This is a genomic window from Enterobacter sp. WCHEn090032, from assembly GCF_003986875.1.
GTDB lineage: Bacteria > Pseudomonadota > Gammaproteobacteria > Enterobacterales > Enterobacteriaceae > Enterobacter > Enterobacter sichuanensis.
Genome location: NZ_RXRN01000026.1, coordinates 1 through 57,671, shown reverse-complemented (window position 1 = coordinate 57,671; position 57,671 = coordinate 1). Strand labels below are relative to the sequence as shown.

48 protein-coding genes and 1 riboswitch (1 of these 49 running past the window's edge) are annotated in these 57,671 nt (G+C 56.9%); of the genes, 21 read left to right on the top strand and 27 right to left on the bottom strand.

Annotated elements, in window-relative coordinates; translation table 11 throughout:
- Positions 1-667, bottom strand: partial view of a D-lactate dehydrogenase gene (gene dld, locus EKN83_RS18770; protein ID WP_059386705.1) — the beginning only. The gene continues 1,082 nt to the left of window position 1, outside the view; only the first 667 of its 1,749 coding nucleotides appear in the window; the start codon lies at positions 665-667; the stop codon falls past the left edge of the window.
- A gap of 189 nt (positions 668-856) precedes the next feature.
- Between dld and bglX the strand changes: the two genes are divergently transcribed.
- The 5 genes from bglX to EKN83_RS18745 all read left to right on the top strand — a co-directional run bounded on the left by bglX (position 857) and on the right by EKN83_RS18745 (position 7,052).
- Positions 857-3,154, top strand: coding sequence for a beta-glucosidase BglX (gene bglX, locus EKN83_RS18765; RefSeq protein WP_045285173.1), 2,298 nt, complete (start codon positions 857-859; stop codon positions 3,152-3,154).
- A 146-nt stretch (positions 3,155-3,300) separates the two neighbouring features.
- Positions 3,301-4,218 (top strand): ABC transporter substrate-binding protein, encoded by a 918-nt coding sequence (locus tag EKN83_RS18760; protein WP_126801457.1) that lies wholly within the window; start codon positions 3,301-3,303, stop codon positions 4,216-4,218.
- Between the two features lie 12 nt (positions 4,219-4,230).
- Positions 4,231-5,388: an ABC transporter permease gene (locus EKN83_RS18755; RefSeq protein ID WP_045285174.1), complete on the top strand. Its 1,158-nt coding sequence runs from the start codon at positions 4,231-4,233 to the stop codon at positions 5,386-5,388.
- Complete coding sequence (locus EKN83_RS18750) at positions 5,381-6,331, top strand: ABC transporter ATP-binding protein (RefSeq protein ID WP_045285175.1); 951 nt, start codon at positions 5,381-5,383, stop codon at positions 6,329-6,331. Before EKN83_RS18755 ends, EKN83_RS18750 begins: the two co-directional genes overlap by 8 nt.
- The gene (locus EKN83_RS18745; RefSeq protein ID WP_025760010.1) at positions 6,315-7,052 is read left to right on the top strand and encodes an ABC transporter permease; all 738 of its coding nucleotides are present in this window, start codon (positions 6,315-6,317) and stop codon (positions 7,050-7,052) included. The genes EKN83_RS18750 and EKN83_RS18745 overlap by 17 nt, the downstream gene beginning before the upstream one ends.
- Here EKN83_RS18745 and EKN83_RS18740 read toward each other — a convergent pair.
- Positions 7,027-7,140, bottom strand: coding sequence for a protein YohO (locus EKN83_RS18740; protein WP_010433613.1), 114 nt, complete (start codon positions 7,138-7,140; stop codon positions 7,027-7,029). The genes EKN83_RS18745 and EKN83_RS18740 overlap by 26 nt on opposite strands.
- A 69-nt stretch (positions 7,141-7,209) precedes the next feature.
- On the bottom strand, positions 7,210-7,950 hold the full coding sequence (gene mlrA / locus EKN83_RS18735; protein ID WP_025760012.1) for an HTH-type transcriptional regulator MlrA: 741 nt from the start codon (positions 7,948-7,950) through the stop codon (positions 7,210-7,212).
- Positions 7,951-8,167: 217 nt separating this feature from the next.
- Here mlrA and EKN83_RS18730 point away from each other — a divergent pair, with 217 nt between their 5' ends.
- The 3 genes from EKN83_RS18730 to EKN83_RS18720 are packed head-to-tail and all read left to right on the top strand — an operon-like array spanning position 8,168 to position 11,083.
- Positions 8,168-9,853 carry a sensor histidine kinase gene (locus EKN83_RS18730; RefSeq protein WP_126801456.1) on the top strand — a complete coding sequence of 562 codons (1,686 nt, stop codon included), beginning with the start codon at positions 8,168-8,170 and terminating at the stop codon, positions 9,851-9,853.
- Positions 9,847-10,566, top strand: a complete 720-nt coding sequence (btsR, locus tag EKN83_RS18725) for a two-component system response regulator BtsR (protein WP_025760014.1) — start codon at positions 9,847-9,849, stop codon at positions 10,564-10,566. The genes EKN83_RS18730 and btsR overlap by 7 nt, the downstream gene beginning before the upstream one ends.
- Positions 10,567-10,612: 46 nt before the next feature.
- On the top strand, positions 10,613-11,083 hold the full coding sequence (locus EKN83_RS18720; RefSeq protein WP_045285177.1) for a DUF1456 family protein: 471 nt from the start codon (positions 10,613-10,615) through the stop codon (positions 11,081-11,083).
- A gap of 110 nt (positions 11,084-11,193) precedes the next feature.
- On the opposite strand, the gene metG is transcribed toward EKN83_RS18720, so the two are convergent.
- Positions 11,194-13,227, bottom strand: coding sequence for a methionine--tRNA ligase (gene metG / locus EKN83_RS18715; protein WP_045285178.1), 2,034 nt, complete (start codon positions 13,225-13,227; stop codon positions 11,194-11,196).
- Positions 13,228-13,364: 137 nt separating this feature from the next.
- On the opposite strand from metG, the gene apbC reads away from it, so the two are divergent.
- Positions 13,365-14,474: an iron-sulfur cluster carrier protein ApbC gene (apbC, locus tag EKN83_RS18710; RefSeq protein ID WP_025760017.1), complete on the top strand. Its 1,110-nt coding sequence runs from the start codon at positions 13,365-13,367 to the stop codon at positions 14,472-14,474.
- 94 nt (positions 14,475-14,568) lie between these two features.
- On the opposite strand, the gene EKN83_RS18705 is transcribed toward apbC, so the two are convergent.
- Positions 14,569-15,054 (bottom strand): GNAT family N-acetyltransferase, encoded by a 486-nt coding sequence (locus tag EKN83_RS18705; protein WP_126801455.1) that lies wholly within the window; start codon positions 15,052-15,054, stop codon positions 14,569-14,571.
- Complete coding sequence (locus tag EKN83_RS18700) at positions 14,999-15,331, bottom strand: RcnB family protein (protein WP_025760019.1); 333 nt, start codon at positions 15,329-15,331, stop codon at positions 14,999-15,001. Before EKN83_RS18700 ends, EKN83_RS18705 begins: the two co-directional genes overlap by 56 nt.
- A 444-nt stretch (positions 15,332-15,775) precedes the next feature.
- Between EKN83_RS18700 and EKN83_RS18695 the strand changes: the two genes are divergently transcribed.
- From EKN83_RS18695 to EKN83_RS18685, 3 genes are read left to right on the top strand one after another with little or no spacing between them, the layout of a single operon-like run.
- Positions 15,776-16,915 carry a polysaccharide export protein gene (locus EKN83_RS18695; RefSeq protein ID WP_088244303.1) on the top strand — a complete coding sequence of 380 codons (1,140 nt, stop codon included), beginning with the start codon at positions 15,776-15,778 and terminating at the stop codon, positions 16,913-16,915.
- Positions 16,915-17,364, top strand: coding sequence for a protein tyrosine phosphatase (locus tag EKN83_RS18690; protein ID WP_126801454.1), 450 nt, complete (start codon positions 16,915-16,917; stop codon positions 17,362-17,364). The genes EKN83_RS18695 and EKN83_RS18690 overlap by 1 nt, the downstream gene beginning before the upstream one ends.
- Positions 17,364-19,547 carry a polysaccharide biosynthesis tyrosine autokinase gene (locus EKN83_RS18685; protein ID WP_126801453.1) on the top strand — a complete coding sequence of 728 codons (2,184 nt, stop codon included), beginning with the start codon at positions 17,364-17,366 and terminating at the stop codon, positions 19,545-19,547. The genes EKN83_RS18690 and EKN83_RS18685 overlap by 1 nt, the downstream gene beginning before the upstream one ends.
- On the opposite strand, the gene EKN83_RS18680 is transcribed toward EKN83_RS18685, so the two are convergent.
- On the bottom strand, positions 19,544-20,887 hold the full coding sequence (locus EKN83_RS18680; RefSeq protein ID WP_126801452.1) for an NCS2 family permease: 1,344 nt from the start codon (positions 20,885-20,887) through the stop codon (positions 19,544-19,546). The genes EKN83_RS18685 and EKN83_RS18680 overlap by 4 nt on opposite strands.
- Positions 20,888-20,907: 20 nt before the next feature.
- Positions 20,908-22,686 (bottom strand): adenine deaminase, encoded by a 1,779-nt coding sequence (locus tag EKN83_RS18675; RefSeq protein WP_126801451.1) that lies wholly within the window; start codon positions 22,684-22,686, stop codon positions 20,908-20,910.
- Positions 22,687-22,808: 122 nt separating this feature from the next.
- Here EKN83_RS18675 and EKN83_RS18670 point away from each other — a divergent pair, with 122 nt between their 5' ends.
- Both EKN83_RS18670 and EKN83_RS18665 read left to right on the top strand, forming a co-directional pair.
- Positions 22,809-23,729, top strand: a complete 921-nt coding sequence (locus EKN83_RS18670) for a LysR family transcriptional regulator (RefSeq protein ID WP_167514968.1) — start codon at positions 22,809-22,811, stop codon at positions 23,727-23,729.
- 70 nt (positions 23,730-23,799) lie between these two features.
- Entirely contained in the window at positions 23,800-24,315 is a 516-nt protein-coding gene (locus EKN83_RS18665) for a protein disulfide oxidoreductase (RefSeq protein WP_126801450.1), read from the top strand.
- Between the two features lie 36 nt (positions 24,316-24,351).
- Here EKN83_RS18665 and EKN83_RS18660 read toward each other — a convergent pair whose 3' ends face one another.
- The 3 genes from EKN83_RS18660 to EKN83_RS18650 all read right to left on the bottom strand — a co-directional run bounded on the left by EKN83_RS18660 (position 24,352) and on the right by EKN83_RS18650 (position 28,543).
- Positions 24,352-25,818: a pyridoxal phosphate-dependent decarboxylase family protein gene (locus EKN83_RS18660; RefSeq protein ID WP_025759992.1), complete on the bottom strand. Its 1,467-nt coding sequence runs from the start codon at positions 25,816-25,818 to the stop codon at positions 24,352-24,354.
- A gap of 18 nt (positions 25,819-25,836) precedes the next feature.
- Complete coding sequence (locus tag EKN83_RS18655; RefSeq protein WP_095450976.1) at positions 25,837-27,213, bottom strand: diaminobutyrate--2-oxoglutarate transaminase; 1,377 nt, start codon at positions 27,211-27,213, stop codon at positions 25,837-25,839.
- Between the two features lie 322 nt (positions 27,214-27,535).
- The gene (locus tag EKN83_RS18650) at positions 27,536-28,543 is read right to left on the bottom strand and encodes a LacI family DNA-binding transcriptional regulator (RefSeq protein ID WP_126801449.1); all 1,008 of its coding nucleotides are present in this window, start codon (positions 28,541-28,543) and stop codon (positions 27,536-27,538) included.
- A gap of 238 nt (positions 28,544-28,781) precedes the next feature.
- On the opposite strand from EKN83_RS18650, the gene EKN83_RS18645 reads away from it, so the two are divergent.
- Both EKN83_RS18645 and EKN83_RS18640 read left to right on the top strand, forming a co-directional pair.
- Positions 28,782-30,023 carry an MFS transporter gene (locus EKN83_RS18645; RefSeq protein WP_104557466.1) on the top strand — a complete coding sequence of 414 codons (1,242 nt, stop codon included), beginning with the start codon at positions 28,782-28,784 and terminating at the stop codon, positions 30,021-30,023.
- A 16-nt stretch (positions 30,024-30,039) separates the two neighbouring features.
- A complete protein-coding gene (locus tag EKN83_RS18640) occupies positions 30,040-31,473 on the top strand; it encodes a glycoside hydrolase family 32 protein (RefSeq protein ID WP_126801448.1) in 1,434 nt (477 codons plus the stop codon).
- A gap of 101 nt (positions 31,474-31,574) precedes the next feature.
- Here the strand turns inward: EKN83_RS18640 and EKN83_RS23580 are convergent, their stop codons facing one another.
- The gene (locus tag EKN83_RS23580; RefSeq protein ID WP_260591299.1) at positions 31,575-32,036 is read right to left on the bottom strand and encodes a hypothetical protein; all 462 of its coding nucleotides are present in this window, start codon (positions 32,034-32,036) and stop codon (positions 31,575-31,577) included.
- A gap of 68 nt (positions 32,037-32,104) precedes the next feature.
- Positions 32,105-33,205 carry a YadA C-terminal domain-containing protein gene (locus EKN83_RS18630; protein ID WP_126801447.1) on the bottom strand — a complete coding sequence of 367 codons (1,101 nt, stop codon included), beginning with the start codon at positions 33,203-33,205 and terminating at the stop codon, positions 32,105-32,107.
- A gap of 1,001 nt (positions 33,206-34,206) precedes the next feature.
- Between EKN83_RS18630 and EKN83_RS18625 the strand changes: the two genes are divergently transcribed.
- Entirely contained in the window at positions 34,207-34,521 is a 315-nt protein-coding gene (locus EKN83_RS18625) for a hypothetical protein (RefSeq protein WP_059387090.1), read from the top strand.
- On the opposite strand, the gene EKN83_RS18620 is transcribed toward EKN83_RS18625, so the two are convergent.
- Positions 34,518-35,324, bottom strand: a complete 807-nt coding sequence (locus EKN83_RS18620) for a DUF4225 domain-containing protein (RefSeq protein ID WP_126801446.1) — start codon at positions 35,322-35,324, stop codon at positions 34,518-34,520. The two genes, EKN83_RS18625 and EKN83_RS18620, sit on opposite strands and share 4 nt — an antisense overlap.
- A 229-nt stretch (positions 35,325-35,553) precedes the next feature.
- Positions 35,554-35,650: riboswitch (TPP riboswitch) on the top strand.
- A gap of 35 nt (positions 35,651-35,685) precedes the next feature.
- Between EKN83_RS18620 and thiM the strand changes: the two genes are divergently transcribed.
- Genes thiM through EKN83_RS18605 form a run of 3 tightly spaced genes read left to right on the top strand, consistent with a single transcriptional unit; the run spans position 35,686 to position 38,042 of the window.
- A complete protein-coding gene (gene thiM, locus EKN83_RS18615) occupies positions 35,686-36,456 on the top strand; it encodes a hydroxyethylthiazole kinase (protein WP_126801445.1) in 771 nt (256 codons plus the stop codon).
- On the top strand, positions 36,453-37,253 hold the full coding sequence (thiD, locus tag EKN83_RS18610) for a bifunctional hydroxymethylpyrimidine kinase/phosphomethylpyrimidine kinase (RefSeq protein ID WP_095450418.1): 801 nt from the start codon (positions 36,453-36,455) through the stop codon (positions 37,251-37,253). The genes thiM and thiD overlap by 4 nt, the downstream gene beginning before the upstream one ends.
- Positions 37,254-37,295: 42 nt before the next feature.
- Complete coding sequence (locus EKN83_RS18605) at positions 37,296-38,042, top strand: GntR family transcriptional regulator (RefSeq protein ID WP_025760289.1); 747 nt, start codon at positions 37,296-37,298, stop codon at positions 38,040-38,042.
- Here the strand turns inward: EKN83_RS18605 and EKN83_RS18600 are convergent.
- The 3 genes from EKN83_RS18600 to EKN83_RS18590 are packed head-to-tail and all read right to left on the bottom strand — an operon-like array spanning position 38,016 to position 41,244.
- A complete protein-coding gene (locus tag EKN83_RS18600; RefSeq protein WP_126801444.1) occupies positions 38,016-38,969 on the bottom strand; it encodes a PfkB family carbohydrate kinase in 954 nt (317 codons plus the stop codon). The genes EKN83_RS18605 and EKN83_RS18600 overlap by 27 nt on opposite strands.
- Positions 38,966-39,970 carry an ADP-ribosylglycohydrolase family protein gene (locus EKN83_RS18595; protein ID WP_045285607.1) on the bottom strand — a complete coding sequence of 335 codons (1,005 nt, stop codon included), beginning with the start codon at positions 39,968-39,970 and terminating at the stop codon, positions 38,966-38,968. The genes EKN83_RS18600 and EKN83_RS18595 overlap by 4 nt, the downstream gene beginning before the upstream one ends.
- Positions 39,967-41,244, bottom strand: a complete 1,278-nt coding sequence (locus EKN83_RS18590; protein WP_126801443.1) for a nucleoside permease — start codon at positions 41,242-41,244, stop codon at positions 39,967-39,969. The genes EKN83_RS18595 and EKN83_RS18590 overlap by 4 nt, the downstream gene beginning before the upstream one ends.
- A gap of 247 nt (positions 41,245-41,491) precedes the next feature.
- Here EKN83_RS18590 and fbaB point away from each other — a divergent pair, with 247 nt between their 5' ends.
- Positions 41,492-42,544, top strand: a complete 1,053-nt coding sequence (fbaB, locus tag EKN83_RS18585; protein WP_025760285.1) for a class I fructose-bisphosphate aldolase — start codon at positions 41,492-41,494, stop codon at positions 42,542-42,544.
- Positions 42,545-42,612: 68 nt separating this feature from the next.
- Here the strand turns inward: fbaB and yegS are convergent, their stop codons facing one another.
- The 10 genes from yegS to EKN83_RS18530 all read right to left on the bottom strand — a co-directional run bounded on the left by yegS (position 42,613) and on the right by EKN83_RS18530 (position 57,547).
- Positions 42,613-43,512: a lipid kinase YegS gene (yegS, locus tag EKN83_RS18580; protein WP_126801442.1), complete on the bottom strand. Its 900-nt coding sequence runs from the start codon at positions 43,510-43,512 to the stop codon at positions 42,613-42,615.
- 161 nt (positions 43,513-43,673) lie between these two features.
- On the bottom strand, positions 43,674-44,279 hold the full coding sequence (locus EKN83_RS18575) for a hypothetical protein (protein ID WP_126801441.1): 606 nt from the start codon (positions 44,277-44,279) through the stop codon (positions 43,674-43,676).
- Between the two features lie 344 nt (positions 44,280-44,623).
- The gene (gene yegQ, locus EKN83_RS18565) at positions 44,624-45,985 is read right to left on the bottom strand and encodes a tRNA 5-hydroxyuridine modification protein YegQ (protein ID WP_025758705.1); all 1,362 of its coding nucleotides are present in this window, start codon (positions 45,983-45,985) and stop codon (positions 44,624-44,626) included.
- Between the two features lie 154 nt (positions 45,986-46,139).
- Positions 46,140-46,472, bottom strand: a complete 333-nt coding sequence (locus tag EKN83_RS18560; protein ID WP_025758706.1) for a YegP family protein — start codon at positions 46,470-46,472, stop codon at positions 46,140-46,142.
- Between the two features lie 137 nt (positions 46,473-46,609).
- On the bottom strand, positions 46,610-47,332 hold the full coding sequence (baeR, locus tag EKN83_RS18555; protein WP_025758707.1) for a two-component system response regulator BaeR: 723 nt from the start codon (positions 47,330-47,332) through the stop codon (positions 46,610-46,612).
- The gene (baeS, locus tag EKN83_RS18550) at positions 47,329-48,732 is read right to left on the bottom strand and encodes a two-component system sensor histidine kinase BaeS (RefSeq protein ID WP_025758708.1); all 1,404 of its coding nucleotides are present in this window, start codon (positions 48,730-48,732) and stop codon (positions 47,329-47,331) included. The genes baeR and baeS overlap by 4 nt, the downstream gene beginning before the upstream one ends.
- The gene (locus EKN83_RS18545) at positions 48,729-50,144 is read right to left on the bottom strand and encodes an MFS transporter (protein ID WP_126801440.1); all 1,416 of its coding nucleotides are present in this window, start codon (positions 50,142-50,144) and stop codon (positions 48,729-48,731) included. Before EKN83_RS18545 ends, baeS begins: the two co-directional genes overlap by 4 nt.
- The gene (mdtC, locus tag EKN83_RS18540; RefSeq protein WP_126801439.1) at positions 50,145-53,222 is read right to left on the bottom strand and encodes a multidrug efflux RND transporter permease subunit MdtC; all 3,078 of its coding nucleotides are present in this window, start codon (positions 53,220-53,222) and stop codon (positions 50,145-50,147) included.
- Positions 53,223-56,345 carry an MdtB/MuxB family multidrug efflux RND transporter permease subunit gene (locus EKN83_RS18535; protein ID WP_126801438.1) on the bottom strand — a complete coding sequence of 1,041 codons (3,123 nt, stop codon included), beginning with the start codon at positions 56,343-56,345 and terminating at the stop codon, positions 53,223-53,225.
- Positions 56,345-57,547 carry an MdtA/MuxA family multidrug efflux RND transporter periplasmic adaptor subunit gene (locus EKN83_RS18530; protein WP_126801437.1) on the bottom strand — a complete coding sequence of 401 codons (1,203 nt, stop codon included), beginning with the start codon at positions 57,545-57,547 and terminating at the stop codon, positions 56,345-56,347. Before EKN83_RS18530 ends, EKN83_RS18535 begins: the two co-directional genes overlap by 1 nt.
- Positions 57,548-57,671 lie beyond the last annotated feature (124 nt).

The following is a 57,671-nucleotide window of genomic DNA, read 5'->3' as shown; positions in this document are numbered from 1 at the left end:
CATGACGGCCGTCGTGCTGAACGTCTTCATCCTTCACGCGATCGTCGTCGAGCTTGCTGAGGATCTGCTCCGGCGTGACGCCAAGATCGATACCCAGATGGTTAACCAGCGTTAGCTTGCCGTTTTCATCGATACGGGCAAACAGGGACATCTCGGTATAGGCGGGGCCGCGCTGCACCAGCGAGCCGCCGGAGTTATTGCAGATCCCACCGACCACCGAAGCGCCAATACAGGAGGAGCCGATCACCGAGTGTGGTTCGCGGCCCAGCGGCTTAAGCGCTTTTTCGAGGGAGTAGAGCGTCGTGCCGGGGAAGGCGAGCACCTGCTCGCCTTTATCCAGCAGGTGCAGTTTGTCGAGGCGCAGGGTGCTGATGATCACAATGTCACGGTCGTAATCGTTGCCGTTCGGCGTTGAACCTTCAGTCAGCCCGGTGTTGGCCGCCTGCATTAAAATAATCTTGTCCGCGGCGACGCAGGCGCTCAGCACGCGCCACAACTCCAGCAGCGTGCCGGGGAAAACCACCGCCAGCGCCTCGCCCTGGCCGGAGCGGAAGCCCTTGCGGTAGCGGGCAGTTTTCGCCGGGTCGGTAAGCAGGTGAGAGGAGCCAACCAGGCGCGACAGTTCGTTAATAAAAGCCGTGTTATCGTTTGTTCGAACAGAAGACATTTTCCACTCCTTGTGGTGGGGCAAATTTCTCGCTGTAAAGCATAGCGCGATTAACTGTTAAGCGGTCGAGTATTCACGAGAAAAATCAGAGAATAACCCTGCAACGTTCAGAGGGTTTGTGGCACACTGCGCTTTTCGCACGGTATGGCCGAGATCGTCCGGCGGTTATTGATGAGAGAGTAAAACGACATGAAATGGCTATGTTCTGTAGGTGTCGCCGTCAGCCTGGCGCTGCAACCTGCGCTGGCAGAGGATTTGTTTGGTAACCATCCGCTCACGCCTGAAGCCCGGGACGCGTTTGTCACGGAATTGCTCAAGAAAATGACGGTCGATGAAAAGATCGGCCAGCTGCGTCTGATCAGCGTCGGTCCGGATAACCCAAAAGAGGCGATCCGCGAGATGATCAAAGACGGGCAGGTTGGCGCCATCTTTAATACCGTCACCCGTCAGGATATCCGCAAGATGCAGGATCAGGTGATGGATCTCAGTCGCCTGAAAATTCCACTGTTCTTCGCCTATGACGTGGTACACGGCCAGCGTACCGTCTTTCCCATCAGCCTTGGCTTAGCCTCCTCGTTTAACCTCGACGCGGTGAAAACCGTGGGGCGCGTATCGGCTTATGAAGCCGCGGACGACGGCCTGAACATGACCTGGGCACCGATGGTGGATGTCTCGCGCGATCCGCGCTGGGGCCGCGGCTCGGAAGGCTTCGGTGAAGATACGTATTTAACCTCCACGATGGGCAAAACCATGGTGGAAGCGATGCAGGGCAAGAGCCCGGCGGATCGCTACTCGGTAATGACCAGCGTCAAGCACTTCGCGGCCTATGGCGCAGTGGAAGGCGGTAAAGAGTACAACACCGTCGACATGAGCCCGCAGCGTCTGTTTAACGACTACATGCCGCCGTACAAGGCAGGGCTCGATGCGGGCAGCGGCGCGGTGATGGTGGCGCTTAACTCACTCAACGGCACGCCAGCGACGTCTGATTCCTGGCTACTGAAAGACGTGCTGCGCGACCAGTGGGGCTTTAAGGGCATCACGGTGTCTGACCACGGCGCGATTAAGGAGCTTATTAAACACGGCACCGCCTCCGACCCGGAAGATGCGGTGCGCGTGGCGCTCAAGTCCGGCATTAACATGAGCATGAGCGACGAGTACTACAGCAAATACCTGCCGGGTCTGGTGAAGAGCGGCAAGGTCACGATGGCGGAGCTGGACGATGCCACGCGTCACGTGCTGAACGTGAAATACGATATGGGGCTGTTTAACGATCCTTACAGTCACCTGGGTCCGAAAGGGTCTGACCCGGCAGATACCAACGCCGAAAGCCGTCTGCACCGCAAAGAAGCGCGTGACGTGGCGCGCGAAAGCCTGGTGCTGCTGAAAAACCGCCTTGAGACGCTGCCGCTGAAAAAATCCGGCACCATTGCCGTGGTAGGCCCGCTGGCCGACAGCAAGCGCGACGTCATGGGCAGCTGGTCTGCCGCAGGCGTGGCTGACCAGTCCGTGACCGTGCTGACCGGGATTAAGAGCGCCGTGGGTGATAACGCGAAAGTGCTGTATGCCAAAGGCGCCAACGTCACCAACGATAAAGACATCGTGACCTTCCTCAACCAGTATGAGGAAGCGGTGAAGGTCGATCCGCGCACGCCGAAGGAGATGATTGACGAGGCGGTGAATACCGCGAAGCAGTCTGACGTTGTTGTCGCGGTGGTGGGCGAAGCGCAGGGGATGGCGCACGAAGCCTCCAGCCGAACGGACATCACCATCCCGCAGAGCCAGCGCGATCTGATCGCTGCCCTGAAAGCCACCGGCAAGCCGCTGGTGCTGGTGCTGATGAATGGTCGTCCGCTGGCACTGGTGAAAGAGGACCAGCAGGCTGACGCCATTCTGGAAACCTGGTTCGCCGGTACCGAAGGCGGTAACGCCATCGCCGACGTGCTGTTTGGCGATTACAACCCGTCGGGCAAGCTGCCGATGTCCTTCCCGCGCTCTGTCGGGCAGATCCCGGTTTACTACAGCCACCTGAACACCGGCCGTCCTTACAATGCCGACAAACCGAACAAGTACACCTCCCGTTACTTCGACGAAGCTAACGGCCCGCTGTATCCGTTTGGTTACGGTCTGAGCTACACCACCTTCAAGGTCTCTGACGTGAAAATGTCGGCGCCAACCCTGAAGCGTGACGGCAAGGTCACCGCCAGCGTTGACGTGACCAACACCGGCAAGCGCGAAGGGGCGACGGTGATCCAGATGTACGTTCAGGATGTTACGGCCTCCATGAGCCGTCCGGTGAAACAGCTGCGCGGCTTCGAGAAAATCACTCTGAAACCTGGCGAAACCAAAACCATCAGCTTCCCGATTGACGTGGACGCGCTCAAGTTCTGGAACCAGCAGATGAAATACGATGCGGAACCGGGCAAGTTTAATGTCTTTATCGGCGTGGATTCCGCCCGCGTAAACCAGGGCGAATTCGAGCTGCTGTAACCTTTCCTGCCTTTGCATCCCCCGACTTCCGGGGGATGCGTCTTACCTTATGCTAAAAAGGCATTTTGCCGGGTAAATCCGCCGTTTTAAGCTACGCTTTTCTCTCAAGCCTCTGAAAAAGGCGATAAAAAAATGAGGACAGCGGAATGACGATTAAAACGGGGATGGTAGCTTCTGTGGCGCTACTCGCAGCGCTAAGCCTGCCGCTACAGGCGGCGGAGCCGGTAAAAGTGGGCTCAAAGATCGATACCGAAGGCGCGCTGCTTGGCAATATTATTCTGCAGGTGCTGGAAAGCCACGGCGTGAAAACTGTCAATAAAGTTCAGCTCGGCACCACGCCCGTCGTACGCGGCGCGATTACCTCCGGCGAACTGGATATCTACCCGGAATACACCGGCAACGGGGCATTCTTCTTCAAAGATGAAAACGATCCGGCATGGAAAAACGCCAACGCCGGGTATGAAAAAGTCAAAAAACTCGACGCGGAACAGAACAAACTGGTCTGGCTGACGCCGGCCCCGGCTAACAATACCTGGACTATCGCCGTACGTAAGGACGTGGCGGAGAAAGGTAAACTGACCACGCTTGCGGATCTCAGCCGCTACCTGAAAGAGAAGGGCGACTTTAAGCTGGCGGCGTCCGCGGAGTTTATCGAGCGGCCTGATGCGCTGCCGGCGTTTGAAAAAGCCTATAACTTCAAGCTTGACCAGGCGCAGCTGCTCTCGCTGGCGGGCGGCGATACCGCGGTGACCATCAAAGCTGCGGCGCAGCAAACCTCCGGCGTTAACGCCGCAATGGCTTACGGCACCGACGGCCCGGTCGCGGCGCTCGGCCTGCAAACCCTGACCGATCCAAAAGGCGTTCAGCCGATTTACGCCCCGACCCCCGTTGTGCGCGAGGCGGTGCTGAAAGCGTACCCGGACATTGCAGAATGGCTCAAACCGGTCTTCGAAAAGCTGGATGAAAAAACGCTGCAGCAGCTGAATGCCAGCATTGCCGTCGAGGGGCTGGATGCCAAAAAAGTGGCCGCCGACTTCCTGAAACAACAAGGGCTTGTGAAGTAACGGGAAAGGGCTGTGCCGATAAAATGTCATAACCGCGTACTGCTGCTGTTGGCCTGCGTGGCCATCGCGGCAGTCGCGCTACCGTTTGTGAATGTCGCCCCTAACCGCCTGATGTCGGGGGAAGGAAAAGCGCTCTGGCAGATCTGGTCATTTACGCCGTGGTGTCTGGCGTCGGCGCTCGGCGCGTGGGTGATCCTTTCTCTCTGGCAGGGGCGCACGGCGCAGTGGCTGACGCTGCTCCTCGCTGAAGGGCTGTTTATCATCCTGTTCTGGGGAGCCGGGCTGGCGGCAACGCATATGACGTCGGCGGAAAGTCCGCTGGCGAGAACCACGGTGGGCAGCGGCCTCTGGCTCTGGCTGGCGCTGTGTCTGCTGGCCTGCAGCGACGCCATTCGTCGACTCATCGCAAGTAGCGTCTGGCGCTGGGTACTTAATGCGCAGATATGGTGTATTCCCTTATTTCTGCTGTTCAGCGGTGAGCTGAACAACCTTTCGCTGTTAAAAGAGTACGCTAACCGACAGGAGGTGTTTGATGATGCCCTGGCGCAACATCTGACCCTTCTTTTCGGCACGCTCTTTCCGGCGCTCCTGCTCGGGATACCTCTGGGCATGTGGTGCTATCGCCATCCTTCACGTCAGGGCGGTATTTTTGCCGTGCTTAACGTTATCCAGACCATCCCTTCCGTCGCGCTGTTTGGTCTGCTGATTGCCCCGCTGGCCGGGCTGGTGAAGTCGTTTCCCGCGCTGGGAACGCTGGGCATCGCCGGAACGGGGTTAACGCCTGCCCTGATCGCGCTGGTGCTGTATGCGCTGTTGCCGCTGGTGCGCGGTGTGGTCGCGGGCTTAAGCCAGGTCGCCCCGGATGTGCTGGAAAGCGCCCATGCGATGGGAATGAGCGCGCGGCAGTGTTTCTGGAAGATCCAGCTGCCGCTGGCGCTGCCCCTGCTGCTGCGCAGCCTGCGGGTGGTGGCGGTACAAACCGTTGGTATGGCGGTCATCGCGGCGCTGATTGGCGCGGGGGGATTTGGTGCGCTGGTCTTCCAGGGGCTGCTGAGCAGTGCTCTGGATCTGGTGCTGTTGGGTGTGGTACCCACGATTGCGCTGGCGGTTGTTGTCGACGCCCTGTTTGCCTTATGGCTCGCGCTGCTCGGGAGAAGAGCCAATGATTGAATTTCTTGATGTCAGTAAAACCTTTGCCGGCCGCCCGGCCGCGAGCCATCTGAACCTGAACTTTGCCGAGGGGGCGTTTTCGGTGCTGATTGGCACCTCCGGGTCGGGAAAATCCACCACGCTGAAGATGATCAACCGGCTGGTTGAGCATGACAGCGGGATGATCCGCTTTGCCGGGGAAGAGATCCGCAGCCTGCCGGTGCTGGAGCTGCGTCGCCGGATGGGATACGCCATTCAGTCTATCGGCCTGTTTCCGCACTGGACGGTGGCGCAGAACATTGCCACCGTACTACAGCTGGAGAAATGGTCGCGGGCCAACATCGCCGACCGGGTTGATGAACTGATGGCGCTGCTGGGGCTGGAGCCCGCGCTGCGTGACCGCTATCCGCATCAGTTATCCGGGGGCCAGCAGCAGCGCGTGGGCGTGGCGCGCGCGCTGGCGGCCAATCCGCAGGTACTGCTGATGGATGAACCCTTTGGCGCGCTGGATCCGGTGACGCGCGGGGCGCTGCAGGCAGAGATGACCCGCATTCACCGTATTCTCGGACGCACGATCGTGCTCGTGACGCACGACATTGATGAAGCCCTGCGTCTGGCTGACCATCTGGTGCTGATGGATCATGGCGAGGTGGTGCAGCAGGGCTCGCCACTTGAGCTATTAACATGGCCGAAGAACGATTTTGTGCGCGAATTTTTTGGCCGCAGCGAGTTGGGTGTCAGGCTGCTCTCCCTGCGGACGGTCAGTGACTATATGCGTCGGGAAGAGATGCCGGTGAGCGGCGAGCCATTACAGGAGCAGATGAGCCTGCGGGATGCCCTCTCCGCGTTTGTCGCGCGCCAGTGCGAGGTATTACCCGTTTCGGATGCCCGGGGGGCGCCATGCGGTACCTTACATTTTCGCGATCTGCTGGCAGGGGAGGTGGCGCGTGAAGGCTCTGCGTGATCCGCTCCTCTGGCTGGTAGCGCTTTTTGTCGCCTTACTGTTTCTGATGCCCCACAGCGCGGCGCTGTTTAGTACGCTGTTCCCCGGGCTGCCGCGGCCGGTGTATCAGCAGGAGAGCTTTGTTAATCTCGCCCTGGCGCATCTCTGGCTGGTGGCGCTCTCAAGCGCCATTGCGGTGGTGCTGGGCACCGGTGCCGGTATCGCGGTGACACGGCCTGCGGGGCGGGAGTTTCGTCCGCTGGTGGAGACCATTGCGGCCATAGGACAGACGTTTCCCCCGGTGGCGGTGCTGGCGATAGCGGTCCCGGTGATGGGCTTTGGGCAGCAGCCTGCCATTATTGCGCTGATTCTATATGGCGTATTGCCGGTGCTGCAGGGCACGCTGGCGGGCCTTGCGGCAGTACCTGCGTCCGTACTGAGCGTGGCGGAAGGAATGGGGATGAGTCGCGGCCAGCGGCTGCGCAAGGTTGAACTGCCGCTTGCGGCACCGGTTATCATTGCCGGGATCCGCACGTCGGTGATCGTTAACATCGGGACGGCGACCATTGCCTCTACGGTCGGTGCCAGTACGTTGGGAACGCCGATTATTATCGGCTTAAGCGGGTTTAATACAGCCTATATTGTGCAGGGGGCGGTGCTGGTCGCGCTGGCGGCAATTGTCGTCGATCGCGTTTTTGAGCGACTGGCGCAGTACCTCAGCCGACACCGCCACGAACAATAAACGAGTACCCTGCCAGCATCACGCCGCCGATGCCGCTTACGGCCATCAGGACAAAAAGGGTAATAACGGCCAGTTTGGTTGCCTTCATCATCTGCTCCTGTTGTTAACGGAACAATTATACGGTGAAGCGCAGCTGTTAATGAACCATTAAATGCCGTTATGGCTCATCCGGGCCAAGGGAATAAACCGGGTAACCACTCTCACGCCATTGCGCCAGCAGCTGTTGCTGGGTGGCGGACGGCACTTCGCCACACCAGACCAGCAGGGTCTGACCGTCGAAAAACTCAGGTCTGAGCTGTGCCAGGGAGTGCGCCAGGACGTCCACGCGCCAGCCTTTCTGGGTGGCAATCCACGCTTCCAGCCACAGGCGGGTGGTGTCGTGTACGTTCCAGCCGACCACCAGCGCATCTTTTCCGGCTTTGTTCTTCGCCGAGGCAAGGCAGACGGCAATGTAGTTGATCAGCACGCCGTCGAGCATACTGAGCAGTGCCTGCAAAGTAGACTGCTGGCACTGCAGGCGTCGACGCAGGGGAATAAACAGATGGGTGATCAGCGTCTGCGCCGGATAATCGCGACCCTGCTCTTTTATCCATCCGCGCAGGCGCTGCAGGTTGCCTGCCTGCAGGAGCCGCAGCAGGGTTTCCTGTTGTTCTCGCCAGCGGTGTTGCGTGTCAGGGTCGTCGTGGCTGAGGAGGGACTTCACTTTCCCGACCTGCACCCCGTTGTCGATCCAGCTTTTGATCTCACGGATCCGGTCGATATCGGCATCATTGAAAAGGCGGTGCCCACCGTCCGTTCTCTGCGGTTTGAGTAATCCATACCGTCGCTGCCACGCCCGTAGGGTAACGGGATTGATATCACAAAGGAGTGCCACTTCACCTATCGTGTAAAGCGCCATATTCGCCCCCTGGCTTACGCGTCCCCAGCTTAACTGTAGACCCAGTTTGCCGAACCAGGAAGAGTTGATTGATTTTTGAACAAACAATGCGAAGCATGCGCGATATTCAGAAAAAGGTGTGATAACGGACACGATTTTGCGCTTTTTTGGGATGCTTCAAAGAAAGTTCAGCCGTACCCGTGTATGTTACGCGTTTTTAGCGTGTGCGGTTTTGAGTATGTACGAGTTTAATCTGGTGCTGCTGTTGCTTCAGCAGATGTGCGTGTTTCTTGTCATTGCGTGGCTGATGAGTAAAACGCGCCTGTTTATCCCGCTGATGCAAGTCACCGTACGTCTGCCGCACAAATTCCTCTGCTATGTCGTATTTTCCATATTCTGCATTATGGGGACCTGGTTTGGCCTCCATATCGAAGACTCTATTGCCAATACGCGCGCTATCGGCGCGGTGATGGGCGGGCTGCTGGGCGGTCCGGTCGTCGGGGGGCTCGTCGGTTTAACAGGCGGGCTGCATCGTTATTCCATGGGCGGGATGACGGCCCTGAGCTGTATGATCTCGACGATCGTGGAAGGGTTGCTCGGCGGCCTGGTCCACAGCTACATGATTAAACGCGGCCGGCCGGATAAAGTCTTTAGCCCCCTGACCGCCGGGGCGATCACCTTTGTGGCTGAAATGGCGCAGATGGCGATCATTCTGCTGATTGCCCGTCCCTTCGACGATGCGCTGCATCTGGTCGGCAGCATTGCTGCCCCGATGATGGTCACCAACACCGTGGGCGCGGCGCTGTTTATGCGTATTCTCCTCGACAAGCGCGCCATGTTTGAGAAGTACACCTCAGCCTTTTCCGCCACGGCGCTGAAGGTTGCCGCCTCGACAGAAGGGATCCTGCGCCAGGGATTTAACGAAGAGAACAGCATGAAGGTGGCGCAGGTGCTCTACAAGGAGCTGGACATCGGCGCGGTGGCCATAACCGACCGTGAGCGGCTGCTGGCCTTTACCGGCACCGGGGACGATCACCATCTGCCGGGTAAACCCATCTCCTCAGCCTATACGCTGCGCGCCATTGAGACCGGCGAGGTGGTGTATGCCGACGGTAACGAAGTGCCGTACCGCTGTTCGCTGCATCCGCAGTGCAAGCTGGGTTCCACCCTGGTCATTCCGCTGCGCGGCGAAAATCAGCGGGTGATGGGCACCATCAAGCTGTATGAGGCGAAAAACCGTTTGTTCAGCTCGATCAACCGCACGCTGGGGGAGGGGATCGCCCAGCTGCTGTCAGCGCAAATCCTCGCCGGGCAATACGAACGGCAGAAGGCCCTGTTAACCCAGTCAGAAATTAAACTGCTGCATGCCCAGGTCAACCCGCATTTCCTGTTTAATGCGCTCAACACCCTCAAAGCGGTGATCCGCCGCGACAGCGATCAGGCCGCGCTGCTGGTACAGTTTCTGTCGACCTTTTTCCGCAAAAACCTGAAACGGCCTTCGGAGATCGTCACCCTTGCCGATGAGATTGAGCACGTTAATGCCTATCTGCAGATCGAGCAGGCGCGTTTCCAGTCGCGCCTGCAGGTGTCGCTCTCCGTTCCGGACGAGCTGGCGTATCAGCATCTCCCGGCCTTTACCCTGCAGCCAATCGTGGAAAACGCCATTAAACACGGTACGTCTCAGCTTTTGGGAACAGGGCAGATAACCATTGCCGCCAGCCGTTTCAATCACCATCTGGTGCTGGATATTGAAGATAATGCCGGGCTTTATCAGCCTTCCGCCTCCGGCGGTTTAGGGATGAGCCTGGTGGATAAACGCCTGCGCGCCCATTTTGGCGATGACTGCGGCATTACCGTCGCCTGCGAGCCTGACCGATTTACCCGTATTACCGTACGACTGCCGCTGGAGGAAAACGCATGTTAAGAGTGCTGATTGTGGATGACGAGCCGCTGGCACGGGAAAACCTGCGCGTTCTGCTGCAGGAGCAGCCGGATATAGAGATTGTGGGAGAGTGTGCTAACGCCATTGAGGCCATCGGCGCGGTACACAAACTGCGCCCGGACGTGCTGTTCCTCGATATTCAGATGCCCCGCATCAGCGGGCTGGAGATGGTCGGCATGCTCGACCCGGAGCATCGTCCCTACATCGTGTTTCTGACGGCGTTCGATGAATATGCCGTCAAAGCCTTTGAGGAGCACGCGTTTGATTATCTGCTCAAGCCGATTGAAGAGAAGCGTCTGGAAAAAACGCTCACCCGTTTACGCCAGGAGCGCACCGCGCAGGATGTCACCGTGCTGCCGGAAAACCAGCAGCCGCTGAAGTTTATCCCCTGCACCGGACACAGCCGGATTTATCTTTTGCAGATGGATGATGTGGCGTTTGTCAGCAGCCGCCTGAGCGGCGTATTTGTCACCAGCGCAGAAGGGAACGAAGGCTTTACCGAACTGACGCTGCGCACGCTGGAGAGCCGCACGCCGCTGATTCGCTGCCATCGTCAGTATCTGGTCAATATGGCGCACCTGAAAGAGATCCGGCTGGAAGATAACGGACAGGCCGAGCTGGTTCTGCGCGCCGGGCAAACCGTCCCGGTCAGCCGCCGCTACCTGAAGAGTTTGAAAGAGGCGATTGGGCTGTAAAACTGCTACACTGCGCGCCATTGCATCATCGACATTCGAAGGCTCTATGCTAAGTAACGATATTCTTCGTAGCCTGCGCTACACCCTGAAAGCGAACAATAACGATATGGTGCGCATTCTTGCGCTGTCGGACATGGAATCCACCTCTGCCGGTTTCGACACCTGGATGACCAAAGAAGACGAAGAGGGGTTTGTGCGCTGCCCTGACATTATTCTGTCAGGCTTCCTGAATGGTCTGATCTACGATAAGCGTGGCAAAGATGACTCTGCGCCAGAGCTGGCGCTGGAGCGTCGGGTGAATAACAATACGGTGCTCAAAAAACTGCGCATCGCATTCTCGCTGAAAACGGATGATATTGTGGCGATCATGACGGAGCAAAAATTCCGCGTCTCCGTGCCGGAAGTGACCGCCATGATGCGCGCCCCGGACCACAAAAATTACCGCGAGTGCGGCGACCAGTTTCTGCGTAATTTCCTGCGCGGGCTGACTCAGAGGGTGCATAACCCGAAGGCGTGATTTTTAGCCGGGTGGCGGCTTCGCCTTACCCGGCCTACAAAACCCGTAGGCCCGTGCAAGCGTAGCGCCGCCGGGCAAAAAAAAGCCGGAGACACTCTCCGGCTTTTTTGTTATTTCACCTGCTGACCCGGCTTCGCGCCTTCGTCAGGGCTTAGCAGGAAGATATCTTTCCCGCCAGGGCCTGCGGCCATCACCATCCCCTCAGAGATGCCGAAGCGCATTTTACGCGGTGCCAGGTTGGCGACCATCACAGTCTGACGGCCAATCAGCACCTGCGGATCCGGGTAGGCTGAACGGATGCCGGAGAAGACGTTGCGCTTCTCACCGCCCAGATCCAGCGTCAGGCGCAGCAGTTTGTCTGAGCCTTCCACAAATTCCGCGTTCTCAATCAGCGCCACGCGCAGGTCGACTTTAGCGAAATCATCAAAAGTGATGGTGTCCTGAATCGGATCGTCAGCCAGCGGGCCGGTTACCGGTGCCGCAGCCGCCTTCACCTCTTCCTTAGAGGCTTCCACCAGCGCTTCAACCTGTTTCATCTCAATGCGGTTGTACAGCGCTTTGAAGGTGTTCACCTTGTGGCCGAGCAGCGGCTGCTGGATAGCATCCCAGCTCAGTTCGGTGTTCAGGAACGCTTCGGCACGGGCTGCCAGCTGCGGCAGTACCGGCTTCAGCCAGGTCATCAGCACGCGGAACATGTTCAGACCCATGGTGCAGATGGCCTGCAGATCGGCATCACGGCCTTCCTGTTTCGCGACCACCCACGGAGCCTGCTCGTCCACATAGCGGTTGGCAACATCGGCCAGCGCCATGATTTCACGAATCGCTTTACCGAATTCACGGCTTTCCCAGGCTTCGCCAATCGCAGCGGCGGCATCGGTGAAGGTTTTATACAGCTCAGGATCGGCCAGTTCGGCAGAAAGCACGCCGTCAAAGCGTTTGGCGATAAATCCTGCGTTACGGGACGCCAGGTTCACTACCTTGTTAACGATGTCCGCGTTCACGCGCTGCACGAAATCTTCCAGATTCAGGTCGATATCGTCGATGCGCGAAGAGAGCTTCGCGGTGTAGTAATAGCGCAGGCTGTCCGCGTCGAAGTGGTTCAGCCAGGTGCTGGCTTTAATGAATGTCCCGCGGGACTTGGACATCTTCGCGCCGTTGACGGTTACGTAGCCATGCACGAACAGGTTGGTTGGCTTGCGGAAGTTGCTGCCTTCCAGCATGGCCGGCCAGAACAGGCTGTGGAAGTAAACGATGTCTTTGCCGATGAAGTGGTACAACTCGGCCGTGGAATCTTTCTTCCAGTATTCGTCGAAGCTGACGGTGTCGCCACGCTTGTCGCACAGGTTCTTGAAGGAACCCATGTAGCCGATTGGCGCATCCAGCCAGACGTAGAAATACTTGCCCGGTGCGTTCGGAATTTCGAAGCCGAAGTATGGCGCATCGCGGGAGATATCCCACTGCTGCAGACCGGATTCGAACCACTCCTGCATCTTGTTCGCCACCTGCTCCTGCAGCGCGCCGCTGCGGGTCCACGCCTGCAGCATTTCGCTGAAGGAGGGGAGATCGAAGAAGAAGTGCTCGGAGTCACGCATTACAGGCGTGGCGCCGGAAACCACCGATTTTGGCTCGATAAGCTCGGTCGGGCTGTAGGTCGCGCCGCACACTTCGCAGTTATCGCCGTACTGGTCCGGGGATTTACATTTCGGGCAGGTACCTTTGACGAAACGGTCCGGCAGGAACATGCCTTTTTCCGGATCGTACAGCTGAGAGATGGTGCGGTTTTTAATAAAACCGTTCTCTTTCAGACGGGTGTAGATAAGCTCCGACAGCTCGCGGTTCTCGTCGCTGTGCGTGGAGTGATAGTTGTCATAGCTGATGTCAAAGCCAGCAAAATCAGTTTGATGCTCCTGACTCATTTCGGCAATCATCTGCTCCGGGGAAATCCCCAGCTGCTGCGCTTTCAGCATGATCGGCGTACCGTGGGCATCGTCCGCACAGATGAAGTTAACCTCGTGGCCGCGCATTCGCTGGTAACGGACCCAGACATCAGCCTGGATATGCTCCAGCATGTGGCCGAGGTGGATTGAGCCGTTGGCGTACGGCAGTGCGCACGTTACCAGAATTTTCTTCGCGACTTGAGTCATAGTAGGCATTACTTCTTTCAACTGTGAAAAGGGTTTTTGATATTACCAAAAGGGGCATTATTAAGTAAGCACAAACCACGGCCTTTCAGGTAAACTTGTTCATCTAAGGTCTTATTCACAAGAACAAAGGAGTCGGGATGAGTTCTCAATCCCAGGCCAAATCACCGGAAGCCTTACGAGCAATGGTCGCCGGGACGCTGGCTAACTTTCAGCATCCAACCCTGAAGCACAATCTCACTACGCTGAAAGCGTTACATCACGTTGCCTGGCTGGACGACACGCTGCACATTGAGCTGCAGATGCCCTTCGTCTGGACCAGCGCCTTTGACGCGCTGAAAGAACAAACCAGCGCTGAACTGCTGCGCATTACCGGCGCGAAAGCCATCGACTGGAAGCTGAGCCACAGCATCGCCACCCTCAAGCGGGTGAAAAACCAGCCGGGCGTTAACGGTGTGAAAAACATCATTGCGGTCAGCTCGGGTAAGGGCGGGGTGGGCAAATCCTCCACGGCTGTCAACCTGGCACTGGCGCTGGCGGCGGAAGGAGCGAAGGTCGGTATTCTGGATGCCGATATCTACGGCCCGTCCATTCCCAATATGCTGGGCGCAGAGAATCAGCGTCCAACCTCGCCGGACGGCACCCACATGGCGCCAATTATGGCGCACGGTCTGGCCACGAACTCCATCGGTTATCTGGTCACCGACGACAACGCCATGGTCTGGCGTGGCCCAATGGCCAGCAAAGCGTTGATGCAGATGCTGCAGGAGACGATGTGGCCGGATCTGGATTATCTGGTGCTGGATATGCCGCCGGGTACCGGTGATATTCAGCTGACGCTGGCGCAAAACATCCCGGTCACGGGCGCGGTTGTCGTGACGACTCCGCAGGATATCGCGCTGATCGACGCCAAAAAAGGCATCGTGATGTTTGAAAAAGTGGAGGTGCCGGTGCTCGGTATTGTCGAGAACATGAGCATGCACATCTGCAGCAACTGCGGTCACCACGAGCCTATCTTCGGGACCGGTGGGGCAGAAAAACTGGCCGCGAAGTATCACACCCAGCTGCTGGGGCAGATGCCGCTGCACATTACCCTGCGTGAAGATCTGGACAGCGGGAAACCGACGGTCGTCAGCCGTCCGGACAGTGAATTTGCAGAGATGTATCGTCAGCTTGCGGGGCGCGTGGCCGCGCAGCTCTACTGGCAGGGGGAAGTCATCCCTGGCGACATCGCGTTCCGCGCGGTGTAAATCCTCAGCGCGAATGGCCGGGTGGCGCTTCGCTTACCCGGCCTACAAATAGCACCATGACGTAGGTCGGGTAAGGCGAAGCCGCCGCCCGACGTTAACGCAAACGGTAATGCATCAGGTAGTACTCTCCCTCCGGAGAATCCCCCGTAGCCTCAATGTGCCAACCGTGCCGCTGGTAGAACGCGATAGCCCGCGTATTCTTCACCAGACACTTCAGTGACCCCGTACTGGTGAACGTCTTCTGCACATGTTCCAGGAGCACATGCCCGACCCCAAGACCTTGATTCTGCGGGTCAACAAACAGGTTGTGCAGAAAATTATCGTTCGTCCACACTGACGCAAAACCCAGACGATGGCCGTTCTGAGTGGCAACCCAGATCGCTTCGTCACGCGTTGCTGCGTCAAAATCTTCGAGCTGCCAGTCAGCACTGTCCAGCCATGGCCAGGCTTCACGCCGGGCGTGGAGGAAGAGGGTACGCAGGAAAGGGCGGTCGCTTTCCTGCCAGGGGCGAATCAGGATCGTATCAGCGATGATAGAAGATATCTCCGTTGTAGGCTTTGTAGATTTTACCGTCTGCATCGCCAATCAGGACGTAGTTTTCACCCATATAGGTCCAGTGGGTACCCGCATCCGGTGCCGGAAGGTTACGCAGTTGATACTGTTTGATGGTGTATTCCGGGGTTTGATACTGCGCGGGCGCCGTGTCGCCAATTTTAAACTTCGTGAAATCAGCAATGAACTCCTGTTCTTCATAAGCTTTGATGCCGCCAGACGCCGACGCGGTTTGCGGGGCTGCTGACGCTGCACTTGCAAGAGACATTACTACACCCAGAAGCAGCCATGTACGCTTAGCCATTTTTTCTCCAGTTATACCGTTACTGATACTCTCAGCCTGCTGAGAGCCTATTTTAAGTATCCCCGCAGGGGCTGTTAGAAAAAAAATGTAACAAAAGTGGACGATTTTGTGTAGCGCCAAAGGGCAATAACATTACTTTTGTGAATGTTATTTGGGGAAACTAATTCAGTAAAATAATATTTATTTTAACTAAATCTGAAAAGGGGAGTTTGCCATAAGAATGTGAGTTACAAGGCATGCTTTTTATTTGAAGGCGTTTTAAACTCATGAAAGGCAACCGGTTTAATTATCAGTCTTACGTTATTCTGGTGTTTCTTTTCTCTATTTTATGATGTTTATTTCTGTATTTAATTATTTGAAAACAGTGCGTTATGATATTGGGTGATTCTTAAAGGGATTGCCTGTTACGCGTTTGGCGCGATCATCAGTGATATTTTAATTTTAATGAAAAACACAATAGCATTTTCTGTAATATTTTTGGCAATAAGTCAGTTGACCGGCTGCATATTTTCTCCCGGGCAAACATTACGTTCATCCGGGAAAAATATTATTGCGTCGGATGAAGAGGGTAATTATTTAGATAAGCGCGTGGATCTTTATCCTCTAACCCCTTCACTGATTGAGAAATTGCGGCCTGCTGTCGCGAAATCTCAGCCAAATCCTAAGCTGGATGAGCAGGTCAGAGAGTGGGAGTACCGCATCGGCGCCGGGGATATTTTAACCGTGACCGTCTGGGATCACCCGGAACTGACAACACCTGCCGGGCAGTATCGCAGTGCCAGTGACACCGGTAACTGGGTGAATGCGGACGGCACGCTCTTTTATCCCTATGTCGGGAAACTGCCGGTGGCAGGCAAAACGGTCTCTGAAGTGAGGGAGGAGATCGCCGCCCGCCTGAATAGCGTGATCGAAAGCCCGCAGGTGGACGTCAGCGTGGCCGCCTTCCGTTCGCAAAAAGCCTACGTCACCGGAGAAGTGGTCAAATCTGGTCAGCAGCCCATCACCAATATCCCCCTGACGGTGATGGATGCCGTCAACGCAGCGGGGGGACTCTCTGCCGACGCTGACTGGCGCAATGTGGTGCTCACTCACGAGGGAAAGGATTCTCCTCTCTCCTTGTATGCGCTGATGCAGCACGGCGACCTGACACAAAATAAGCTGCTCTATCCGGGCGATATCCTGTTTGTTCCGCGTAACGACGCCCTGAAAGTGTTTGTGATGGGCGAAGTTGTCAAGCAGAGCACGCTCAAGATGGACAGAAGCGGCATGACCCTGGCGGAAGCGCTGAGCAATGCGGGGGGATTGAATCAGGACATGGCCGATGCGACGGGCATTTTTGTCATTCGTTCCATGGCTAAAGGCAATGACGCGGGAAAAATAGCCCGTATTTACCAGCTTAATGCGCAGGATGCCTCTGCGATGGTGCTGGGGACCGAATTCCAGCTTGAACCCTACGATATTGTCTATGTCACCACGGCACCGCTGTCACGCTGGAACCGCGTGATCGCTCAGCTTGTGCCGACCATCTCAGGTGTGCATGACCTGACCGAAACGGTCCGCTATCTCAGGTCGTGGCCGCAATAATGTTTGATTCCATCTTAGTGGTCTGCACGGGCAATATTTGCCGTTCACCGATTGGCGAGCGGCTGTTACGCCAGCAGCTCCCGGGAAAACGGATCACCTCGGCAGGCATATTCGGCCTGGAGGGAAGCCCGGCGGATCTCAGCGCTCAGGACGTGGCCTGGCGTCATGGGATCTCACTGGAGGGTCATCGCGCACGTAAGCTGACCCGGCAGCTGATGCGGGAGTCGGATCTTATTCTGGTGATGGAACCCGCCCATCTGCGTTTTATCTCTGCTATGGCCCCGGAACTGCGCGGCAAATCGCTGCTCTTTGGGCAATGGCTGGAGCCGCAGGAGATCCCCGATCCCTATCGCAAGAGTCGTGAAGCATTTGATTATGTTTTCGGGCTGTTAGGCAAAGCCAGTCAGGAATGGGCTCATCGGTTGAGTCAAAAAGGAATGAAGCATTAATGTCGTCTTATACAACAGACAGTTACGGTGCAGCGGCACCCGAAAATCAGGAAATTGATCTCCTTCGTCTCCTCAGCGAGATGCTCGATCATCGTGTACTTATTCTCTCAGTGACCTTCGTTTTCACCGTCCTGGCGGGGCTATACGCCTTTCTGGCGACGCCTGTTTATCGCGCAGATGCCTTAATCCAGGTGGAAGGAAAACAGGATAACAGCCTGCTCAAAAATTTAAGACAGTTCAGTAATGAGCTCTCTCCCGATGTTGAACCCGAAATTCTGCTGCTTAAATCACGCATGATCCTCGGGGCCACCGTTGATGAATTAGGCTTAACGCAGAACGTGGCACAGCGGGGGCGTCTGTGGGCGCGGTTGCAGGGCCATAAACCCGCCACGCTAACCCTGGGCTGGCTGCAGCTTTCACCTGTCGAAGGAAAGCCACGCACACTTCTCCTCACGGTGCTGGAAAAGGGCGCATATCGGCTGGAGGGTGACAACTTTTCTGCTGAGGGCAGAGAGGGAAAAGCGCTGGAAAAAGCGGGAGTATCCCTGCTGGTGGTGAACCTTGATGCCCCGCCGGGCACCGAATTTACGCTGCAAAGCAGCACCCGTCTGGAGGCCATTAATGTCCTGAGTACCCAGTTTTCCGTGGTTGAATCGGCAAAACAGAGCGGGGTGCTGACTCTAACGCTCACCGGCAGCGATCCGGAGCGGATTGCCCATGTGCTTGACCGGATTGCCAACAACTATCTGCAGCAAAATATTAACCGCCAGGAAGCGCAGGATTCCCGCAGTCTTGCGTTTTTGCAGCAGCAGTTACCTAAAATCCGAAGCGAACTGGATCAGGCCGAAGAGCGGCTGAATCTATATCGCAAACAGCGTGATTCGGTCGATCTCTCTCTGGAAGCGAAATCGGTGCTTGAACAGATTGTGAATATCGAAAACCAGCTCAACGAGCTGACGTTTCGTGAGGCAGAGATCTCTCAGCTGTTTAAGAAAGAGCATCCGAACTACCGTGCATTGCGTGAAAAACGTCACATTCTGGAGCAGGAGAAGATCCACCTGAATCAGCGGGTTGCCGCCATGCCTTCGACTCAGCAGGACATTTTGCGCCTCAGCCGGGATGTGGAGTCAGGCCGCACCATCTACCTGCAGCTGCTTACCCGTCAGCAGGAGCTTAATATTTCACGCTCCAGCGCCATCGGGAACGTGCGAATTATCGACAGCGCGGTGACGCAACCCGATCCCATTAAACCGAAAAAGACGCTAATTATGGTGTCGGGCACGCTGTTGGGGCTGATGTGCTCTGTGGGCCTTGTTTTGCTTCGTATTGCATTCCGACGGGGTATCAATACCTCAGAGCAACTGGAAGGGTTCGGCGTCCCGGTGATGGCGACCTTACCGCGTTCGATGTGGTTGTGGAAAAAAACGAATCTGCGCCGCAAACGCGTATTGGGTTCGCGCTGGAGGCACAAGATTAACGATGTGCCTTTTCTGCCGGTTGACCGGCCCGCCGATATTTTTGTCGAGGCCGTGCGGGGGCTGCGTACCAGCCTGCATTTCACGTTGCAGGATGCCGCTAACCGCATCGTCATGATTTCAGGACCCACCCAGGACTGCGGAAAAACGTTGGTCAGCACCTCGCTGGCCGCGATTGAGGCGCAGGCCGGGCTCAGGGTGTTATTTATCGATGCGGATATGCGCGAGGGATACGTCCACAACGTATTTGGTTTGAAAAACCACACCGGACTTTCCTGCGTGCTTGAAGAACAGTGCGCCTGTCAGGAGGCGATTCAGCACTATGAGCAAGGCAATATAGATGTGCTGACCTGCGGGCCGGTTCCATCACACCCCTCCGAACTGCTGATGAGCGAACGCTTCAGGGCGGTAATGACCTGGGCGAATGAACAGTATGACCTGGTGATCCTCGACACACCGCCAGTGCTGGCCGTGACCGACGCCGCAGTTGCCGTTCGGGTGGCGGGCACCTCGCTGCTGGTTGCCCGCTTTGGCAAGACCCGCCTGAAAGAGATGGAGAACAGCATCAAGCGTCTGCAACAAACGGGCGCGCGCATCGGCGGTACCGTGCTGAACGACGTGATTAAATCGGCCGCGCAGTATTACCGTGCGGGCTATGACCATTATGAGTATGGCCAAAGCCCGACCCGGCGACAGCGCAAGGATTAATGCTTCACCAGCGTGGCAAAATAATAGACCAGCGGGATGGCGAGGATCCAAAGGCCAACAGAGATGTCTCGCCATTTTCCTGCAATCGCTTTAATGACAATGTAAAACAGCAGTCCCCCTGCAATGCCTGTCCCGAAGCTGTTGGCGATGAGCGTAATCATTACCATCATCAGTACCGGCAGCCCGTCGGTGAAATTCGCCAGATCCACCTTACGCAGTCCGCTGAACATGTTCAGACCGATCAGGATCAGGGCAGGCGCTGTGGCTTCTTTCGGGATCATCAGCGCAACCGGGGTAAACAGCAGCATCAGCAGAAACATGAACGCGGCGGCCAGCGCCGTGATGCCGGTTTTCCCACCCGCTTCCGCGGCCGCAGAGGATTCAATCAGCGCCGTGGCGGCAGGAATGCCGACCCACGGACCTAACGCCGCGGCAATAGAGTCCACCATAAACGGGCGATTGATATTGACCATATTACCCTCGTCATCCAGCAGCCCGGCTTCACCTCCCACCGCCAGCGTGGTACCCATGGTGGAGAAAAACTCCGAGGCGAAGAAGACGAACAGGAAAGGCAGGAAGGCAATATTCAGGGCACCCAGCATGTCGATATGGCCCAGCACCGGCGTGAGCGAATGGGGCATATCGATGAAGCTTGCCGGCAGCCGCGTGACCCCCATCGGGATGCCCACGAGGGTGGCGAACAAAATGGCCCACAAGATGGCACCCGGAATACGGCGCGCCTGCAGGGCAATGGCCAGGAACAGGCCGGCGAGCGCCACCAGCGCACCGGGTGAGAGAAAATCCCCCAGCATCAGCGCATTTGTTTTGGCGTTGGCCAGCACCAGCCCGGCATTACGGAAACCGAGTACGGCGACAAACAAGCCGATAGAGGCCGTCAGCCCGAGTTTGATGGACTGCGGTACGGAGCGGGTGACCACTTCCCGCAGGCCAAAGCGGGTAAGCAGAAAGAACAAAATCCCCGACCAGCAGGCAATGCCCAGACCGATTTCCCAGCCGATGCCTTCACTTCCCGCCAGCGTCACGCCAACCAGCACCGAGCCACCAATGCCCGGCCCGACAATAAACGGCAGGTTAGCGTAAAAGGCCATCAGCAGCGTTCCGGCCACAAACACTAAAATGGTGCCGGTCGTCGCCGCGCCTTTGTCCATCCCGCCCACGGCCAGCAGGCCCGGGATGACCACCAGCAAATAGGCGGCGGCGAGAAAACCGGTGAGACCCGCCAGACACTCGGTACGCACGGTACTGCCACGCGTATGCAGTGCAAAACGACGTTCAAGCCAGCTCCCTGGTGCTGGCGAATTAACGGTGTTGTCGGCCATTATCCGGCTCTCCTTCGATATTATTGTGTGGTGTCCGGGGTTTCCCGGTAAGAAATCAGCGGATTAACAATCTGGCGCGTGCTGCCATCGGTCAGTCCAAGATCGGTCAGATGCGGCCCGGCGTTACATGCAAGGCAGGTTCCTTCAATGGCTTTAAAGACCCGGTACGGCGGCTCCCAGTCGGCAATCTGGCTGCTGCGTTCACGCAGCGTGCGAAACTGACGGGCTAGCTCAGCCGGGGGAAGTTCCGACAGCATGCCCGCGATCGGCATCGCAACATGCGCGATGACGCTACCGTTTTGGACCAGCGCCATCCCACCGCCGCTCCCGATTAGCGTGTTGGCAGCCAGCGCCATATCGTCGGGATCGCGCCCCAGCACCACCAGATTGTGTGAATCGTGGGAGTAAGTGGTGGCGATGGCTCCCCGCAGCTCTCCCCAGCCTTCCAGCAGGGCGATTTGCGGCGTTGCCGCATGGCGCGCGTGGCGGTGCTGAACCCAGATCAGGCTAAAGCCAGCCGGTATTTCAACGCGCCCGTTACGCACCCGGGCGTCAGTTTCGCCCCAGCGGGTAAAACGTGCGCCGCTGATGTGGCGCAGGCGCGCGACGCCGTGGTTTGCGTTGTCGATACGCAGGTAAAAGTCACTGGCGGCCAGGGGCGACAGGCGCACGGTATCACGCGGTAGCGCCAGCGGCGTATCAACGATCGGCTCAATCATCGTGCCGTCAAGGGCAATGCATTTCCCGGCGACGTACACCCGGCGAGCCGTCAGTTTTTCCAGAGAGTCAAACACCACCAGGTCTGCGCGTCTTCCGGCGGCAATCAGTCCGAGATCGTTGCGCTGAAGACGCAGGGAGGCGTTCAGCGTGGCAAACCGCAGCGCGTCCGTCGCCGGAAGACCGTGTTCAATCAGCAGGTTGAGCAGGGCGATAATACCGCCTTTTTCCAGCAGCACGTCAGGGGGAACGTCATCGGTGCAGACCGTGATTTGCGACGAGAGGTGCGGCAGCGTTTTCAGGGCGCTGACAATCTCGGGCAGCAGGTAGGGATGCGAGCCGCGGATCTCCAGCGTCAGCCCGGCGCGCAATTTTTCCAGCGCATCGTCGGCGGAGGTGAGCTCATGGTCAGAGGTGACGCCCGCCGCCAGATACGCCTGTAAATCGGCGCCGCTGAGACCGCGCGCATGGCCTTCAATCAGCTTTCCGCTTTCCAGGCCGGCCTGCAGGATCTCCAGCATACGCTGGCTGCCATTCAGCACCCCGTGCATGTCCATCACCTCCGCCACGCCGCGCACTTCTGGCCAGCCGAGCAGGGTATTCATCTCTTCGCCCGCAAAATCTGCGCCGGACATCTCCAGCCCCGGCGTGGAAGGTACGCTCGAGGGCGCTGCGACCATCACCTGCAGCGGCAGGCTGCGGCTGGCCGCAATCGCAAAGCGGACGCCCTCAATGCCGAGCACGTTCGCCAGCTCGTGCGGATCCCAGAAGACAGCCGTGGTGCCCTGCGCCAGCACGATCTCCGCGTAGCGTGCGGGCAGCAGATGCGAGCTTTCAAGGTGCACGTGCGTATCCATGAGGCCCGGAGAGAGGAACTGGTTATTCAGGTCGTGCGTTTCAAGCGCATCACTGCGGCTGCCGCGCGGGTGGACGCTGGCGATAAGCGAGCCGACGATCCCCACATCCGCCTCGCGGATCTCACCGGTTGCCATATCGACAATTCGGGTATGGGTAAGCAGCAGGTCAAAGGGCGTTTCGCCTCGTGCGGCCTGAACGGCGCGGCGTCGGGTTTCGGCAGTCATGCAATTAACAGTTCCAGCATTGAAATATTGACGTTACTCTATGCACCCGGCAAACGTTTGCCCAGCTGATAAAATTTATCGCCCGATAACCCCGGGTTATTCTGTGACGGGTGTAATGGAGAATGATGACGGAACCCTGGCAGCGCTTACCTGCGCTCTCCCTTCGGCAGCTACAGTATTTTGTCACGCTGGCGCAGCTGCGTCATTTTACGGATACCGCCAGTAAACTGGCCATTAGCCAGCCTGCGCTCAGCAGCGCCCTGCGACAAATCGAAACGGTACTCGGCGGCAAACTGGTCAATCGTACCGCGTCGGCGGTTACGCTGACCGAGTTGGGTCACGCCATTTTGCCCCACGCCCAGCGGGTGCTCAGCGTAGCGCAGCTGGCGTTTGATGATATGCAGCAGATTGTGCAGGCCGGCGGCGACGGCACGGTACGAATCGGTCTGGTGCCTTCCGTCAGCTCGCTGCTGTTTCCGCTGCTGCCGCAGACGCTTGCGCAGGCCTTTCCACGCCTTCGGGTGGAGTTTCACGATCAAACCAATGACGCGCTGGTGGCGCAGCTGCTGAAAGGGCAGATTGATTTCGGTATCGGGGCGCTGGACAGCTCGGTTCCCGACCAGCTTAACGTATTCCCGCTGCAGGAGGATCCGTTTGTGGCGGTATTCCATTGCGACGATCCGCTGGGCGCGTCGGCACACGTGCCCTGGAAACAGCTGGTGGGTCGGGATATTGCCGTCTTCTCCAAAGGCAACATCCAGCGGCTGGTCAGTGCGCTTGCCGAAAGTCATCGTCTTTCGCTGCAGACGCGTTATCAGGTGGACTATATTGAGACGCTGTACGGCCTGGTGCGTTCGAAGCTGGCCGTGGCGATATTGCCGCAGCTTTATACCACCCATTTACAGGATCCCCGGCTTAAGGTGGTTCATCTTCAGCAGCCGGCACTGTTCCGCACGGTGGCGCTGATGCGTGCCCCGCAGGCGCTTCCTCCGCTCATTGAATCCTGCTTTACGCTGATGGTCGACACCCTACGAACGAAGTAACGCGACACTTCTTTACAGCGTGACGGCGTGCAGCCCGCTAAGATGACCTCTGTTAAGTCAAGAGGTCACAATGGATAACCGTAAATTGAGCCGACTGAGCCGCTGGGCGCGGGAAGGGATCATACTTGTTGTGCTGACGCTGGCCGTGGTGTGGGGCGTGGATCAGTATCGAAAACCGACCTTACCCGCCACGTTTAGCGCAACCCCAATGCAGAGCATCGACGGGAAAACGCACGATATCGCGGCGCTCAGCCACGAGCGCCCACTGCTGATTTACGTCTGGGCCACCTGGTGCAGCATCTGCCGTTACACGACGCCCGCGGTCAATCAGCTGGCGGAAGAGGGCGGGAACGTGGTGAGTATCGCCATGCGCTCCGGTGATAACGCTAAGCTTGCTCGCTGGGTTGACAAGAAACAGCTGAAAATGCCGGTGATAAATGATGAAAACGGTGCGCTGTCGCAGGAATGGCAGGTGAGCGTAACGCCGACGCTGGTCATTGTATCGAAGGGGAACGTCGTCAGTACCACGACGGGCTGGACGAGCTACTGGGGATTAAAAATCAGAATGTGGTGGGCAGGGATATAAAAATAAACCCCTCTTCCGGAGAAGAGGGGTGGAGTATTACTTCGCCAGAACTTCCTGCGCGGTGCGCTCAACCAGCGACAGCAGGATTTTGATATCCTCCAGCGTCACGGTTGGGTTCAGCAGCGTCAGCTTCAGGCAGGTCACGCCGTTATGCTCGGTCACGCCGACGTTTGCACGGCCAGACTCCAGCAGCGCATCACCAATTTTCTGGTTCAACAGGGCGATACCTGCGTCATCGGCCTGCACCTGGCCACGGAAGCGGAACAGCACGCTTGCCAGCTGTGGCTGCATTACCAGTTCCAGAGCAGGTTGCTCTTTCACGTAAGCCGCAACCTGCTGCGCCAGCGTCACGCCGTGATCGATAATCGCCGCGTACTGCTCCTGACCCAGCGCTTCCAGGCTCATCCACAGCTTCAGCGCGTCGAAACGACGGGTGGTCTGCAGCGATTTGGACACCAGGTTTGGCACGCCGGCTTCTTCATCGAACTCAGAGTTCAGGTAAGCCGCCTGGTAGCGCATCAGCTCATAGTGGCGCGCTTCTTTCAGCAGGAACGCACCGCAGCTGATGGTCTGGAAGAACTGCTTGTGGAAGTCCAGGGTCACGGAATCCACCAGCTCAATGCCGTCCAGGTAGTGACGATACTGCTCAGACATCAGCAGCGCGCCGCCCCAGGCCGCATCAACGTGTACCCAGATGTTCTGCTTCGCCGCCAGCTCGGCAATGGCACGCAGCGGGTCGATTGCACCGGCATCGGTGGTACCTGCTGTCGCGACAATCGCCAGAATCTGTTCGCCGTTCGCATTGCACTGTTCAATTTTCGCCGCCAGATCGGTCAGATCCATACGGGAGAATTCATCCGTTTTCACCTGCACCACGGACTGGTAACCCAGACCCATCAGCGCCATGTTTTTCTGCACGGAGAAGTGCGCGTTTTCGGAGCACAGCACGCGGATTTTACGCAGATCGCCTGTTAAACCGTCCTGCTGAACGGAGTGACCCTGACGCGCGAAGAACGCATCACGGGCCAGCATCAGGCCCATCAGGTTGCTCTGGGTGCCGCCGCTGGTGAAGACACCGGCGTCGCCAGCCTGATAACCCACGCGGGTACGCAGCCATTCGATCAGTTTGATCTCGATGATGGTTGCGGACGGGCTTTGATCCCAGGAGTCCATGCTCTGGTTGGTGGCGTTGATCAGCACTTCCGCCGCCTGGCTAACAACCAGGCTTGGGCAGTGCAGGTGCGCCACGCACTGCGGGTGATGAACGGACAGGCTGTCTTTCAGGAAGAACTCCACGGCGCGTTCAATCGCCGCTTCGTTGCCCAGCCCTTTCGGGTTGAAATCCAGCTTAATGCGGTCGCGCAGTTCCGCGACCGTTTTGCCCTGATACATCTCAGGCTGCTTCAGCCACTGCATCACAGCCTGAGTGCTTTGTTCAATCGCCTGCTGGTAAGCTTCAATGCTCTGCGCAGAGGAGAACAAAATTGGGTTTGAATCAGACATCGTAATCAACAACTCCGGTTACGCCGGGCGAACGCCCGCAGCAAGCAGGGCCTGCTCGAATTTATCCAGGAAGACTTTCAGCTCTTCATCGCTGATCAGCAGTGATGGCAGCAGACGCAGAACGATACCGTTACGACCGCCACGCTCCAGAATCAGACCGGCTTCGAAGCACTTCTTCTGAATCAGTGCAGACAGCTCGCCGTCGCCCGGGAAGCAACCCATGTGGTCAGCGGCTTCGTGTGGCTTAACGATCTCGATACCGATCATCATGCCCAGACCGCGAACGTGACCGATAACCGGATAACGTTTCGCCATCTCTTTCAGCTGGCCTTTCAGCCATTCGCCCTGTGCAGCCACTTTGCCTGCAATGTTCTGGTCTTTCAGGATTTTCAGCGTCGTCAGACCGGTTGCCATCGCCAGCTGGTTGCCACGGAAGGTACCGGTGTGGTGGCCTGGGGCCCATGCATCGAACTGCTTTTTGATACCGAGCACGGCCAGCGGCAGACCGCCACCAACAGCTTTAGACATCACGATGATGTCTGGCTCAATGCCAGCGTGTTCGAAGGCGAAGAATTTACCGGTACGGGCAAAGCCCGCCTGAACTTCGTCGAGGATCAGCAGAATGCCGTGTTCCTGAGTCACTTTACGGATGCGCTGCAGCCACTCAGCCGGCGCCGGGTTCACGCCGCCTTCGCCCTGAACCGCTTCCAGAATGACGGCAGCAGGTTTGCGCACGCCGCTCTCAACGTCGTTGATCAGGTTTTCGAAGTAGTAAGTCAGCGCTTTCACGCCCGCTTCACCACCGATACCCAGCGGGCAACGGTACTCGTGCGGGTAAGGCATAAACTGCACTTCTGGCATCATACCGTCTACCGCTTCTTTCGGAGACAGGTTGCCGGTCACGGACAGCGCGCCGTGGGTCATGCCGTGGTAACCACCCGAGAAGCTGATGATACCGCTACGGCCGGTCACTTTTTTCGCCAGCTTCAGCGCCGCTTCAACGGCGTCAGCACCGGATGGACCGGTGAACTGCAGGCAGTACTCTTTGCCCTGACCAGGCAGCAGAGAGAGCAGGTATTCGGAAAACGCGTCTTTCAGAGGCGTAGTCAGATCCAGAGTATGTAACGGCAAGCCGCTGGTAATGACATTTTGGATGCTTTTCAGCACATCAGGGTGGTTATGGCCAAGCGCAAGGGTGCCTGCGCCTGCTAAACAGTCAAGGTATTCTTTATTGTCTGCATCGGTGATCCACACGCCTTCTGCTTTAGTGATCGCTAAAGGCAGTTTGCGCGGATAACTCCTGACGTTAGATTCAAACTCGGCCTGACGGGCCAGATAGGTTTCGTTGCTTTTGTGGGCATCTACGGTGTCAATACGGACTTTATCCGTCATCATATCACTCCTACAACCGCCGCTTCGTTATGAGCCACGATTGAATAAAAAGTTAAAAAACAGATGGGGGGCCTGAAAAAAACGCCGCCAATATAGAGCCTTTTGCCACGGGGCTCAATGGTTAATTTGTTTACTGTTTTGTGACACGGCGCACAGGGGGAGGAATATCCCCGTTTTCAGGCGGAAAATTGCAGTTTATGGCAAATAAAAACAGGCGGTTACGTACTTAACGTTCTGGCAGCAAAATCATAAAAAAGAGTGTGACAAATCGTGCCATCCGCGAACTTAACACGCTTATTTCGGCAACAGGGGCAAAAAGCGGTGGTCAGGATGGATGCGCAACGGAATTCCGCATCAAAAAAGGACTTTCAACACGCAGGGTTTCCCGGTGGGTTTCACCGTTAATAATATGCAGGGCGCTCAGGCGACCAATTTCATAATGCGGCAGCTGAACGGTTGAAAGAGGGGGGAGAAAGAGCTCTCCAATGCCCACCATGTTGTCATAGCCGATAACCGCGATATCTTCAGGGATGCGAAGCCCGTGCGCCAGCAGGGTCTGGTACACCATCAATGCGATACGATCGTTACCGCAGATAACGGAGTCGAACAGGGGAATGCCATTCTGAATGCGCGCCAGCAGCACTGACGGAATGTCACGATAGTGCTCGTCCCCCGACGCCATGTAGCTGTGTTCCAGGGTGTCCGGGTCGAGCCCCGCTTCACGACACGCACGTTCCAGCCCCTGACGGCGCCGGGTTGTGGCCAGATGGTCCGCGGGTAAATGCAGGCACAAAGGCTGCCGGTAGCCCTCGGCGAGTAACGCCTGCACGGCGGCGTACTGCCCCTGTTCATCATCAGGGATATAGCTGGCGACCTGTTCATCGACACTTTCGCAGTTGGCCAGCACACAGGGAAGGGTAAGCAGTTTTGCAGGGAGAGGAACCTGACGTAACCCCATTGTGGTGTAAATAATCCCGTCCGGGCGGTGGGAGAGCAGCAGATCGACGATCGTATCCGGGTTGTCATCGGTAAACATATTCATGACGAAGCTGTTCCAGCCGTGCATCCGGGCCGTCTCTTCAATGGACAGCGTAATCTCCACCGAGAAAGGCGTCGTCACCGTATCGAGCGCCAGCACGCCGATGGTTTTCGGCGAGGCATGCGCGCCGCGTATTTTCTTGGCGGAAAGATCGGGTACGTAGCTGGTCTGCTCGATAGCCTGCTGTACGCGCGCCAGCGTTTCCGGCTTAAGGCGCTCCGGGTTGTTAAGCGCGCGTGAGACGGTCATCAGCGATACGTTAGCCAGCTTTGCGACGTCCTTCAGGGATGCCATTTTCTTACTCCGTTAATGCTCTGTGTGAAAGGGTATACAACTAAGTCGCTGATGTAAAAGGAAGGCTGATGCACAGGCCAGGCCATGCTGACCTCAGTGATGAATATTTGATCGCGATCTCATTCCTTTGATGTTAACGTTAACTTTCGTGATTAACATCTTAAATTCCAGCCAAACCGCATGAGAAAGGATAAATGTTAACGTTACCATTGTGTCATTACTCCAACATGAGAATGTCATGATGAAAACGCATCACTCTCACAGCTACCCTTTATTAAGCGCATTACTGTTTTTCTTTTTTGTCACGTGGTCATCCTCCGGCTCGCTGCTTTCCATCTGGCTCCACCAGGAGGTGGGGCTAAAGGCAGGCGATACGGGAGTCATCTATGCCGTGCTTTCTGTCTCCGCGCTATGCGCGCAAATCTGCTACGGCTTCATTCAGGACAAACTCGGCCTGCGCAAAAACCTGCTCTGGTTTCTGACCAGCCTGCTCATTCTTTCTGGTCCTGCCTTCCTGCTGTTTGGTTATCTGCTGCAGATTAACGTTTTACTCGGCAGTATTTTTGGCGGGATTTATATCGGCCTGACGTTTAACGGCGGGATAGGGGTACTGGAGTCCTATACCGAGCGAGTGGCCCGCCAGAGCCAGTTTGAGTTCGGCAAGGCGAGGATGTGGGGATCGCTTGGCTGGGCGGTGGCAACCTTTTTTGCGGGGCTCCTGTTTAACCTTAATCCGAAGCTCAACTTCGCTGTCGCGAGCTGTGCAGGGCTGGCGTTTTTTGTTTTGCTGGCGCGACTCAGGGTCTCTTCCGCCCCACACGCTATGCAGGAAGCGGTATCCGGCGGTAAGGTCACCCTGGAAGATGCATTGCGCCTGCTGACGCTGCCGCGGTTCTGGGCGCTGGTGTTTTTCGTTATCGGCACCTGTATTTATGGCGTTTACGACCAGCAGTTCCCGGTCTATTTCTCCTCCCAGTTCCCGACATTACAGGAAGGAAACGCCATGTACGGCTATCTCAACTCCTTCCAGGTTTTCCTTGAGGCGGCGGGCATGTTCTGCGCGCCATGGCTGGTGAATCGCCTTGGCGCGAAGAACGGTCTGATTTTCGCCGGAATGGTGATGGCAATGCGTATGGTGGCTTCGGGGCTGGTTGAGGGGCCGGTACTTATTTCCATTACCAAGCTATTGCACGCGGTTGAACTGCCCGTTTTGCTGGTCTCTATCTTTAAATACAACAGTTTACACTTTGATAAGCGGCTCTCTTCCACCCTCTATCTGGTGGGCTTTGCCTGTACAAGCTCGGTGATTGCCTCGGTCCTGTCGCCGCTGGCGGGCTACAGCTATGAGAAATACGGCTTTGCTCAGTCCTATCTCATTATGGGGCTGTTAGTGTTCAGCACCACGTTTATCTCCATCTTCCTGTTGCGCTCGGGTAAGTCCTCTTCTGACCCGCTCATGCCGCAACCTTCCACCATCTGATCGAAAGAGTAGAGAAATGACGTATTCCATTACGAAAGCAGAGCTGGAACTTCAGTCCAGACGCGAAGCGCTTAACCTGCGCTGGTATCCACGTTACCACCTGGCAGCCCGCGCTGGCTGGATGAACGACCCAAATGGCCTGGTCTGGTTTGACGGCTGGTATCACGCTTTTTATCAGCATCATCCCTACTCGACCCAGTGGGGCCCGATGCACTGGGGCCATGCGCGCAGTAAAGATTTAGTTCACTGGGAACACCTTCCCGTTGCGCTGGCGCCGGAAGGGCCTGAAGACAAGGATGGCTGTTTTTCCGGTTCGGCGGTGGTGGATGGCGATACGCTGGCGCTGATTTACACCGGACATAAATTCCACGGCGATCCGGATGACGAGGCGAATCTCTACCAGGTGCAGTGCCTGGCGACCAGCCGTGACGGCATTCATTTTGCCCGGCAGGGAATGATCGTTGATACGCCGCCTGGCCTGCATCATTTCCGCGACCCAAAAGTGTGGCGTGAAGGAGAGAGCTGGTACATGGTTGTTGGCGCGCGCGACGGCGAGACGGGCCAGGTGCGCGTATATCGTTCTGCCGATCTGCGCGAGTGGCAGGATATGGGAGTGCTTGCGGTGGCTGAAAAAGAGATGGGCTATATGTGGGAATGCCCGGACTTTTTCACTCTCAGCGGTAAACGCGTGCTGATGTTTTCACCACAGGGACTGGCTGCCGAAGGATTCGAAAATCGCAATCTTTTCCAGAGCGGCTATCTGGTGGGCGAGTGGCAGCCCGGGCAGCATTTTGTGCGTGAAGGTGAGTTTGTGGAGATGGATCGCGGGCATGATTTCTATGCTCCACAGAGTTTCCTGACGCCTGATGGGCGCCGCATCGTTATCGGCTGGCTGGATATGTGGGAATCTCCCCTCCCGGAACAGGAGGATGGCTGGGCAGGCATGCTCTCGTTACCGCGCGAACTGACGCTGAGCGCGGATAATCGTCTGCAAATGCGGCCGGCCAGAGAGGTCGAAAGCCTCCGGGGAGCGTGGTTCCCCTGGCCGGTGAGTACGCTGACCAATCAGCAGATAGCGCTGGTGGAACGCTGCGACGCGCTGGAGGTTATTCTGCAGTGGGATTGCGCAAACAGCACGGCGGAACACTACGGCATTCGTCTTGGCACCGGGCTACGCGTCTATGTTGATGCGCAGATGCAGCGCCTGGTGCTGGAGCGATACTACCCGCAGTATGGCCTGTGTGGCTCACGTAGCGTCGCGCTCAATCTGAATAATGCGCTTAATCTGCGCCTGTTCTTTGACAGATCTTCCGTTGAAGTGTTTGTTAATGAGGGAGAAGCGTGCCTCAGCAGCCGCATTTATCCTGATGAAGATTGCCGTGATCTGGCGCTGTTTGCCTGGACGGGGGAGGCATCACTCATCCATGGCGGGGCCTGGCAACTGGAGTAAACACAGACCTGGTGGCGACGGGCATCAGGTCAGCTTAATTTAAAATACTGCCCCATCTTGATGGGGCGACGTAAATATAGATTCTTAAATGATGATTATTTTTAATCTTTAGAGAGTTGAGCGTTCATGACTTTCTCATTCTCTACAACCAATTGAAGGGAGTAGCCGCCTTTGCTCCACGTACCATTGTTTGGTTTCCAGCCTTTAGAGAGAAGGTATTCTGCAGCATCCGAGATTGGCTGGTTCATAACGCGATCTGCTTCACTGGTAAGTTGTTTAACGCTGCTGCTCTGTGTAGCGGGCTTCACGTTACATTCACCGTTCGCGTCCTGCAATTGCGTACAGCCTTTCGGCAGGTGCTTGTGTGCTGATTGTGCACGTTGAGCCGCGTTTTCAAGCGCCTGTTTTTCAGCCGCAGCGTTAATTGCTGTCGTGCGGTTTTGCTCCGCGACATAACATGCGTCTTTACTGACACCTTGCGCTTCACACTCAGCCATACGTTGAGCGGGTGAAGAACATGCAGCAAGAGACATTACGGCAGCTACCATCATTAACTTTTTCATTATTATTACCTCAGAAATTACAGTTATAAAGCGCCTTCAGCAGAAGGCGCTGAATGAAAAACTATTATTTAAAATCCGATGCCGACACCGACACCCATTGCGAAATCATTATTCGTTGAGTCACTCATACCCGCTTTCACAACCGCGCTACCCGCATGGAAGGAAGCGCCGACACTGACCGCTTCCTCCCCTTTAAATTCACCGGCACCCGCAGAGAACATTACAGCCTGATCTTTTTCAACCTGGGGCATGGAAGCCATTGCAACAGCAGAGGCTACGCCACCACGTGCTTCTTTTTTATTACCATCAACTTCATCTTTCAGGTTTTTGAATTGAGAGTGAGTGTTAGCTTGCGTCTGCGCAAATACCTGTTGAGCCGCTTTCAGATCTTTAGCTTGTGCTGTAGTTTGCGCACTAAGTGATTTAACGTGATTGATAGTTGCATCAACTTTGGCGATGGTTGATTTATCAACAACACTTTTTGTAATGGTAGTGGTGATTCCGTTACGCCCCGCTTTACCTGCCACACCTTGTGGGCCCGGTTTTCCGGTAGCGCCATCTTTCCCGTTAATTCCATTAATAGTCAGTATACGTTGAGGTGCAGTCGCAATAGCTGTTTTAGCCGAAGCAGGAGCAGGGGGGGTTGTCGGGCCTACCGGAGTTTGGGTATCGACTACCGTGATTGTTAGTTTCTGAATATCACCCTGAACCCCGATGGGATCATTACGGCTAATCAGCGGTTGCACCGGAGCCTGAATAATCGCTTTTGGCGGTACAGAGGGGGTATACATTAATTGAGTTTGTAATGCAGGGATTTTACCCGGAACGTTATAAGCCTGCGGCTTTGGCGGAACAACCGGCGTTTTCTGTAGTGGCAGAACAGGCTGTGGGGCGACAAGCGGAGTGGGTGTTTGCTGGGGTGGCAAAATTGGCTTGGGTGGCGTCAGCTGAATCAGCATTGGAACCGGACCAGGGATAGACTGCGGTTTAACAGGAACCGCATAAGGAGCAGAATTCCACGCTGACTGGTTGTTTTTAGCGTTTATGTAGCTGTTACCGAAATTCGTATTATAGGTAACATTATATTGTGGATTAACAGGATTATGCTGTATTGCCATTGCAGCAGATGAAACACTAAATACGAAAACAGCAATAATAGATTTTTTCATTTCAAAGCTCTCATCATAAATACAAATACGGAATAAACTTTGGGCGCTATCCTGGCGGGAAGATACAACTTCTTGTTATATCTGCATTAATTCACGATTAACGATAAAGTTTTAGTTTGGTGACTTATTTCGTAACGTGCAGTAACTATCTTTGAATGTGTAATTTTGGTTATTGATCTAAATCATAAATCGCATTAATTGTTCATCCGCTTCACTGCGTTGCTTTATATGTAATTGTCAATAAATTCAATTGCATAGTTAATATGGGGTATGGGGAGGTGAAAAAAGTATTAAACACTGATCAATAAGAACTGCTTAAGTGTTTTGACCAAAAAACCTGAGAAATCGACAAAATAGTTAATTCAAATTTATAGAATTTCCGATTTATTTTATTATTGAACACTGCTTTTCTTTTGAATGAAAGTTTTGTCTGGGAGACTTTAGTAACATTGGATGTCGATAAAAATATTTATGTTGAAAATTAAATTAAAAATGTATCTGACATAAATTGCTATAAATGAGTAAGAGGATTGTTATAAACAATGAAATGTTTAGAAGAGGGGGCATTATCGCCCTCATTCACAGCCTATGCACGGTATCAAGTCTCTCCATAATTATACTGTTTCAGGGGCGATAATTTGAAACTCCAGCACCTGGGGTTAAGCCCCGGTTACGCTGTTTTCTGCGATTTACCGATATATAAGCTCCTGCTTTAATAGTATTTTGCCATCCGGCTGATGGAGCTGTCGTCGCACCGTCGAATGCGAGGTTTGGTGCAACTCAGCAAGGCGTGTATTGTCTAAAATCTGATAAATTGTACAAACATCATGTGAGCGTTAACCCTTACATGGTCGAAACGCCTGGACACCACCCAGACGATAAGAAAGGGGCATAGAGTCTGCGGAAAGTTTCGGCTGGATTGCGATAACGCTCATCAGTATGATTGCTTGCACAATCAGTGATTGGGGAAACAACTTTTGAGAGTTAAAGGACGATACGATATGAAAGTGACTGATGAGGCGTTGTTACGTTCAGGGTTTACACCATCGGATTTGCAGAAGATAAAAAACAACGTTGAAAGCTACGGCGGAACCCTGGGAGAAGCGATTCAGGATCTGGCTAATCGATTCAGAGTTGTTTTATGGATAACATCGGCATGTCTGATGGTTTTTATCATCTTAGTATTGTTTTCTACGAAAGAAACCGTCGTAGGTGGTGGGATATCAATTCTGATCGCAATTGTCATCGTTGCATTTATTCAGCCGCCAGTCCTTTCTTACAAATCCTGGCGGTTCTGGAGAAAATTCAGAGGCTAATGGCTCGCTGTGTCAGTAGAAAGCAGGTCAAATATTACTTTGGCTTTAAGTCCATAACCTACTATTTTCATTGTTAATTTTTGTCGGCTCATCGTATCGACCTTACGATAGAAATCTCGGGGCATCCATTTAAATAGCCTCCATGCTTCGGGTTTTCTGGCTAATCCAAAGATGCTATATACACTTGCAGTTAACGTAATGGCGTTATAAATCGCAAGTCCTGTTTCAGGCTTGAAACCCATAAACTGGGCTGCTTCCATAGTGCCATCAGCCACAAATCCCTCTGTTTTGTATTGTTTTCCATATATCCCTGGAATAATTTCTTTTGACAAACCGTTAATGCCATCTGTTACAAGGATAGCTCCAGCAAGCATACCTAAAGGTGTCATTGTAGCGACCATCAACGCACCACCAGCAATGGCCATTCCAGAGACAACGATGTGAATAGCCGAAATCATGTACCCGACGATTTTATTATTTTCCTTAACAAACTCGACCTTCGCGTAAAGCTGTGCGGACTTAGTTCTTAACAGACGCTCTTGTTCAAGCAGATTGTCTGTTTCAGCACGCAGATTTTTGATGCATACAATGCATTCTTCGTCTGTTTTAGCGCGCCGCGCTGCCTCAAACTCCTTTTCTACGACCTGTTTCATCTCTTCGACAAACTTGATACGTGTTATCCCATCTTGCAAATAGAATGCTGACAGCCGGTTTGCTGTTTCGACGAGTTTCCGGGCTTCCAGATTTACCATGGTATCTGACCAGGTTCTGTTCCATCCTCTGTTGAGCAGCGCGATATCCATAAAGCCTCCTTTCCTGAATGTGCCTGGTCATTTTACGTTCTATACGGTCAGGGGCAACAGGATATGCTTTGACATCATGACTAATGTAACAAAGGAGCTTAATGGCGCCTTTTTTCGTATTTAGAGTGGGGTACAAACCGAGGTACAGCGTGAAGAAGCGATAAGCGGAAGGGCGGGCTTGCGTCAGCAAACAACTTCCCCTAATCTGGCAAAAAGTAACAGAAATGTACCAAATGACTCGGGGTGCCCTTCTTTGTGAAGGCTGAGAAATACCCGTATTACCTGATCTGGATAATGCCAGCGTAGGGAAGTCAGATGCCTTCCCGGTCATCGCTTCTTCACGCAAGGCAGGAGCGAAACCATGCAGCCTGACCTGCTCGATTTACACGTTTTACACCACTTCCGAACCCGTTCTCCGCTTACGCATTGTATGACCAACGATGTCGTGCAGACCTTTACGGCCAACGTTTTGCTGGCGCTTGGCGCATCCCCCGCGATGGTGATTGAAGCCGAAGAGGCTGAACAGTTTGCCAAAATTGCCGATGCGCTGCTGATTAACGTTGGCACGCTAACCGCACCGCGCGCCCAGTCGATGCGCCGGGCGATTGAAAGTGCAGTGGAGGCAGGCAAACCCTGGACGCTGGACCCGGTGGCGGTGGGCGCCCTGGCGTTCCGCACCCGTTTTTGCCATCAAATTCTTGCCCTGAAACCGGCAGCCATTCGTGGCAATGCCTCCGAAATCCTGGCCCTTGCCGGCATGAGCACGGGTGGACGTGGCGTTGATACGACCGATACCGCTGCCAGCGCGGTGCCAGCTGCCGAGGCGCTGGCCCGCCAGACCAACGCCATTGTGGTCGTCACCGGTGAAGTGGATTACATCACCGACGGACAGCGAACCCGCACGGTCACGGGTGGTGACCCGCTGATGACGCGCGTGGTGGGCACCGGGTGTGCGCTCTCTGCCGTTGTGGCGGCAAGCTGCTCGCTGCCGGGCGACAGGCTGGATAACGTCGCTGCCGCCTGCGGCTGGATGAAACGGGCCGGATCGGTTGCCGTTGCGCACTCTCGTGGCCCGGGCAGTTTTGCCAGCGCGTTCCTGGATGCGCTCTACACGCTGGAGGTACCGGCATGAAACGGATTAACGCCCTGACCATTGCCGGCACCGATCCCAGCGGCGGCGCCGGTATCCAGGCTGACCTGAAAACGTTCTCGGCTCTTGGCGCGTACGGTTGCTCGGTGATAACCGCGCTGGTGGCGCAAAATACGCGCGGGGTGCAGTCGGTCTACCGTATCGAGCCCGATTTTGTTGCCGCACAGCTGGATTCGGTGTTCAGCGACGTGCGCATCGATACCACCAAAATCGGCATGCTGGCCGAGACGGACATTGTTGAAGCGGTGGCGGAACGGCTTAAGCGTTATCAGGTGCAAAACGTGGTGCTGGATACCGTCATGCTGGCAAAAAGTGGTGACCCGCTGCTCTCCGCTTCCGCCGTGGAGACGCTGCGCAAAAAGCTGCTGCCGCAGGTGGCGCTCATTACCCCTAATCTGCCTGAAGCTGCCGCGCTGTTAGGTGCGCCGCACGCGCAAACTGAGCGTGAAATGAAAGAGCAGGGGAATGCCCTGCTGGCGATGGGCTGCGGGGCGGTGCTGATGAAGGGCGGACATCTGGATGACGCTGAAAGTCCGGACTGGCTCTTCACTCGCGAAGGCGAAGTGCGTTTCACCGCCCCGCGCGTGCAAACCAAAAATACCCATGGCACGGGCTGTACGCTCTCGGCCGCGCTGGCGGCGCTGCGTCCACGGCATGAAAACTGGGCCGATACGGTGCAGGAAGCGAAAGCCTGGCTCTCCGCGGCGCTGGCAAAAGCCGATACTCTGGAAGTGGGTCACGGTATTGGGCCGGTTCACCATTTTCATGCATGGTGGTAGGCCTTATACTGGCAGAACACATCACGCCTGAGAAAAACAGAGATGGAACAAGCGCATACCCGGTTAATCGCTCAATTGAATGAACGGATCGCCGCGCCCGATAACACGCCGCTGTACCTGAAGTTTGCCGAAACGGTAAAAAACGCGGTGCGCAGCGGGGTGCTGGAGCACGGTAATATTTTGCCCGGCGAGCGCGATCTGAGTCAGTTAACCGGCGTGTCGCGCATCACCGTGCGTAAAGCGATGCAGGCGCTGGAGGAAGAGGGCGTGGTGACGCGCGCCCGCGGCTATGGCACGCAAATTAACAATATCTTCGAATATTCCCTGAAAGAGGCGCGCGGTTTTTCCCAGCAGGTGGTGTTGCGCGGTCAAAAGCCGAATACGCTGTGGGTCAACAAGCGGGTGGTGAAGTGTCCGGAAGAGGTGGCGAATCACCTTTCCATCCCCCCCGAGAGCGAGGTATTCCTGCTCAAACGTATTCGCTACGTTGACGAGGACGCCGTCTCGATTGAGGAGTCCTGGGTGCCGGTCGGGTTAATCCCCGACCCGGATGCGATCGGTATTTCGCTCTACGATTACTTCCGCAGCCAGAATATTTTCCCGCAGCGTACCCGCTCGCGCGTCAGCGCCCGCATGCCGGACAGCGAGTTTCAGGCGCACATTAAGATGGATGAAAAAATACCGGTGCTGGTGATCAAGCAGGTTGCGCTCGATCAGCAGCACCGGCCGATTGAGTACAGTATCAGCTACTGTCGCAGCGACCTATACGTCTTTGTGTGCGAGGAGTAGCGCCTCGCGCGTCGGGGCGCAATCACCGCCACGGTGGCTGACCACCCACGCGGCCACCGCGTTGCCGAGCTGCACCGCGTCTGCCAGTACCCATCCCGCGGCCAGCCCCGCAAGCGTACCGCCCGCATGGCTGTCGCCAGCGCCAATGGTGTCCACCACCGTGGCGGGAAACGCCGGAACAACGCCTGAGGCGTTACCGTCATACCACCTAGCACCGTCTTTATCATGGCGCACAATCAGCGCGGCGCCGAAGCGCTCCTGCCATACCTCACCCAGGTTTTCAGCCTCTATACCCAGTCTTTCAGCAGCGATCTCCGCTTCCTGACGATTCAGCGAGACGATCGGCCTGCAGGCCATAATCCTTGTCATCAGCGCGTCAGGGATATCCGCAATGCGTGGGCCGAAATCGATAAACGCCGTCACGTCCCGCAACCCTTCCAGCCAGCCCGTCAGCAGCTCGCCGCACGGCGAGGCCAGCTGGTAGCCGGACAAATAGACCAGGCTGTTTTGCGGAACGTGAAGCGCAGCCAGCCAGCGCTGCTGCCACTGGTTCTCCACGCCGCTAAAGGACATAAAGGTGCGCTCGCCGTCAGGCTCCACCAGCGCCAGACACCAGCCGTTGTCGCCGGTTTCGGCCTCCACGGCGCTGTGCAGATCCTGCTTCGCCATCGCGTTACGAATAATATCCGCCCACACGCCGTGGCCGACGGGGAGGGCGTTTTGCGCCGAAATGCCGAGCCGCTTCAGGGCGATGGCCGTGTTCAGCGCGCAGCCGCCAATATTTACCCCCTGCTGTTTTAACTCGATATCGCACCCGCGCCAGGGCAGGGCCCAGGCGTCGGCGATGACGTCAATCACCGCCGCGCCCAGTACCGTCACCGGGCGCGTGGCGTGCAGGGTTTCCAGGCGTTGGGCAAATGAACTCATACCCCCTCCCTTTGCTCCCGGTAGTGCAGCAGTTTTTCGCAGTAATGGCCGAAATCGAGCTGATTGACGGCGTCGAGCTCGGCTTTAAGCGCCGGGTCAATGGCCTGCACGCCGTGGAGCGCCCCGCAGATGGCCGTCGCCATTGCGCCAATGGTGTCGGTGTCTCCGCCCAGGTTGGCGCATAACACCGCGCAGCGGTTCGGGTCGGTTCCCGCCAGTTCGACCATTGCGATGGCCGCCGGAACGGACTCAATGGTGCTGGTTCCCGCACCAGTCAACTGGTAAATCTGCTCGCTGGCGGAGTCGATACCGTTGGCTTCCCGTACGGTCTTCAGCGCCAGCTCAATACGTGCCGCCAGCGAGGCGCTGAAGGTAGTGGTTTTCGCTTCCTGGGCATAGCGGGCGATACCCGGCAGGGCATCGACGATGTTCTGCCAGCGTTCCCCGTCGATGGCGCGTGAAACCGCCCAGGCAATCACCACCGCGCCGGCAATCGCGAGGTCAGATTTATGGGTCGGGCTGGAGGCCAGCGCCACCTGCGCGACAAAGTGTTCCAGCCGCGTCGCCGGAAGCAGGCAGCCGAGCGGGGAGGCACGCATCGCCGCCCCGTTGGTGACACCGTTGTTTTCCAGCTCGCTGACCGGTTTCCCGTCACGAATAGCGTTGAGCGCGATTTTCGATGTCGGGCCAAGCACGTTCTTGTTAAACGCGTCGAAATCGAGCGCCCAGCGCAAGATATGTTTGCCGATAACATCCGCGTTAATTTCCCCTTCGCACTCAATGATCGCATCCGCCAGGCACAGCGCCATTGAGGTATCGTCGGTGAACTCCGCGCGCTTAAAATAGCAGGCCGCGTTATTCTCCGCCGGGCCGGGTAAGAAGCGGTCTATCCAGCCGAAGTGCGCTTTGACGCGCTTTCGCGGCCACAGCTCCGACGGCATGCCCATCGCATCCCCTAACGCCTGCCCATAGAGGGCACCGAGAACACGTTCTTGTTTCATTTAACTTCCCCTTGTGTCAGCGCAGAATCGCCATCCACCACCTCAATTGCGGTGATCTCAGTGTCCGATTCGCGGAAAAACAGCATAAACAGCACGGCAATCACAGCAATCATGATCCCGCCGAATGTCCACATTCCGGCCCAGTTGAAGGTCAGCCCATTCACCGGCTCTTTGTATGCGAACATTTTTTCCATCATTACGCCGCCGAGGCGGTAGCCCAGCAGGCTACCAAACCCCTGACAGCAGAGCGTAATCAGGCCTTGCGCGGCAGTGCGCATATGCACCGGCGCTTTTTTATCCACGTAGATATACGCGGTAACGTAGTAGAAGTCGTAGCTCACCCCGTGCAGCAGAATGCCGAGGAACAGCAGGGCATAGGTGAAGTACTGTTCTGCGCCGCCGTAAACAAAGAATCCGTAGCGGATAGCGGCGGTGATCAAGCCCAGCATCAAGACCTTCTTAATACCAAAGCGTTTGGTGAAGAACGGCAGCGCCAGCATGAAGAAGATTTCGGAGAACTGACCGAGCGTCATCCAGCCGGTGGCGTTTTTCATTCCCACTTCGGTGAGATAGCCGTTGGCGAAGATGTAGTAGAAGGCCAGCGGCATGGCGAACAGAAACGAGCAGAAGAAGAACACCAGGAAGTTTTTGTCGCGCAGCAGGATCAGTGCATCCAGCCCCAGCATCACTTTGAAATCCAGCTTGCCGGTACTTTTCGGCGGCGTGTTCGGCAGGAACAGGGCAAACACGCCGAGCAGGGCGGAGCTGGCCGCGGTCATCAGCAATGGAATATTGGTATCGGAAATATCGCTGTAGCCCAGCATCTGCGGCAGGAAGCCGCACGCCAGCCCGGAGGCGATCCAGCCGATAGTTCCCATCACGCGGATGCGCGGGAAATCGGCCTCGACGTCGTCCACGTTGGCGAAGGCAATACTGTTGGTCAGCGCGATGGTGGGCATGTAGGTCAGGGAGTAAACCAGCAGCAGCGGGAAGAAGGTGCTGAACTGGGTTTGCTGTGCGGCGAAGTACATCAGAATCGCGCCGGCAAACATCAGCACCGCCAATACTTTCTGCGCGGCAAAGAAGCGGTCGGTCAGCGAGCCGACAAGAATAGGTGAGAGGATAGCGGCAATAGCGGTACAGGCGTAAGACCAGCCGATCTCCCCGGCGGTAAACCCGCTTTTGCTCAGCCACAGCCACAGCGGTACGAACCAGGCTCCCCAGATAAACCATTCAACAAACATCATGAATGACAGTTGGACTTTCGTTTTCATTGTTTAATCCTGCATGTCAGAGGGTACGCCTTTAACATACCATTCAATAATACCTTTTAAATACCTTTGTGGTGATTGTTTGATCAATGTAACAGTTTTGTTGTACACGAATCGAGCCAGCAGATTGTGCTGAAAAAAATGCAAAAGGTGGAAAATCTGTTAAGTCGGTACCAGGCTTAGTCTGCCCAGAAATAATGGGACTGGATAAACACACACCGACACGACGTCGGACTTACGGGAGTATCACATGACTGATATTGCGCAGTTGCTTGGCAAAGACGCCGACAGCCTTTTACAGCATCGTTGTATGACCATTCCAGCCGACCAGCTTTATCTGCCTGGTCATGACTACGTCGACCGCGTGATGGTCGATAACAACCGTCCGCCTGCCGTGCTGCGAAACATGCAGACCCTCTACAACACCGGGCGGCTCGGTGGCACCGGGTATCTCTCTATTCTGCCGGTAGACCAGGGCGTTGAGCACTCGGCGGGTGCCTCTTTCGCGGCGAATCCGCTCTATTTTGATCCGAAGAATATTGTTGAGCTGGCGATTGAAGCGGGCTGTAACTGCGTGGCGTCCACCTATGGTGTGCTGGCCTCGGTCGCGCGTCGCTATGCGCACCGCATTCCGTTCCTCGTGAAGCTCAACCACAATGAAACCCTCAGCTACCCCACCGAATATGATCAAACCCTCTACGCCAGCGTCGAGCAGGCGTTCAATATGGGGGCGGTCGCCGTCGGGGCGACGATCTATTTCGGCTCTGAGCAGTCCCGTCGTCAGATTGAAGAGATCTCTGCGGCGTTTGAGCGTGCGCACGAGCTGGGCATGGTGACCGTGCTGTGGGCTTACCTGCGTAACCCGGCGTTCAAAAAAGAGGGCGTGGATTATCATGTGTCTGCGGACCTGACCGGTCAGGCGAACCACCTGGCGGCCACCATCGGCGCGGATATTGTTAAGCAGAAAATGGCCGAGAATAACGGCGGATACAAAGCGGTGAACTTCGGTTACACCGATGACCGCGTGTACAGCAAGCTGACCAGCGATAACCCGATAGACCTGGTGCGCTACCAGCTGGCGAACTGCTACATGGGCCGTGCGGGGCTGATTAACTCCGGCGGGGCGGCGGGCGGGGATACTGACCTGTCAGACGCGGTGCGTACGGCGGTTATCAACAAGCGCGCGGGCGGCATGGGGCTAATCCTGGGCCGTAAGGCGTTTAAGAAATCGATGGCCGACGGCGTGAAGCTGATCAATGCGGTGCAGGACGTTTATCTGGACAGTAAAGTGACGATTGCCTGACGCCTCCCTTTCCCTCTCCCCGTGGGAGAGGGTTAGGGTGAGGGCATCATCGCGCACCGTGTGAAACATCAGCGCAGAAGCGCACAGTCCGGCGGCAACCGACACTGCAGCGCGCCGGGCAACACCTCAATGCGGAACTGCGTCCCGCTCAGCGGTTCCCCGTCAAGGTTAAAGGTCATCCCGTGCGGGGCATTCACTTCAAACCATGCCGATTTCCCGGCAATGATATTCGGACTCTCTTCCGGCTGCGTCAGCGTGGTAAACAGCGCGGGCAGCAGGCCGTCGCCCGTGAAAATCCGCAGCTGTAGCTGACCGTCATTAATCAGCGCCTCCGGGCACAGCTGCTGCCCGCCGCCTGCCTGGCGGCCATTGCCAATGCCAATCACCAGCGCGTCACCCTGCCACTGAAAATCATCGCCGCGAATTTCGCAGCGGTCAGGCTTGAGGGTATCCATGCGCATCAGACCGTGGATCAGGTAAGAGACGCCGCCCAGCGCCGCCTTCAGTTTTTCCGGCGTTTCGCTGGTGATGCGGGTGCCAAACCCGCCGGTCGCCATATTGATAAAGCAGGTTTTATCATTCACCTGAGCAATGTCCACGGAGGTAGCTTTACCGAGGATAGCCAGCTGAAGCGCCTTCGCTAACTCCTCAGGGATCCCGGCGCTGGTGGCAAAATCATTGGCGGTGCCGAGCGGTAAAATGCCCATCACCGGGCGGTTTGCCGGGGGCAGGTCGATAAGCGCAGAGGCGATCTCATTGATGGTGCCATCGCCGCCGCCGGAAATGATGGTCTTGACGCCCAGTCGAATACCTTCATCGATGTACCGTGCTGCGTCACCTTTTTCGAATGTCACCCGGACGTGAATTCGCGCACCGTCTTCACGTAGTTCGGTAATTGCCTGGCGCAACAGATCGTTGCCTGCACTTTTGCCATTGAGAATCAATAAACTGTCTGGATAGGTTGCCATCCTCGCTGCTCCCTTTTTTAGCGTTAATAAGAGTGTATAGCAGAGAGAAAAAAAGCGGGTAAGAACAGGATGAAAGGCAAAAATAAGGCTGCGGAAAGGGGATTTATCCCCCTTCATGGCCTTCATCTTTTATATGCCGGTTCCTCAAAGGACTCATACCCTTAACGTTTGAGTCCTGCTGTTTGCTTTTCCTCTATTTTCAACTGCTTACGCCACACCCGATTATGTAGCGTTAGCGCAATTGAACGGTAAAAGACCGATGTATTCATCCACACGATATTCAGGCAGAAAAATCCCAATCCTGATAATGAGGTTATTTGCGGTGTGTAATTCTCTACAGAGCTGAATAAAAGCGAAACCCACGTCCAGATAAAGTAAACGATGCTCATCAAGCCAGTCAGTGTAATGACAGAAATATGCAGTTTATATCCCGTTAAGGATCCTCTGGCAGTTAGAAACATCGTGCTCATCACAACCATGCAATACACCACTGCTGCAAGGAATACCCCCATCATTACCTTAAACTCAGGTAAGCCGAGCAGGCGAAATAGCAACATCCAGACAGAAACTTGTAGCATAGCGTAGCAAAAAATAGTGAGTAAGGTACTTATTGCTAAGGGTATGCCTGTCATATGTACACCCACAGGAACACCGAACTGACCTTTTAAGCGATCTTTCAATGATTCAAGCCGATGGAGATCGTCAGTCGCCATTTGACGTGTAATCAGAGTACTTAATGCAAGGCTCTTCTTGAGGTATTTTATCATGTCCGGGTCAATTACTTCCTGTATATGAAAAAGACTGAATCAAACCAAAAACGTATTTTCCAGATTGTGTAATATTCTGAGGATTCCGGATTGTACCCGAGATAGCACTGCCCAACACCCTTCATATGGTGGGTCTTTGCAATTTGATTCTTAATAAGTGGACTGAACGGTGCAAAAAAATAAGCCCGCGTAAGGGAGATTACGCAGGCTAAGGAGGTGGTTCCTGGTACAGCTAGCATTTATGGGTTATGTTTTTCAGCGGGGGGATAATACCCGTATTGAACGAAGCGGTATGTGATCCGATTCTAAGAATTATCCCAGCGCGAAAAAATTTCCCCGATTAACTATTTGCCGTGTGGGTTTCGGGTGCTTTCACCGTTGAAATTACGCATCAGCAGCGCAAACTTCAGCTCCACCTCTTCCGGCACCGGCAGCCAGACGGTATGACCGTCACCCGGCGCTACGTCAATCGCTTCGCCTTTGCCGTTTTCCAGATGCTCCAGCGTGAAGTTCATGTTGCCCTGCGGGGTCATCAGCTCCAGGCTGTCGCCTTTGGTGAACTTGTTTTTCACCGCTACGGCCGCCAGCGCGCCTTTACGCTCGCCGGTGAAGTCACCGACAAACTGCTGGCGCTCGGATACGGAGTAGCCGTGCTCATAGTTCTGGTAGTCGTCGTGGGTATGACGGCGCAGGAAGCCTTCGGTATAGCCGCGATGCGCCAGGCCTTCCAGGGTCTCCAGCAGGCTGGTATCGAACGGTTTACCGGCGGCGGCATCGTCGATGGCTTTGCGGTACACCTGCGCGGTGCGCGCGCAGTAGTAATAGGATTTGGTGCGGCCTTCGATTTTCAGGGAGTGCACGCCCATCTGGGTCAACCGCTCGACGTGAGCAACAGCGCGCAGATCTTTTGAGTTCATGATGTAAGTGCCGTGCTCATCTTCAAAGGCGGTCATGTACTCGCCCGGACGTTTGGCTTCTTCAATCATAAATACGCTGTCGGTGGGCGCGCCGATGCCCAGCGTAGGCTCAACGTTAGTCACCGGGATAGGTTCATGCTTGTGGACGATATTGCCGATGTCGTCCTCTTTGCCTTCCTGGACGTTATATTCCCAGCGGCAGGCGTTGGTGCAGGTCCCCTGGTTTGGGTCGCGCTTGTTGATGTAACCAGAGAGCAGGCAGCGGCCGGAGTAGGCCATACACAGCGCGCCGTGAACGAAGATTTCGATTTCCATATCCGGCACCTGGGTGCGGATCTCTTCGATCTCTTCCAGCGAAAGCTCGCGGGAGAGAATGACGCGGGTCAGCCCCATCTGCTTCCAGAATTTCACCGTCGCCCAGTTAACGGCGTTAGCCTGTACGGAGAGGTGAATATCCATCTCCGGGAAGTTCTCCCGAACCAGCATGATTAAACCCGGATCCGACATGATCAGCGCGTCCGGCCCCATCTCCACCACCGGCTTCAGGTCGCGGATGAAGGTCTTCAGCTTGGCGTTGTGCGGCGCGATGTTGACCACCACGTAGAATTTTTTGCCCAGCGCATGCGCTTCATTGATGCCGAGCTGCAGGTTCTCGTGGTTGAATTCATTGTTACGTACGCGCAGCGAGTAGCGCGGCTGGCCCGCGTAGACAGCGTCGGCACCATAGGCGAAAGCGTAACGCATATTTTGCAGCGTTCCCGCCGGGGAAAGGAGTTCCGGTTTAAACATGTTTGTTCTCGTTCTGATGACAGGTCAGATCCGCGTGCACACGGTGCAGCGGTAAGGGGAGATCCCCCACTTTAAGGGCGGGCATTGTAGCGCTGCGGGGCAGGGAGGTAAAGCGCCGGGTCGCGTCACCGTTTTCCCGGCGCGCGTCCTGCTGTCAGGTATTGTCTTTTACCGTCTGAGATGACCCGTTCGTTTTGACGGAGGCGATACCCTTATCACGCGATTGTTCCGTCGCATAAAGCTGGCTGCTGCCAATCACCTGATGATTACCCGCCCTGAGATTGAAATGGAACTTACCGTTCGAGGCTGTTTTCTTTTCGTAACGCTCGTCCTGCGGGCTGTTCGTGCGTACGGAAGCAATGCCGTTTTCGGCGGCACTTTTACTGGTGTAAAGCTCGCTGGTCAGGATGATCTCCCCGTTTCCAGCTTTCAGCACAAACCTGAACTGACCATCACTGCTTTTACTTAATTCGAACCAACCAGACATAGGAACTCCTTGAGCGAAAGTAAAAATTATCAGTACCAGTTATAAGTAAGCGAACCGGTAAAAAGAGTATGGTTGATTCCGGGATGGATTCCAGAAAAGAAAAAACCCGCCAGAGGGCGGGTTTCAGAGGTGAAACGTCATACTATCCGGCACGCATCCGCTTCCCAGCGATACCCCACGCCATACACCGCGCGAATAAATGACTGTTCAGCGTCCAGCGCCTCCAGCTTGCGGCGCAGGTTTTTGATGTGGCTGTCGATGGTGCGGTCGGTCACGACGCGGTAATCGTCATACAGGCGGTTCAGCAACTGCTCGCGGGAGAATACTTTCCCCGGCTCGTGGGAGAGGGTTTTCAGCAGGCGGAACTCGGCGGGCGTGAGGTCCAGCAGTTTGCTGCGCCAGCTCGCCTGGAAACGGCTTTCATCCACAATCAGCGGGCTTTGCGCGTCCAGCACCTGAAGCTCGCGCTGCGGTTTACAGCGGCGCAGAATGGTTTTCACGCGGGCGACCACTTCGCGCGGGCTGTAAGGTTTGCAGATGTAATCGTCCGCGCCAATTTCGAGCCCCAGCAGGCGGTCGATCTCTTCAATTTTGGCGGTAACCATCACGATCGGCACGTCGGAGAAGCGACGAATTTCCCGGCACAGGGTGAGGCCATCGGTACCGGGCAGCATCAGATCCAGCAGGATCAGGTCCGGCGGCGTCTGGCGCACGTACGGCAGCACCTGGTCGCCGTGGCTAATCAGCGACGGGGCGTAGCTGGCCGCACGTAAATAGTCGATCAGCAACTGCCCGAGCTTGGGCTCGTCTTCGACGATCAAAATGCGCGGTGTGTTTTCGTCAATGGGTAACTCGGTCATACTTCTCTCGATAACTCCCGTTCCAGCGGTAACTCTACTGTAATGCTAACCCCGCCAAAAGGCGAATGGGCGGCGCGGATCGTCCCATTATGCGCCTCGACGATGTTAACGCAAATCGCCAGCCCCAGCCCGGAGCCGCCGCTGGCGCGGTTACGGGACCCTTCGGTGCGATAAAAACGCTCAAACAGTTTTTCCAGCTGCGCATCCTGCACGCCGGGGGCGGAATCCGCGAAGGTGAGGGCGAAGCGTCCGTTTTCCTGTTTGCCGGAGATATGCAGCCCGCCGCCGCTGTCGGTATAGCGCAGGCTGTTTTCCAGCAGGTTGTTGAACAGCTGCATCAGGCGATCTTTGTCGCCAAACACTACCGCGCTGTCCGGCAGGGAGAGGTCAATCTTCAGGTTGCGGCTGGCAAACCGTTCCCGGAAGGCGCCGCTGGCGACTTCAAGCACGTTGATCACATCGACGGGTGCCTTCTGGTAAGCCAGCGCCCCTTCATCGGACATGGAGAGCTGGTGGAGGTCATCCACCAGTTTGGTGAGCGTGCCCACTTCCGCCTGCAGGGAGGCCACCGATTCAGGCGTAAACTGGCGTACGCCGTCCTGAATGGCCTCCAGTTCGCCACGCAGCACCGCCAGCGGCGTGCGCAGCTCGTGGGAGATATCGGCCATAAAATCGCGGCGCATCTGCTGGTTTTTTTCCAGGGTGCTGGCGAGCTGGTTAAAGTCCTGCGCCAGCTTGCCCAGTTCGTCCTGGCTGCGGGTGTCGACGCGGGTAGTGAAATCCCCGGCCGCCAGCTTGTGCGTACCTTCCACCAGCCGTTTTACCGGCGCGAGCAGACCACGCGCCAGCGGGAAGGTGGCGAGCGCGGCGAGCAGGGTGGAGAGGGCGACAATCAGCCAGCTTGTCCGGCGCTGCTGGCGGTCAAAGTTAATGTCGGTGTTGCGCGTCAGGCGCTCCACCGGCGAGGCGATCACCCAGCCGACGGTGGCGTTATTCACTTTAATCGCCCGGCGGGTGCCGTCCGGCGGAATTGGCGCGCGCGGGCCAACCAGGGGGCGCATCTCCTGGTCGATCACCCAGAACTGGGTACGCCAGCCGTGCGGCGGCATGCCCGGTCCCGGGCGGTCATCACCGGTGTCGTGCTCCAGCGAACGCAGGATCTGGAAAATAAAGCGGTCGTTATTGCGCAGAAAACGCCAGTTGCCGTGCTGGGCGTACTGTTCACTCAGCGCATCGCTTAAGCCCTGTAAACGCTGTTCATTGCCATGCTTGATGTAATCAATAAACCCGCGCTCGAAGCTGATCCGCACCGCCCAGTGCATGGTGATCAGCAGAACGATACAGGTGGCAAAAATCGCCAGAAAGAGCTTACCGGTAATCCCCGGACGCCAGAATTTCATGAGCCACTCCTTTTGCCGCGCCTAATCACGACGTTCTTGCGGGTATCATCCGGCACTCGGGCGAAGATGAATGCGGGCAGGGCGATAATGACCGCCATGCTGAGATACGTATATAAAAAGACCTGATGTGCCACCGGCGTGTCGACGCTGAGGTGGTGCTGACCGTACATGCCGAGCAGCAGACCGGCGATAGTCACGCCGACGCTCATGGAGAGCTGCATGACCATCGACAGCAGGCTGTTGCCGCTGCTCGCCAGCTCATCCGGCAGGTCTTTCAACGTCAGGGTATTCATCGACGAAAAGCGCATGGAGTTGATCACCCCCTGGCAGAACAGCACCAACGGCAGGACGTAGTACCAGCCCATCAGCGCCACGGCCATAAACAGCAGGCTGACCAGCGCCAGGCCAAGCGTGGCGGCCACCAGCACGTGACGATAGCCAAAGCGGTTGACGACCTGCACCACGATGCGCTTCATCCCCATGCTGCCGAGCACCATCGGGATCATCATCAGGCCCGCGTGAAACGGTGAAAAGCCCATGCCGATTTGTAGAAAAACGGGCGTCATAAAGGGCAGCATGCCGCTGCCGACGCGTCCGGCAAAGCTGCCGAACAGGCCAAGACGGTAGGTGGGATTTTTAAACAGCGTCAGGCTGAACAGCGCCTTGTCGTTTCCTCTGGCGTGCCAGAGGTACCCCAAAATAGCGGTGAGGCCGAGGGCGACCAGGATACCCAGCGTCCGGGACGAAATCCCCAGCCCTTTTTGCCCGTCGAGGGCGAGGGTGAGCGTTGCCATGCCTGCGGCAAGCAGGATAAAACCAAAGAAATCAAAGCGCCGCGTCTGCATTTTATAGTTTGGCATCAGCGCCAGGGTGGCAATCGCGCCAACGATGCCCACCGGCAGGTTGATTAAGAAAATCCAGTGCCAGGAGGCATACTCCACCAGCACGCCACCCAGCGCCGGACCCAGCAGCGGTCCCACCTGGCCGGGCAGGGTGACAAAAGTCATCGCCGCCATGTACTGCTCGCGCGGAACAATCTTCATCACCGTTAACCGCCCGACGGGGACCATCATCGCCCCACCGATACCCTGCAGCACGCGCGCCATGACCAACTGGTCGAGGGTATTGGCCTGGGCGCAAAACAGCGAGCCGGTGGTAAACAGCACGATGGCGGTGAAGAAGATATTCCGCACGCCGACTTTGTCGGCCAGCCAGCCGCTGGCAGGCAGCATCACGGCCACCGTCAGCACGTAGGAGACAATCACCATATGCATATGCAGCGGGCTCTCCCCCAGGCTTTTCGCCATCGAGGGGAGGGCGGTGTTAACGATAGTCGTATCCAGCGACTGCATAAAAAAGCCGAAGGCGACAATCCATAATTGCCAGCGAACGCTGCTGGGAAGCTCAGTCATTTACCCGGTCACCGTGGTTCTGTTTTTACGTGCAACGCGCAGCCGCAGGCGGTCAAAGAAAAGATAGACCACCGGCGTGGTGTAGAGCGTCAGCAGCTGGCTCATCACCAGCCCGCCGACAATGGTGATCCCCAGCGGCTGGCGCAGCTCCGAGCCGTCGCCCCCGGAAATCACCAGCGGCAGCGCGCCAAACAGCGCCGCCAGGGTGGTCATCATGATCGGACGAAAACGCAGCAGGCAGGCCTGGAAGATGGCCTCTTCCGGTGACAGGTTACCGTTGCGCTGGGCGTCCAGGGCGAAGTCGACCATCATGATGGCATTTTTCTTCACAATACCGATTAACAGCATGATCCCGATAAGCGCGATGAGGCTGAACGGCGCATCGAACAGCTCCAGCGCCAGCAGTGCCCCCACGCCCGCCGACGGCAGCGTCGAGAGGATGGTCAGCGGGTGCACGTAGCTCTCATACAGAACGCCCAGCACAATGTAGACCGTGGCGATGGCGGCCAGAATCAAAATCACCTGCGAGTTCATCGTCTCCTGGAACACCTGCGCGGTGCCGGCAAAGCTTCCGCGCACGGTGGACGGTACGCCAAGCTGCGTCATTGCCCGGTTGATCGCATCGCTGGCCTCCGAAAGCGACGAACCAGCGGGCAGGTTAAAGGAGATGGTCGACGCCGCCGACAGCCCCTGATGGTTCACCGACAGCGGTGCGTTGGCGGGCTGCCAGCTGGCAAAGTACGAGAGCGGAATCGCCTTGCCGTCGTTGTTGATGACAAACATTTTGTCCAGGGCGCTGATGTCCTGGGTGTAACGCGGGTCAACCTCCATCACCACCTTATACTGGTTCATTGGCTGGTAGATGGTTGAAATTTCGCGCTGGCCGAAGGCGTTGTTCAGCAGGCTGTTGGCGGCTTCAACGTTAATGCCCAGCCGCGACATGGTTTCGCGGTCGTAGGTCAGGGCCATCTCGGCGCCGTTGTCCTGCTGATCGGAGTTCACGTCCGCCAGTTGGGGCAGGGCGACCAGCGCCTTGCGGATCTTCGGTTCCCACTCGCGCAGGGCGGCTAAATCATCAGAAAGCAACGTGTACTGGTAGCTGGCGTTTGCCTGACGCCCGCCGACGCGGATGTCCTGAACGGCCATCAAAAACAGGTTGGCGCCCGGCTCTTTGGCGAGCTTCACCCGCAGTCGGTCAATTACCTGCTGGGCGGTTTCATTGCGCTCGCCGCGCGGTTTCAGGGTAATAAACATCATCCCACTGTTCACGCGTGACCCGCCGGTAAAGCCGGTCACGTTATCCACGGCTTTATCTTCCCGAATGATCTTCATAAAGTCCTGCAGCTTGCCGCGCATCGCCTGGAACGAAATGCTCTGATCCGCCTGAATACCGCCCATCAGCACGCCGGTATCCTGCTCCGGGAAAAAGGTTTTCGGGATGGAGATATACAGCCAGACGTTGAGCACGATGGTGCCGATCAGCACCAGACCGACAAGCCGGGTATGGTTCAGCACCCATTTCAGCGATTTTCCGTAGCCCTCCTGCATCGCCAGCAGAACGCGGCCAAAGCCTTTGCGGCGCGGCTGCGAGTGCGGCTTGCTGCGCTTAAGCATCCAGCCGCACATCATTGGCGTGAGCGTTAAGGAGATAATCAGCGAAATACCGATGGCGACGGAGAGGGTGACGGCAAACTCGCGCAGCAGCCTGCCCGGCAGCCCGCCCATCAGCAGCAGCGGCAGGAACACCGCCACCAGCGACAGGCTCATGGAGAGCACCGTAAAGCCCACCTCGCGCGTCCCCTGCAGGGCCGCCTGCAGGGGTTTAACCCCGGCTTCCAGGTGGCGGGAAATATTCTCCAGCACCACGATGGCGTCATCCACCACAAAGCCCGTGGCAATCGTCAGGGCCATCAGCGACAGGTTGTTGAGGCTAAAGCCGCACAGATACATGGCGGCAAAGGTGCCAATCAGCGACACCGGCACGGCCACAGCCGGAATCAGCGTCGCCCGGCCGGAGCGCAGGAACAGGAACACCACCAGGATCACCAGCGCAACCGAGATCACCAGCGTTTGCTCCACCTCTTCCAGCGAGGCGCGAATGGTCGGGGAGCGATCCTGGGCAATTTGCAGATCGATAGCCGCCGGGATGGTCTGCTGCAGCTCCGGGAGGCGGGCGCGAATGCTGTTCACCGTCTCAATGATGTTGGCTTCCGGCAGCTTGCGGATCATCAACAAAATCGCCGGTTTGGCGTTGGTCATCCCGGCGTTGCGCACGTCCTGCACCGAGTCGGTGACACTGGCGACGTCGCTTAGGCGCACCGCCGCGCCGTTGTTGTAGTGAATGATCAACGGCTGATATTCCGCCGCGGTTTTCAGCTCGTCGTTGGTGTGGATCTGCCAGCGGTGGCTTCCGTCCTCAATCGCCCCCTGTGGTTTGCGCACGTTGGCGTTGCTGATGGCGGAACGCACGTCGTCCAGCGACACGCCCTGGTTAAACAGCGCCTGCGGGTTTAACCCCACGCGCACCGCGGGCAGAGAGCTGCCGCCGACGCTCACGTCACCGACGCCGTTAATTTGTGAAATTGTCTGCGCCAGCTGGGTGGACGCAAAGTCGTACAGCTGGCCCTGCGAGTAGGTGTCCGAGGTCAGCGTCAGGATCATGATCGGCGCGTCGGACGGGTTGGCTTTCCGGTAGGTCGGACGGCTCGGCATCCCGCTGGGCAGCAGACTTTGCGCGGCGTTAATGGCGGCCTGCACGTCGCGCGCCGCGCCGTTGATATCCCGGTCGAAGCTGAACTCCAGAATGATGCGCGTACTGCCGAGCGAGCTGCTGGAGGTCATCTCGTTGACCCCCGCGATCCGTCCGAGCGAGCGCTCCAGCGGCGTGGCAACGGACGAGGCCATGGTTTCCGGTGACGCACCCGGCAGCGAGGCGCTGACCATGATCACCGGGAAATCCACCTGCGGCAGTGGCGCTACCGGCAGCAGCCGGAAGCCCAGCACGCCGCACAGCGTAATGGCGAGCGAGATTAATATCGTCGCCACCGGGCGATAAATGAAGAGGGCGAAAAACTTCACTTATGCCTCCTCTTCACGTTTCGGGAAGCGGCTTTTGGCCCACAGCGCCAGCCGGTCAAACAGCAGATAAATCACCGGCGTGGTGAACAGCGTCAGCACCTGGCTCACCAGCAGACCGCCGACCATGCCAATGCCCAGCGGACGACGCAGCTCCGCGCCGACGCCGGTGCTCAGCATCAGCGGCAGCGCCCCCAGCAGGGCCGCCAGCGTGGTCATCAGGATCGGGCGAAAACGCAGCAGGCAGGCCTGGAAGATGGCATCACGCGGCGACATGCCCTGCTCGCGCTCGGCGGCCAGGGCGAAGTCGATCATCATGATGGCGTTTTTCTTTACGATCCCGATAAGCAGGATGATGCCGATGATGGCAATCACGTCCAGCTCGCTCCCCGCCAGCATTAAGGCCAGCAGCGCCCCCACGCCCGCCGTCGGCAGGGTGGAGAGGATGGTGATTGGGTGAATAAAGCTTTCGTACAGCACGCCGAGCACGATATACATCGCCACCACGGCGGCGACGATCAGCCAGATGGTGTTGCCCAGCGCGGCCTGGAACGCCAGCGTGCTGCCCTGGAACTGGGTCTGAATATCAGCCGGGAAGCTTACCGCTTTTTCCGCCGCCTGAATGGCCTCCACCGCTTCGCCGAGTGAATAATTGTCCGGCACGTTGAAGGAGATGGTGGTGGACGGGAACTGATCCAGATGGTTAACCGACAGCGGGGTGTAGCGTTCTTCCACCGTCGCAATCGCGCTCAGCGGCACAATCCCACCGTCTTTGCTGGTCAGGCGCACCGACTCCAGCCCCGCCAGGCCCGGCGTGTTTTCCGTGTTGTGCTCCAGCACCACGCGATACTGGTTCGCCTGGGTGTAGATGGTGGAGATCAGACGCTGCCCGAACGCGTTATACAGCGCGTTATCCACATCCGCCATAGTGATGCCCAGGCGGCTGGCGGCGTCGCGGTTGACGTTTACATACGCCGCCAGCCCTTTGTCCTGCCAGTCGCTGCTGACGTCGGAGAGCTGCGGCAGGGTATTAAGCTTATCCACCAGCTGCGGCACCCAGGTGCTGAGCGCGTCCAGTGAGGTGGCCTGCAGCGTGAACTGGTACTGCGTGCGGCTGACCTGGGTATCGATGGTCAAATCCTGAATCGGCTGCAGGTAAAGCTCCACGCCCGGCACGCGGGCGACGGCGTTTTGCAGCCGTTCAATCACGGTGTTGACGCGATCGTCACGCTCATCCAGCGGCTTGAGGTTGATCTGCAGACGCGCGCTGTTCAGCGACGGATTGGTGCCATCCACCCCCACGTAGGCGGTCAGGCTTTCCACGGCCGGATCCTTCAGGACGATCTCAGACACCTGCTGCTGGCGCTGGGCCATGTTGGCGAAGGAGACCGACTGCGGGGCCTGTAGCGTACCCTGAATAATGCCGTTGTCCTGGATCGGGAAGAAGCCTTTCGGAATGAAAATCCACAGCATCACGCTGAGCGCCAGGGTTCCCAGCGCCACGCCGAGGGTGGCCCATGGATGGTTGAGGACTTTCGCCAGTACGCGACCGTAGGCGGCAATAATCCGCTCGAACATGCGCTCGGAGGCGCGCGAGAAACGGTTTTGCTTGCGCAGTGATTCGTGGCTCAGCATGCGGGCGCACATCATCGGCGTCAGGGTCAGTGAGACCACGGCGGAGATCAAAATGGCGACCGCCAGCGTCACGGCAAACTCGCGGAACAGACGCCCGACGATATCGCCCATAAACAGCAGCGGGATCAGCACCGCAATCAGCGAGAAGGTGAGCGAAATAATGGTAAAGCCGATTTCGCCTGCGCCTTTCAGCGCGGCGGCCAGCGGTTTTTCACCTTTCTCGATATAGCGCGAGATGTTCTCGATAACCACGATGGCATCGTCCACCACGAACCCGGTGGCGATGGTTAGCGCCATTAGCGTCAGGTTATTGATCGAAAAATCAAGGAACACCATGACGGCAAATGTGCCCACCAGCGAGAGGGGGACGGCGACGGCGGGAATAATGGTTGCCGGAACGTTACGCAGGAACAGATAGATAATCATCACCACCAGCGCAATCGCCAGCATCAGCTCAAACTGGGTGTCGGTGACCGAGGCGCGAATGTTCGTGGTACGGTCGGAAAGCACCTTCACACTGACCGATTTCGGCAGGCTTTCAATCAGTTGCGGCAGCATCGCGCGGATGCTGTCGGCAGTTTCGATGATGTTCGCCCCAGGCTGGCGCTGCACGTTCATCACAATCGCCTGCTGTTTGTTGGCCCACGCCCCCAGCCAGCTGTTCTCCGCGCCTTGTTCCACGGTCGCCACATCGCCCAGACGCACCGGGGCGCCGTTCTGGTACGCGATGATCAGCTGACGGTATTCATCGGCGGACTGCATCTGGTCGTTGGCAGAGAGCGTCACGGCGCGGGTTGGGCCGTCCAGCGAGCCTTTCGCCGAGTTGACGTTGGCATTGCTGATGGCGCTGCGGATGGTTTCGCTGGTCAGCCCCAGCGCGGCAATTGCCTGCGCGTTCAGCTTAACGCGCACCGCCGGGCGTTGTCCCCCCGCCAGCGTGACGAGCCCGACGCCGGAGACCTGAGAAATTTTCTGCGCCACGCGGGTTTCGACCATGTCTTCGACCTGGGTCATCGGCAGGGCGGAGGAGGTGACGGCAAGGGTCATGATCGGCGGATCCGCCGGGTTCACTTTGCTGTAGACCGGCGGGTTAGGCAGGTCCGACGGCAGCAGGTTGGTGGCGGCGTTAATCGCGGCCTGAACCTCCTGCTCGGCAACGTCCAGCGACAGCGTAAGCTGGAACTGCAGCGTCACGACGGATGCGCCCCCGGAACTCTGGGAGGACATCTGCTTTAATCCCGACATCTGGCCGAACTGGCGCTCCAGCGGGGCGGTGATGGCGGAGGTCACCACGTCCGGGCTGGCGCCGGGATAAAGCGTCACCACCTGAATGGTGGGATAGTCCACCTCGGGCAGCGCCGAGACGGGCAGAAAGCGATAGCCGATAATCCCGGCGAGCAGGATCGCCACCATCAGCAGCGTGGTGGCGACAGGGCGGAGGATAAACAGGCGTGACGGCCCACCTGTGGAGCCTGGCGGCATCACCTGCATCAGGAGGTCGCTCCCTGTTTCGCCGGTTCTACCACTTCCACTTTGGCCCCTTCGGTCAGACGGTCAATGCCGTCGGTGACCACGCGGTCGCCTGCGGAAAGGCCCGCGCTGATCACCACCGTCTGGCTGTCCTGAATCCCGGTTTTCACCAGATGCTTGCTGACTTTATTGTCGCTGTTGAGCACCCAGACGAAGTTGCCTTCGTTACCCATCTGCAGCGCAGCGGTGGGGATCACCACCGCGTTCTCTTCGGTCGCTACCAGCATGCGCGCATTGACGAACTGGTTCGGGAAGAGGGCATCGTCCTGGTTATTAAAGCGCGCCTTCAGCTTGATGGTGCCGGTGGTGGTGTCGATCTGATTATCCAGACTGAGCAGGGACCCTTCGCTCAGTTTCTGCTTATTGGTGCGGTCCCAGGCTTCAACCACCAGCCCTTTGCCGGCTTTTTGCGCCTGCACTACCGTGGCAATATCGCTTTCCGGCAGGGTAAAGACTAAATCAATCGGGTGGGTTTGGGTGATCACCACGATGCCGGTGGTATCCCCGCTTGAGATCTGATTGCCGATATCCACCTGCTTCAGGCCGACGCGGCCGTCAATCGGCGCGGTGATGCGGCTCCAGTCCAGCTGCAGCTGCGCGCTGGCTACCGCGGCTTCGTCAGCCTTAATGGTGCCCTGCGTTTCGCTGACCAGCGACTGCTGCGTGTCCAGCTCCTGACGGGAGACCAGATTGGTTTTCACCAGCTGCTGGTAGCGCGCTAAATCGCGCCGGGCGTTGGCGAGGGTGGCGTTGTCTCTCGCGAGCTGCCCCTGCGCCTGGGCGAGGGCGACCTTAAACTGGCTCGGGTCGATTTCCGCCAGCAGATCGCCAGCTTTGACCTGTTGGCCTTCCTGGAAGTGAATGGCCATCAGCTGGCCGTCGACGCGGCTGCGCACCGTCACGGTGTTGGCGGCGGTAATGGTCCCGAGTCCCGTAAGATAGCGAGGAACGGCTTTATTCACCGCCGTGGCCGCCTGGACCGGTGCCAGCGCGCCGCCACGCATACCGTGACGTCCTCCGCCAGCCGGGCGCTGTGGCTGGCTGGTGGCACCGGCGGGTGCGGCGGAGTTCGCGGATTGACTGTGCCAGTACCAGGCGGCGGCAAGGACCACCACAATGATGCCAGCGGCGATTGCCCAGCGGGATTTGTTACTGCCTTTCATCGTTATACGTTCTCATCCTGAATACTTCGGGGAATGATACTAGTTTAGTCAGGCAACACAGCGGAAAAATGGAGGAAATATGGAAGACTGTCGGGAATTGTCTGAGTGTGGTGGTCTGTGTTTT

What these genes read in the sequence shown, in the direction of transcription:
- bglX (WP_045285173.1), top strand. Translation starts at nt 857, where the DNA reads ATGAAATGGCTATGTTCTGTAGGTGTCGCCGTCAGCCTGGCGCTGCAA.
- EKN83_RS18760 (WP_126801457.1), top strand. Translation starts at nt 3,301, where the DNA reads ATGACGATTAAAACGGGGATGGTAGCTTCTGTGGCGCTACTCGCAGCG.
- EKN83_RS18750 (WP_045285175.1), top strand. Translation starts at nt 5,381, where the DNA reads ATGATTGAATTTCTTGATGTCAGTAAAACCTTTGCCGGCCGCCCGGCC.
- EKN83_RS18740 (WP_010433613.1), bottom strand. Translation starts at nt 7,140, where the DNA reads ATGAAGGCAACCAAACTGGCCGTTATTACCCTTTTTGTCCTGATGGCC.
- mlrA (WP_025760012.1), bottom strand. Translation starts at nt 7,950, where the DNA reads ATGGCGCTTTACACGATAGGTGAAGTGGCACTCCTTTGTGATATCAAT.
- EKN83_RS18730 (WP_126801456.1), top strand. Translation starts at nt 8,168, where the DNA reads ATGTACGAGTTTAATCTGGTGCTGCTGTTGCTTCAGCAGATGTGCGTG.
- btsR (WP_025760014.1), top strand. Translation starts at nt 9,847, where the DNA reads ATGTTAAGAGTGCTGATTGTGGATGACGAGCCGCTGGCACGGGAAAAC.
- EKN83_RS18720 (WP_045285177.1), top strand. Translation starts at nt 10,613, where the DNA reads ATGCTAAGTAACGATATTCTTCGTAGCCTGCGCTACACCCTGAAAGCG.
- metG (WP_045285178.1), bottom strand. Translation starts at nt 13,227, where the DNA reads ATGACTCAAGTCGCGAAGAAAATTCTGGTAACGTGCGCACTGCCGTAC.
- apbC (WP_025760017.1), top strand. Translation starts at nt 13,365, where the DNA reads ATGAGTTCTCAATCCCAGGCCAAATCACCGGAAGCCTTACGAGCAATG.
- EKN83_RS18705 (WP_126801455.1), bottom strand. Translation starts at nt 15,054, where the DNA reads ATGCAGACGGTAAAATCTACAAAGCCTACAACGGAGATATCTTCTATC.
- EKN83_RS18700 (WP_025760019.1), bottom strand. Translation starts at nt 15,331, where the DNA reads ATGGCTAAGCGTACATGGCTGCTTCTGGGTGTAGTAATGTCTCTTGCA.
- EKN83_RS18695 (WP_088244303.1), top strand. Translation starts at nt 15,776, where the DNA reads ATGAAAAACACAATAGCATTTTCTGTAATATTTTTGGCAATAAGTCAG.
- EKN83_RS18690 (WP_126801454.1), top strand. Translation starts at nt 16,915, where the DNA reads ATGTTTGATTCCATCTTAGTGGTCTGCACGGGCAATATTTGCCGTTCA.
- EKN83_RS18685 (WP_126801453.1), top strand. Translation starts at nt 17,364, where the DNA reads ATGTCGTCTTATACAACAGACAGTTACGGTGCAGCGGCACCCGAAAAT.
- EKN83_RS18680 (WP_126801452.1), bottom strand. Translation starts at nt 20,887, where the DNA reads ATGGCCGACAACACCGTTAATTCGCCAGCACCAGGGAGCTGGCTTGAA.
- EKN83_RS18675 (WP_126801451.1), bottom strand. Translation starts at nt 22,686, where the DNA reads ATGACTGCCGAAACCCGACGCCGCGCCGTTCAGGCCGCACGAGGCGAA.
- EKN83_RS18670 (WP_167514968.1), top strand. Translation starts at nt 22,809, where the DNA reads ATGATGACGGAACCCTGGCAGCGCTTACCTGCGCTCTCCCTTCGGCAG.
- EKN83_RS18665 (WP_126801450.1), top strand. Translation starts at nt 23,800, where the DNA reads ATGGATAACCGTAAATTGAGCCGACTGAGCCGCTGGGCGCGGGAAGGG.
- EKN83_RS18660 (WP_025759992.1), bottom strand. Translation starts at nt 25,818, where the DNA reads ATGTCTGATTCAAACCCAATTTTGTTCTCCTCTGCGCAGAGCATTGAA.
- EKN83_RS18655 (WP_095450976.1), bottom strand. Translation starts at nt 27,213, where the DNA reads ATGATGACGGATAAAGTCCGTATTGACACCGTAGATGCCCACAAAAGC.
- EKN83_RS18650 (WP_126801449.1), bottom strand. Translation starts at nt 28,543, where the DNA reads ATGGCATCCCTGAAGGACGTCGCAAAGCTGGCTAACGTATCGCTGATG.
- EKN83_RS18645 (WP_104557466.1), top strand. Translation starts at nt 28,782, where the DNA reads ATGATGAAAACGCATCACTCTCACAGCTACCCTTTATTAAGCGCATTA.
- EKN83_RS18640 (WP_126801448.1), top strand. Translation starts at nt 30,040, where the DNA reads ATGACGTATTCCATTACGAAAGCAGAGCTGGAACTTCAGTCCAGACGC.
- EKN83_RS23580 (WP_260591299.1), bottom strand. Translation starts at nt 32,036, where the DNA reads ATGAAAAAGTTAATGATGGTAGCTGCCGTAATGTCTCTTGCTGCATGT.
- EKN83_RS18630 (WP_126801447.1), bottom strand. Translation starts at nt 33,205, where the DNA reads ATGAAAAAATCTATTATTGCTGTTTTCGTATTTAGTGTTTCATCTGCT.
- EKN83_RS18625 (WP_059387090.1), top strand. Translation starts at nt 34,207, where the DNA reads ATGAAAGTGACTGATGAGGCGTTGTTACGTTCAGGGTTTACACCATCG.
- EKN83_RS18620 (WP_126801446.1), bottom strand. Translation starts at nt 35,324, where the DNA reads ATGGATATCGCGCTGCTCAACAGAGGATGGAACAGAACCTGGTCAGAT.
- thiM (WP_126801445.1), top strand. Translation starts at nt 35,686, where the DNA reads ATGCAGCCTGACCTGCTCGATTTACACGTTTTACACCACTTCCGAACC.
- thiD (WP_095450418.1), top strand. Translation starts at nt 36,453, where the DNA reads ATGAAACGGATTAACGCCCTGACCATTGCCGGCACCGATCCCAGCGGC.
- EKN83_RS18605 (WP_025760289.1), top strand. Translation starts at nt 37,296, where the DNA reads ATGGAACAAGCGCATACCCGGTTAATCGCTCAATTGAATGAACGGATC.
- EKN83_RS18600 (WP_126801444.1), bottom strand. Translation starts at nt 38,969, where the DNA reads ATGAGTTCATTTGCCCAACGCCTGGAAACCCTGCACGCCACGCGCCCG.
- EKN83_RS18595 (WP_045285607.1), bottom strand. Translation starts at nt 39,970, where the DNA reads ATGAAACAAGAACGTGTTCTCGGTGCCCTCTATGGGCAGGCGTTAGGG.
- EKN83_RS18590 (WP_126801443.1), bottom strand. Translation starts at nt 41,244, where the DNA reads ATGAAAACGAAAGTCCAACTGTCATTCATGATGTTTGTTGAATGGTTT.
- fbaB (WP_025760285.1), top strand. Translation starts at nt 41,492, where the DNA reads ATGACTGATATTGCGCAGTTGCTTGGCAAAGACGCCGACAGCCTTTTA.
- yegS (WP_126801442.1), bottom strand. Translation starts at nt 43,512, where the DNA reads ATGGCAACCTATCCAGACAGTTTATTGATTCTCAATGGCAAAAGTGCA.
- EKN83_RS18575 (WP_126801441.1), bottom strand. Translation starts at nt 44,279, where the DNA reads ATGATAAAATACCTCAAGAAGAGCCTTGCATTAAGTACTCTGATTACA.
- yegQ (WP_025758705.1), bottom strand. Translation starts at nt 45,985, where the DNA reads ATGTTTAAACCGGAACTCCTTTCCCCGGCGGGAACGCTGCAAAATATG.
- EKN83_RS18560 (WP_025758706.1), bottom strand. Translation starts at nt 46,472, where the DNA reads ATGTCTGGTTGGTTCGAATTAAGTAAAAGCAGTGATGGTCAGTTCAGG.
- baeR (WP_025758707.1), bottom strand. Translation starts at nt 47,332, where the DNA reads ATGACCGAGTTACCCATTGACGAAAACACACCGCGCATTTTGATCGTC.
- baeS (WP_025758708.1), bottom strand. Translation starts at nt 48,732, where the DNA reads ATGAAATTCTGGCGTCCGGGGATTACCGGTAAGCTCTTTCTGGCGATT.
- EKN83_RS18545 (WP_126801440.1), bottom strand. Translation starts at nt 50,144, where the DNA reads ATGACTGAGCTTCCCAGCAGCGTTCGCTGGCAATTATGGATTGTCGCC.
- EKN83_RS18535 (WP_126801438.1), bottom strand. Translation starts at nt 56,345, where the DNA reads ATGCAGGTGATGCCGCCAGGCTCCACAGGTGGGCCGTCACGCCTGTTT.
- EKN83_RS18530 (WP_126801437.1), bottom strand. Translation starts at nt 57,547, where the DNA reads ATGAAAGGCAGTAACAAATCCCGCTGGGCAATCGCCGCTGGCATCATT.